Source organism: Streptomyces thermoviolaceus (genome assembly GCF_045209695.1).
GTDB classification, from domain to species: Bacteria; Actinomycetota; Actinomycetes; order Streptomycetales; family Streptomycetaceae; genus Streptomyces; species Streptomyces thermoviolaceus.
Map to the genome: position 1 here is coordinate 1 of NZ_CP109280.1, position 55,890 is coordinate 55,890.

Genomic DNA, 55,890 nt, shown 5'->3' on the forward strand with positions numbered 1-55,890 from the left:
CATCGGCCGCGCACTGCGGCCCAGTCCGAATGGGAGTGCGAAGGTCGCGCGGATCATCGTGCCGGTGTTCCTCGAGCCGGGTGAGGACCCGGCTGGCATGATCGCCTCCGCCTCCTACCGGCCGCTCGTGGCCGTGCTCCAGGGATTGCGCGCGCACGATGAACGCCTGGTCGAACAGCTCGCCTCCCGGGGACTGACCCGCGGCACGCGGAAGGTGCACGTGCGGCGTGATGCCGAGGGCCGGATTATCGGCGTCGGCGGTGAGGGCCAGGAGCATGACGGCGAAGCTGGCGAGGAGCACGGTGGCGGGGCGGGGTCCGTGCTGCTGCGTTTCTCCAGTCCGCGGGATCCGGCGACGATCGCGGCGTTCCTGCGCACGCGGGTGTACCGGCCGGAATCCCTGGCCTGGCTGGCCGGCTACCAAGCCCTCCTGCAGTGGAGGAGGGAGAACGGCGTCAGCGGGCTGTGTGCCGTGCCGTACGACACCGAGGTAAAGGCAGGGGTGTCGGTGTTTCCGCTGGGGCGGTGGGTGCACCAGCAGCGCAAGGCGCTGCGGGCCGGCGAGCTCGATGCGCATCGGCGGGAGCTGCTGGACGAGGCGGGGATGGTGTGGGAGCCGGGTGAGGAGGCCTGGGAACGCAGACTCGCCGTACTCAGGTCCTACCGGCGGGCCACCGGGCACCTCGCTCCCCGGCAGGACGCTGTCTGGGCCGACCCTGCTGACGGGGCCCTGGTGCCGGTCGGGCAGTACATGGCCAACCTGCGGCGCAAGGGTGCGAAGAACGGGCTCGGCAAAGATCCTGAGCGGGCGGCGCGGCGGGCCGCGCAGCTGGCCGCGATCGACCCCGACTGGGACTGCCCCTGGCCCCTTCACTGGCAACGCCACTACCGCCACCTGGCCCAGCTCACCACCCGACAGCCCGGCAGGCCGGACGGGCCCGGCCGGCCAGGCGAGCCGGACAAGCCGGACGGGCTCAGCCAGCCGGGCAGGCCGGACGGGCCCGGCGGGCCGTGCCAGCTGGGTGAGCCGGGCGTGCCGGGCGTGCCGGGCGTGCCGGGCGGCATCCTGCCCGGCACCCTCATCGACGGCGACGACATCAGCCGATGGCTCGAGCAACAGTGCCGGCCGGATACCTGGGCCCGGCTCATGCCCGAGCAGCAGCAACGGCTGCGCGCCCTGGGCATCCAGCCCGCCGAGGCGCCGTCCGGCGCACCCCCGGCCACGCGCTCGGCCAAAGGCCCGAGCAAGGCACAGCAGGCCTTCCAACGCGGCCTGGCAGCCCTCACGCAGTGGATCGAACGGGAAGGCCCCGGCCGGCCCGTACCACGAGGACACATCGAACAGATCACCATCCACGGCGAAACCGTGGCCGTGAAACTCGGCGTGTGGATCTCCAACACCAAAACCCGGCGCGCCAAACTCACCCCGCAGCAGCGCGACGCACTGCACAAGCTCGGCATCGACTGGGCCTGACCGCCAGGGAAAGCCAGGACAGGAGCAGCATGGTCCCGGCGGTCCGTAACCGGTGAGCGCCGAACGGCGTTGAACACAACACGCGGTCCAACCCCCCGCACCCGGCGGGAACACGGGCGGGCCCGAACCGAGGCAGTCCAGGCCCGGGGCCGGCGGCATGTCGAAGGGCAGGCGGCTACAGCTCGGCTTGGCGTCTCATCGCCGCCAGACGTTGACCTTCTCCGTCACCAGCAGCGGTGCTCCCGCCAGCCCTTTCACGTACGACGGCACCTACGTCTTACAGCGAAGCGACCGGCCGGGCCCGCAGGGCGAGGCTCGCCCGGTTGCGGGTCGTGCAGGGCCCACCGCGGGTCGTCCAGGACGGCCTCCGGGTCGGCGACGTCGGCGTCTTCAAGGAACACGACCAGGACGTGGTCGCTGTAGGCGGTGCCGAGGATCTGGTCCTGGCCGTGGCGGTGCACGGTGACTTTCCGGGACCGCCGAGACGCCCTGACACCCCCACACCCCATCCGTCGTCGGAGCGCTTTCCAGCGAGCTGGGACCGCCAGCGTCCGGGGGGTGGCGTTGTGAGGCGGGGCACGCGCACACAGCTCAGTTCGGCGGCAGCCCGGGGGCCCGTAAGCTGCCTGACCAGGAAGCGCATCCGCGCCGGGGCACTCTTCGGCACCAGACGGCCTTGCGCACCACGGCGCCCAAGCCGTCCGCGAACCGGCCTGTTGGCCGGCGCCTCGAATGACCGCTGGCACCACCCACGCTCCCCAGGCGGGACGCACCCGCAGAATGAAGGAAGTCACTCAACGGCCGCGGGTTGCAGGGCGCGCGCATCGCTGGGGCCGGCCGGGCGGCGCGGACGCCGGGCTGGAGGACCCCCCCCTGTTGTGTGCGGCGCAGCCGGTGGTACCGGCTCGGGGCGTCTCCGGCCGGGGATGGATCGGTGCCCGGGCTGGTGGAGCGCCCGCTCGCGGCTGCCGGGGCATCCCTTGAGCCGGCTGGTTGTTACCGGGCGAGGGTGACGGTGACCGGGGTGTTCGGGCAGCGGCTGAGGTTCTCCGGCAGGGCGGCTTCCTCGCTGGGGTCGATGCTCAGGCGCCAGCGCCGTTTGTCCGCCACCCAGTCGGTGACGTACGGGCAGCGGTAGCCGGCGGCCGGCGGCAGCCACGTGGTCGGGTCCTGGTCCGCCTTCGACCGGTTCGAGGACGCGGACACAGCGATCAGCGCGCGGGGTCGCCGAGGTCGTTGGCGTAGGCTTCCCGCTCGGCGGCCGACCAGGAGGAGGCGCCGGAGTCCCACGCCTCCGCCAGCGGCACCAGGTGTTATCCGCACTCGGTCTGTGGTGCCGCTGATGTCGGTGACAGGCGTGTTGCTGACCGTGTCCTGTCTGTGAGCGATGCGTTGTCCGGTGCAGCGGCAAGATGCCGTTGACAGCGGTGACGGAGGGGTGCGGTGGCGAGTACGCAGAGGGTGGTCACGGGGGAAGGTGTTGCGTGGACGCAGCGGCCCCCGCTCAGCGCGCACCGCGCGCCCTGAACCGGCGCCACCACGGCTTCTTCTTGGAGGACTTCGGCGCGGGTGTGGCAGCCGTCGTGGTCGGCATCGACCCAGTGCCGGAACGCATCACGGCTGTAGCCCGTCCGGTCCTCTGAGCGATCGACAGCCGCGCAAGCGCGTCACGGACCGGCAGCGTGAGCGTCCCGCCCGGCACGGCGACCGAGGCTGTGCGGGCGGTTACGGGGGCTGCCGCGGCCGGCTGAGCGACGGCGGGCAGGAACAAGGCGGCGACTGCGGCTGCCGCGGCAGCCGCGGTGCGGGCCAGACGCATACAGCGGGTCCCTTCGAAGATCCAGCAGATTCGGGATCTTCGTAACGGCACGTGCTGGCGGTGCGCCCGGGGCCGGCGGCATGTCCAGCCGAACGAGGGAGACCAGCGGTGGTCGTGCCATGGAACGAGGGCGCTGCGGTGCCGTCTTCTTCACCGTGCGCTTACGCCGCCTTGAGCTCGTGCGACGGTGTCCTGCCCTCGGTTCTGTGCCGAGGCCCTGGTTGTTCTGTCCCGGGGGTTGTGGACGGGTGATGCAGGTCTCGGCTGAGGGATCTTGAAATGGGTGAGGGCCTTGTGGCCTGGTGTGGATTGCGACATCTGTACCGGCGACCAGAAAGGCCCTCGTGCCCCGCCGTAATGCACCCCTGACCGAGACCGGACGCCTGCGCCTGGCCCGCTGCGTGGTCGAGGACGGCTGGCCCTTGCGACGGGCCGCCGAACGCTTCCAGGTCTCACCCACCACCGCCCAGCGGTGGGCCGCTACCGCGAGCTGGGCGAGGCCGGGACCGCTCGTCCCGACCGCATCACAGCCCGCGCCGCACCCCGACCCGCACCGAACGCCGGATCATCAAGGTCCGCGTCCTGCGCCGGTGGGGCCCGGCCCGCATCGCCCACCTGCTCGACCTGGCCCCCTCGACCGTGCACCGGGTCCTGACGCGCTTCGGCCTGGCCCGCCTGAGACATCTGGACAGGGCGACCGGCCGTGTCATACGCCGCTACGAGCGTGAACGGCCCGGCGAGCTGGTCCACGTGGACATCAAGAAGCTCGGGAACATCCCCGACGGCGGCGGCCACAGAGTGCTGGGCCGCCAGGCCGGCCGCAAGACCAGGACCGGCGTCGGCTACCAGTACATCCACACCGCCGTCGACGACCACTCCCGCCTGGCCTACAGCGAGATCCTCACCGCCCGCGCGGCGAACACGTCGGTCAGCGCAGCCGGACCGGTCCCAGGGCTGTGCGGCTCCCGTACAGCCTTCTCAGATGCCCGATCAGCGGGCGGGCGAGGGAGCGGCCGCCGGCATGGAGCTGGTCCAGCGACAGATCCGGCACGAGAGATGGCCCGCCAGGAGGGTCTCTGGGAACTGGTCGCGCGGACCCGTATACGGGGGCGGGCGCACGACCGCTCCACGCGCACAGCTTCGGCATACGCGAATGGACCTACGCAGATTGACGCGCGCTACCAGCTGCCTCGCTACCAGCGTCTCGAATCTCCTCCGCCGTCTCCTCCGCCGCCCCAGGCGGAGCGGGAGATGCCGCAGGCGGTGCTGATCCGTGACGACCTGCGGGCCGCCGGTGTCGGCGCCGTGACCGGTCAGGCAGACGGCCGCCGATCGGTGCGGCCGCCGGTCGTCCTGGGCACCGCGGTGGGCACGGAGTCACACGAGGGGTCCCGAGCGTGGCGCTCACCGGTACGCCGGCGTGTGCCTGAGCTTCGAGTTCGTCGGTGGGCTACGCCCGTGATAGCGGTGTGGCCGCAGCAGGTTCGCCTGCGCGCGGAGGCCTGAGAGACGGGAGAGAGCCACCGTCCCGCGGTGTCGAACCGGGCCTCTTCCTTGACGGGCATCAGGAGTCAAGGTGCGGGAGGCGCGTACGTGATGCCGACGTCGCCAGCGGACGTCGCGGCGAAAGTGACCACCCGCCAGATCGCATCGGGGATGCCGTCCCTGGGCCCGTCGCAGGCATCGTTGAGGAGATCCACAACCAGCGAACCGGAGGTCCCGTCCGGCCCTGCGCCCGTGAACGTGACCTGCTGTGCCATCCAGGGCCGTCCGTCGGGCGCGGCGAACTGCACCACAGCGTGGTGGGGCGTTAAGCCCTTGCCATCCTGGATGAGAACGAGCGTGCCCGCCTTGAGGTCGAGACCGACCTCGACCTTGGTGTCCTCCTGCGTCATGACGGGGTCGCCAGCGGTGCTCAACTTCATGCTGCGTCTCCAGTTGGTGAAGGGATCACTCGTGCTTTGATCCTGGCCCTTCCCCAGTCGCACCAAGCGTCCAGCCACTGGTTGATCGGCACGGGCTGGGGGCGCCGCCTACAGCTCCGCGCGCGGCGGCACGAACGTCTTCGTGCTGTTCGTGGGTTGGGGCGTCTTCGCCCACGCCGGGATGGTCGCCCTGTGCCTCCTCGCCCGTGCGCTGTGGGGCCGCCGACGACCGGGCCGCCCGTCCGGCAAGGAAGCGCCCGGTGCCGGAGCGCCGGAGCCTCGCACGCTGGAGTCCGTCGGCTGATCAGCCGACGAGGTGCACGGTTACGTACATGCCTCCGGGCGTCGAGCAGGCGGGCGGTGCGCGAGAACGCCTTGCTTCGAAGGTTGTCCCAGTCGATCCGGTGACGGAGCAAAGAGTGCTCTTCCATGACGCTCAGCGCCTTCGACAAGTACGTCCGTGCCGAGGGAGCCATGTCACCGCCCGCCGAGTCCTGCGCATCGCTCGTGCATCCCGTCGCCGCGACGACAGCTCCGGCCAGTGCCGCACATGCCGGCACGCGCAGTGAACGTCTCCGACCCATCCGTCCCCAAGCTCTCGTAACAGGACGTAACCCTAACCTCAACGATCACCGGCTGACGAGCTCACAGATGAGAAACACGCACTTAGGTGTGTCGCTGGCCGCGAGGCGTTGCTCGTGTGCGGGTTGTACTGCCGTTGCCCCCTCCGGCACAGCGTCAGTGGTGGGGTTCGCGGCGCGAGTGCCGAGGTATCCGGTGGCGGCGGCACAGGCGGCTGTGACAGCGGCGGCGGTTAGACCGGTGACGATTGTGGTGGTATCGATGAGGGCTGCCATGGCCGCGAGGGAGATAGGGGCGAGTCCGGCAGTGAGAAAGTAGAACATGCTCATGACGCGGCCGATGTGGCTGGCTGGAGTGTTGTTCTGGAGCTGGGGGAGCACAGCTCCGGCTATGGCCCCGGCGCCGCAGCCGAGGACAGCCGTCGCGGCAATGGCGAGAGCAAGTCCGGTGGCACCAGCAAGGGTTAGTAGGGCACTGGCGATAGTCACCCCCGCGGCGATGTAAATCCTCTTAGGCTCGGCAAGCCCTGGTACGAGAGACAAGGTGAGAGCGACGGTGCATGCTCCGGCGCCGAGGCCCGCTTCCAGCATGCCCAGGCCAGACGAACCCCAGGTACGGGCGGAGGCGATGGAGGGCAGCCCCACGTTGATGACACCGCCGGTCGCGAACTCGAACAGGCCGGCCGCTACGAGTGGCATCACTAGGGCTGGGCGGCGGCGCACATAGGACAAGCCGCTACGCAGGTCAGCGAGTACTCCGCTGCCGCGGGATTCAACGTGCTTGTCAACCGAGGGGGCGACGCGAAGGGCGTGGCTGCGGCAAGCGAGTAGGGCGATGGCGCAAAGTAGAAAGGTGGCTGCGTCGAGGAGGAACGGCAGCGTTGGGCCGGCCCAGGCGACAAGTACGCCGCCCAATGGGGCGCCGGTTACTAGAGCGAGTCGGTTGAGCAGGTTCCGGACGTTCTGGATTCTCACGACCTGGTCGGACGGCACGAAGAGGGAGGGCAGGGAACCGCTGGCCGGGTAGTAGATGGCATCGGCCAACCCGAAGATCACAGCCAAGACGATCAGCAGTGGGAAAGATGGCCCATTAGCCCAGATCAGCGCGCAGAGTGTGGCAAGGGTGGCAGCTCGGCTGATATCGCTGAGGATGGTTAGGCGGAGGGGGCCGACCCGGTCCGCGAAGGCGCCTCCGATCAGCATCAGGATGCCACGGGGCAGGGCTCCGGCAGCAAGAATCCAGCCGAGGCCGCTTGGGCCGTAGCGGCTCACCGCAATCCAGCCCAGGGCGAGGTAGAAGACGTGGTCTCCGGCGATCGATAGGCCTTCCGCTGTGAGCCAGAGGATCTGACGGTTGCGAGAAAGACCAGCGGTCGGCTCAACCGATCGGGAAGCCGTGGACGAATGCCATAACCTTCGCGGTCGGCTCATCGTCATCCTCCTGCTGTCCTTGGGCGAGGGCCGGGTTAGCTGCGGTGAGGTCACGAAAACGCTTGAGGACAGCGTTGATCTCTGCCTCGAGGTCGAGCATCTGTTGATAAGTCAGCTGCAGCACGTCATCGGTGCCGAAGGCTGCCGCGCGAAACTGAGGTGGCCCGCTGTAACCCTGCAGGAACTTGGAGAAGTACTCGAAGTGCACCGTCGCCTGCGCACGGTGCAGAAGTTCCATCTGCTCAACACCTTGGGGTAGTTCCGCGACGTCGTCGGTGTTGAAGGAGAAGCCACGGGAGGCATGGCGCCAGTACCGTTCGCGGCCCTTCGTGGGGTGGTCGTGATCTTCCACCACCGCCCCTAGTTCCGCCAGGCGCGTGAGGTGGTAGTACGCCAGCTGCGCAGTCGTGCCGACTTCCTTGGCAAGGGTGGTGGCGGTGGCCGACCCATACAGCCCGAGCGCGTAGAACAGCCGCAGCCGCAGGGGATGCGTGAAGGACTTCAACGTGTCCAGCGGCGAGGCTTGATGAGGCTTCTGGTCGGTCACCGGCGCCACGGTAGAGCCTCCCGGACTGTATTTCAAGATTTCTTGAATCATGCACCAGAAGGACAGACTGTGCGTACGGATCAGCGGGAGGCCGCGCAGCGTGAGGCCGTTGACGCGGTTGTTCGTGCGCTGGAGTTGCCCGCAAGAGCGCTGGTGCCCGAGCGGGGGCTGCGGACTCAGGTGGTCATGACGACGGGTCGGGGAAGACCCGGGTAGCGGCCCGCAGTGCGGAGAGGCGTTCGTGCGGGCCGGGTGCTGGTGCTCGTGCCGTCGCTGGATCTGCTCGCCCAGACCGAGGCCGCGTGGCGCGCGGCGGGCCGTACCGGGCCGGTGGTGGGGGTGTCGTCCCTGCGCGGTGCGGAAGCGGCTTTCCCCGACACCACGGCCGTGGGCGAGCTGGTCGACTGGGTGCGGCCGTTCGAGAAGGTCACCGTGTTCGCCACGTACGCCTCCTCGGGCTCGGCACCCTGGAGCGGGCGCACCGGGCCGGGCTGCCGGGCTGGGATCTGATCGTGGTGGACGAGGCGCATCGTACGTCGGGTCGGATCGGCAAGCCGTGGGCGGTCGTGCACGACAACACCCGTATTCCTGGGCTGCGGCGTCTCTCCATGACGGCTACGCCGCGTGTGTGGCAGGTGGACGAGGTTGCCGGCCAGGGTGCGTCGGGTGAGCCGGTGGCGTCGATGGAGGACGATGCGGAGGGGCCGTTCGGCGCCCGCTGTTACACGCTGACGCTTTCGGAGGCGATCGACCGGGGGATCCGCGCCCCGTACCAGGTGGTGTGCTTGGACATCGCCGACAGGCAGCTTCAGGCGGCGCAGCTTCTGGGCGCCGAGGGGCGCTCGGCTGAGGTCCGCGGGGCTCGGCTGGCTGCCCTCCAGAGCGCGTTGCTGAAGGCGTCGGCCGAGGAAGGCTTCCGCAGGGCGTTGGTCCTCCATCACGTGGTCGAGGAGGCTGAGACCTTCGCCGTCGGCCTGCCCCGTGTCGCCGAGCGGCTGTATGCGGATGGTCCGGCTCTGTATCCGTGCAGGATTTGGGCCGGGTGGCTGTGCGGGGAGCACAGGCCGGGCCACCGGCGGCGGGTTCTGGGGCAGTTCGCGTCCGGGGCCGCTGCGGATGGCACGATCGTGGAGAAGAGCTCCCTCATTCGGTGCAGGTTGTGGGTGAGGGGGTCGACACCCGGGAGTGCGATTCCGTCTTGTCGGTGATCTTCACCTCCAGCCTGTGGGCGGGGCGGCCGCTGTCGCGGGATTACGCCTGGCCGGGGTCTTCGGCGCGGCTCCTGGTCGCCGGCGCTGTCCTGGCGGGCGTGGAAGAGGCGGGCGTGGATGAGGCGGGCGGCATCGGGGCCGGGCTGGCTGACGGTCGGTCGGCGCGGCCGGGGGTCGTCGGTGGTGCCGGGGCTGCGGTGAATCCGAACCGGGCGCGGGTCTCGACGGGCATGCCCTGCTGTGCGCTTTTCCCGTGCACCTGGTGTGTTCCGCGTTCGGTGTCTCGTCCCGCAAGACGGCTGGTTGGTAGTACTTGTACGTCTTGCTGGTTGCCGTGATCGCGCTGCTCCTCTTCCGCAAGTACTGGAGTCGGCGCAAGATCGTCCTTGGTCGTGCTTTCGCCGTCGGGCTGGCGGGGGTCTCCTTCGCGGTCTGACGGCGGGGCCGAGTGGAAGAGAGTCATGCCTCCCATCAGCTCCCAGTCGGCAGTGGAACGGGCCGCTGCGGCCGTCGTGTCCTTGGCCGGTGCGGTGTCCGCCGTCCTCCTGCTCGCCGAGGGCACCCAGGCCACGGGTACGCCCGCGTGGCTGCTGCCGGTTCTCGCCGTGCTCGGCGCCGTCGTACCGTCGTTCACGGTGTTGGTGCTGTGCAAGACCTCGCACCGGGCCGCCCTGGTGGCGTTCGGGGCGGCTGCCGCCTGCCATGCGGCAGCCCTTGGTGCCTCGGGGGGTGACCTGTCGTTGAAGATCCTTCTGGGGCTGTCCGTAGGTGTGTCCTTCCTGGTCTGCGTACGGGTGACCGTGCTGCGGGCGGAGGCGTCGGAGAACCGGCCGAGGAATCGCTTCTGAGATGCCGCGATCTCGCACATCCGCGTCCGGGCTGCGCGCCACCGCCGACTTCCTGCTCTATGAACGGTTGAACGCGCTGGGCTGGAACGTGCCCCTGCCGGTCTTCCGGTTGCTGTGTTTGGCGGGCAGTGCCGCCATGGTCCCGGTGCTGCTGACCGTGGCTCTCCTCGGGGCGCATCTGCTGCGCCGGACGACCGAGCTGCCGGGCGCCGTCCTGGCCGGCGGTTTCCTCGTCCTCAATCTGTACGGGGGCGGGGTGTATCTGCTGCGCGAGGCGTTCTCGCGGCGACGGCACACGGTCAGTGGCAGTCCGAACGAGGGTTTCTACCGGGCCTTGGACATCAGGGCTCGTGATGTCTTCCTGGTGTACTGCGCCGCCCGGATCCTGTCCTTCCATTCCGCCCTGCTCACCGTGGACGCGGCCTTTCTGTTCGTCTTCCGGGATGTGCTGGCCGGTTCCGTCACGCTCGGGCTGATCTGCGTGCCGCTCGCGCTGTGCGCGGTCACGCTGGCCGTGTCGGCCCGGCTCGCCGTGCGTGCCGGTACTGCCGTGACCGTGGGTCCGGGTGTGTTCGCGGCGCTGGGTCTGGTGGTGTTCGTCACGGGGCTGGCAGCGGGAATGCTGCCGGACGCAGGCGCGTCGGGTGTGGGCGTGAGCTGCGGTACGGGTGTGGTGGGGCCGCTGGCCCTCGCGGTGACGGTGGCCTGTGCGGGTCTGACAGTCGCGGCCCTGCGCTGCTTCGCCCGCGACGTCCGCCGCCTGGACCGCGACGCGTTCGCCATCCGGCCCTCCGTGCGGTCTGCCGCCCTGCCTGCCATGGTCTTCCGGCCGGGGCGGCTGCCGCTGCTTGCGGTCCTGCACCGGCACTTCGTGTCCAGCCGCACCGCTGTCATGATCAAGCGGACCTACGCGGTCCTGCTCATGGCCGTGCTGCTCTTGGCGGGAGTGCGCGTGTCCGGCAGTGAGGTGCTGCCCCTGCCGGGCGGGGCGGAACGGCCGGTGACGCGGACCGCGGTCGCCCTCGGCTTCGTGCTGCTGCTGGGCTCCGTGGAGCTGGTGCTGGCCACCAGCGGCCCGACCGCGCTCGGCCCTCAGTTCCGTTTCGCCTGGGAGAACCTGCTGTCCCATCGTCACATCGCGGTGAGCGCCGCGCTCTACTGCAATGCCCACGCGGTAGTCCTGGCCGCGGGCGTGGCGGCGGTTGCGGGCCTGCTGAACGGCACGGTGCCGTGGCACCTGCCGTTCCTGGGGCTGGGGGTCATGTCCGCCTCACTGATCGCGGAATCCCTGGCCTCGGTGCCCAAGCGGCTGGTGGACGGCACCAGCGCGCCGGGCGTGTTCGTGGCCTGCGTCTCCATCGGGCTGGCCCTGCCGGCTCTTGCGGGCAGCACCGCGCACTTGCTGTTCCTGCGGCTGCTGGCCGCGTTCTACAGCGTCTGTCTTTTCACAGGAGCGATCACGTGCATCGGTCGTCGGATCAGAACCCTGCCCTCGAGATCCGCGAGGTGACAGCGGGCTATGTCGAGGGCGCTCCCGTGTTCACGGGGCTGTCCCTCTCCTTCAGTGCGCCGGGGCTGGTGCATCTGCGGGGCGGCAACGGCACGGGCAAGTCCACCTTCGTGGAGCTGTGCTCGGGGTACCTGTTGCCCTGGCAGGGCAGCGTACGGGTCGGCGGCATGGACGCGAGCAGCCCGGCGGCCCGGGCCGGACGCCGGATCTGCCGTACCCAGCCTGCGCTTTACCCCGACATGACGGTCCGGGACCACCTGGTGTTCGCCTCGCGGTGCCGCGGCGTGGGTCCCGAGGGCGGCCTGGACCGCGCGGTGGGGCTGGGGCTGGGGCCCTGGCTGGACCACGCGGCCAGGACGTTGTCCACCGGCAACACCCGCAAGCTCTGGTACGTCGTCTGCACACTCGGTGCCTTCGGCCTCGCCGTCCTGGACGAGCCGTTCAACGGCATCGACCAGGAGGGCGAGGAGAAGATCGCCGAGGAGCTCTCGCTGTGGAGCACTGACCGTCTCGTCGTCCTCATCAGCCATACGGCGCCCGCCGCTTTGGCCGTGACGGACGAGTACGTCCTGAGCGGAACCCCGGTTCCTGGACAGTCATGGCACTGATCGAGGTCCGCCGTCTGACGAGGAGACTCGGCGAGACGGTCGTCGAGGACCTGTCGTTCTGCGTGGATCCAGGGAAGGTGACCGGTTTTTTCGGTCCCAACGGCGCCGGGAAGTCGGCCACGATGCGTCTGATGCTCGGGCTCGGCGAGGGCGGAATGCGCTTCGGCGGCGTTTTCCGCCGTGCTCTGGCCCGGGGCGCGCCGTGTCGGGGTGATGCTCGACGCACGCTCGTTCCACCCGGCTCGAAGGGCCGTCGGTCATCTGCGGATGCTCGCGGGAGTGCTCGTGAGAGGGGCCGGTCTGCCGCTTGCCCGTGCCGACGAGGTGCTGGGGCTGGTCGGGCTCATCTCGGTCGCCGCCGCCCGGCCCGCTCCGGGGCTGCGGTAGTCCTACGTCTGCGGGCAGTTCGTTCTTGGCCAGGGTTGCGCGCCGCGAAGGGCGGCAACGGCCGGCACCGTGACGTGGCTCGGCCGCCTGGTGGCTGTGTCTGTCGTTGACGGGTTCAGTGTCACCCAGCGGCCTGGCGCGGGGGGTTACGTTGCGGTTTCGACCTTGCGGAGGGCAGCTCGTGCTGCCCAGTATCCCGACATGCCGTGTGCGCCGGCTTTGGGGGGCGTGGCAGCCGAGCAGATGAAGACCCCGTCGGCTCCGGTGGCGTAGGGGTGCAGCGTGATGCGGGGGCGGAACAGGAGTTGCAGTGGGTCGTTGGAGCCCGACACGATGTCGCCGCCGACGTAGTTGGGGTTCTTGCGGGACATCTCGGTGGTGCTGCACACGGCAGTGCCGCGGATGCGGTCGCGGAAGCCGGGTGCGAAGCGCTCGATCTGGGCGGTGATCGCCTCTGTCGCGTCCCCGGTGCAGCCGGCCGGTACGTGGGCGTAGGTGCAGAACGGGTGCACACCATCGGCGGATCGCGACGGGTCGGCGACGTACTGCTGTGCTGCCAGGACGAACGGCCGGTCCGGCATGCGGCCGCGGGCAACGGCGGCCTCGGCTGACGCGATCTCCTCGAACGTCCCGCCGACGTGCACCGTGCCGGCGTGCCGGCTCGGTTCGTGTGTCCAGGGCACACCGCCCTCGACGGCGAAGTCGACTTTGAAGGCGCCCGGGCCGTGGCGGTAGGCGCGGTAGGCGCGTGCGACGTGTCGCGGAAGTCGGTCGCCGGTGATGTCGGCCGCGGCGGCAGGGGCGGTGTCGAGCATGACCAGGTCGACGGATCCGAGGTCGTCGAGGCTGGTGACGGTGCGTCCGGTCTCGAACAGCACGCCCCGCTGTTTCGCAGCAGCGATCATCGCCGTGGAGATGGCGGCCGAGCCGCCGACGGCGGCACACCAGCCGTACCGGTGCGCGGCGGTGCCGAGCGCCACGCCGATGGCGGAGGAGGCGAGGGCGTCGAGCGGGCGGAAGGCGTGTGCGGCGAGCCCGGCGAGCAGAGCGCGGGCCTCGTCCTGGTGCCAGCGTCGGGCCAGGAGTGAGGCGGGCAGCCCGGCGTACAGGCCGAACCGGCCGAGGTGGAACGGATGCCGCGGGATGTGGAGCACCGGTCGCAGGAACTCGTCGGCGATCGTGTCGAAGCGGTCGGTCAGCGAGCCGAACACGCGGGTCCAGGTGCGGCCGTCGCGTCCTCCGAGGTGGCGGCCGGTCTTCTCGGCGGAGCGGTAGGCGGCGGCGCCGCGTCCATGGTCGAGCGGGTGGGAGTACTGCACCGGCGGTTCCGCCCACTGCAGGCCGTGTTCGGCGAGGTCGAAGGCCTGGGAGAACCGTGTGGCGACCGCCATTGGGTGGATCGCCGCGCACACGTCGTGCACGAGTCCCGGAAGGGTCAGTTCCGCCGAGCGGGTGCCGCCTCCCAGGGTGTCGGCGGCCTCGATGACGCGCACCCGGATCCCGGCGTCGGCCAGCACGAGCGCGGCCGCGAGTCCGTTGGGGCCGCTGCCGACGACGACTGCGGTCGTCACGGTGTCTCCTCGTCCGGGCCTGCGGCTGCTGTGTGTGTCGCAGCGACGGCGGCGCGCAGTGGCGCCTTGTCGAACTTGCCGGGGGGATTGTTCGGCACCTCGTCGACGAAGGTCACCGAGGTCGGCAGTTCGTCCTTCGCGATCCGCTGCGTCAGGAACGCGACGAGTTCGTCCTCGTCGGGCAACGCGCCTTCCCTCAGGGCAACGAACGCGACGGGCTCCTCGCCCATGACCGGGTGGGGACGGCCGACCACCGCGGCCTCGAGGACGGCGGGGTGCGCGTGGATGGTGTGTTCGATCTCGCCGCGCTCGCCCGTCGGCACGAGGGTGTCGTCGGGGGCCATGACGGCGACCGTCTGGCCGAGGAGGGCCACGCCGACCGTGCCGGGCTTGCGGACACCGTCGAGCGGGTTGCTCGTCGAAGCGCAGGTGCCCTCGGAGAGCCCGTGGCCGGCGATGAGCACCACGCCGAAGCGTTCCTCGGCCCGGCGGATGAGTGCGGCCGGTGTCGGGGCCGCTGCGCAGGCGACGAAGCGCAGTGAGCCGGTGTCCGGCTCGACCTCTGCGGGCAGGTTCGCGAGCATCGCGCAGATCGCCGGGATGCCGGGTAAGTAGGCGGGACGCACTGTTTCGAGGGTCGCGAAGAAGGTGTGGGGGTCGAAGCGTCCGGCGATGGTTGCCTGTCCGCCCGCTCGCAGGGGCGGCAGGATGCTGACCACGATGCCGTTCACGTGGAACAGCGGCAGGATCAGCAGGCTGTGGTCGCGCTCGCCGAGCGACAGTGCCTCGACCATGGTTCCCGTCATCGCGTCAAGGCCGGCGTCGGTGAGTTCACGCCCTTGGGAGGTGCGGTGGTGCCGCTTGTGCCAACGAGCGGGGCCAGGTCGTCGAGGTCCGGTTCGGCCGGGTCCGCGTCGGCTCCCGCACAGGGCGCTGCGAGGTGCTCGGGCGCGAGCGTTGTGACGCCCTCCGGCGACAGGCCGTCGTGGGTGACCGGCACGCGTGCTGTGGAGTCGGTGATCTGGTATTCGGTCTCACCGTGGGCCGGGGCGGGGTTCACCGGTGTAACGGCGGCGCCGGGGCGCCAGGCGGTGAACAGCGTGACCACGGTGTTCACGCGGTTGGGCAGTCGGACCGCGGCCACCGTGCCGCGAGCCGCTTCGTGGGTCGCCAACGCACGGGACGCTGTTTCGAGGCGTGCCGCGCATGCCTGGTTGGTGAGCGTGCCGACCGTCTCGTCGGAGAGGCACGGTTTGTCGGGCCTGGTGCCGGCGCGTTCGGAGGGGAGAGAGGCGACGTGCATGTGATGGCCTCCGGGAGGACAGGGGGCGGCGGGGAGGGGTCAGTCGGAGGTTGCGTCGCATCGGTTCGGGTCCGCTCCCAGGGTCTGCCGACGGTGGTAGCCGGTGGCGGTCCAGGTGACGTTCAGCGGGACGGGACCGTTGGGCAGCCACGGCTGCTCCGCTACGCAGTCGGCGACCTTCCAGGTGCCCCGCTCGACCACGCCCAGGGCGGCGTCGATCACCTCATACCGCTGGGTGCGCCGGTGGACGGGCTGGGACTCGGCCCAGACCACGACCAGGTCGCCGGGCTGGAGGCTGAGGCGTTTCTGCACGGCTGCGACGAGGCGGGCGTCATGCATGTGGCCGTCGCCGACGTTGAAACCGAGGATGGTGTTGCACACGAACTCCCCCTCGCGGACGGTGCGTGTCTCGATGTCGGCGAGGTGTGCATACAGGAGGGAGAACAGGCCGCGCCCCTGGCTGTGCATCGAGCGCCAGGCGAGTGCCTTCTGCAACGTCATCTCGGCGTCGTCACGTTCGTACGGAGTCGGGATCATGCGCTGCAGCTGGTCGATCTGGTTCTCCACCCCGGGCAGCTCGTTGAGCCGCTCCTCCACGCCGGGCTTCATCGCCCACACGGACGAGGCCCAGTTCCCGGCGTACTGGCGCATGGAGGGCAGGAAGGAGACGAGGTCGGGGCGCAGGTTGCCCAGGACCGGCCCGAACGCCAGCAGCGCCAGGACCGGGACGAGCAGGACCGGCTGTGAGAAGTTGACGATGGTGTATGTGCCGGGATCGAACCCGACCCACAGGACGATCGCGGTGAACCCGAAGAAGACGTTCCACTCCAGGGGGACGGCGATCGGGAATGTCGAGGCGATGAAGAGGTGGAAGGCCAGCATGCACAGCGCGCCGATCAGTGCCACGGTCGCGTTCGTCGTGAGCAGCAGGGTGATCGGGATGATGATCTCGACGGCGGTGCCGCCGATGTGAGCCATGGACCAGGCGACACGGGAGGGGCGCAGGTCGTTCGGGACGTCCCGGTAGTGCAGACGCTTGACTCGTCCGGGCATGGCCGGGCTGTTGGAGACCGTCGGCGGCACGACGTGCTCGAAGTGGGCACCGATCTTGGACACACCGGCACCTGTCCACACGACGCACGTCACGATCTTGAACACCACGACGAGGTCGACGAAGTCCGCGGCGCCGCCGATGCTCCCCATCAGCGCGGAGAACAGCATGACCGGCAGGTACTGCTCGGACCGGCCGGCCAGGAAGATGACCTTGTCCCGCAAGCCCATCAGGGGCATGAGGACGAGGACCGGGAGGAAGCAGTGCGGTGGGACGAGCTCCTGCGGGCCGGTGCCCGCCGGGAGGAACTCGCCCGGCACAGGCTCGGCCTGCGCGGCCAGCGGGTAGACGAGGGCGGCGGGTAGACGAGGGCGGCGAGCACGCCGGCGAAGAGCGCCACGTCGAACCAGGTGCGCTCGTCGCCGCCGGTGAACGGCACGCGGCTGCCCCAGGGCGCCATGCGGACCGTGCCGGGACGGATCCAGTACCGGATGTTGCCGATCATCGGGCGGAAGTGGCCGCACAAGGGCCCGAAGGCACCACCGAGTCCGGTCACCTCCAGCAGCATCAGCCACACGGCGAGCTTGTGGTGCACGACGATGTCGTGGTACCAGCTGCCGATGTCGGTGAACTCGGTCCCGGACGTCGCCGACGCGATCCGGATGCCGACGCCGAAGCAGAGGCCGAGCATCTTGACGATGTACATGATGTGCAGCGCCCGCGGTGTGCCGAAGCCGTCGTCGGCCCAGTGGGTGCTGAGGATGCGCACGCGTTCGCGCAGGGGAAGCTTCAAGAAGACCGTCGGCTCGACCGGCTGCGGAGACGGTTTGACGAATCCCAAGGGTGCTCCTGTCGGTGGTGGCCCGGACGGCACGCATCGGTGACCGCCCGTAAGGGGCACGCCGCCTGCTTCCGAGGGCCGCGTCACGCGATCTGGACGCACGGACTTCAGGAGGGTGGGAAGACCTGGGACACTGTGCGCGCGAACCGAAAAAGCGGGTGCGGATCGGTCTTCGCTTCCCGCTTCCGGCTACCGTTGCGGTGCGACGGTCCAAGGGCTCATCACACACCTGTGCCCGGGAACCGAGACAGGAGGAAGGGTCAGCCATGGGTCCCCGGGTGGACCGCAAGGAGATCGCCCGTCGTGCGGCCGCCCGTGTCGCCGACATCGCCGCGGCCTCGAGCGCGCAGCTCGACGAGGTGGCGCGCCTGCTCCAGGCCGAGCTCGCCGAGTCGATCCCGGAGCTTCGCGGAGACCAGCTGATGCTCGGCCTCCTCCACGCGAGTGTGGAGAGCAACGTGAAGACGTTCTTCCACATCGTGCGGTACGGGGTCCCGGTCGACACGGTGGAGGCACCATGGCCGGCCGTCGAGTACGCGCGACGCCTTGCGCAGCGCGAGATCTCCTCGAACGCCCTGCTGCGCGCCTACCGCCTCGGCCACCGGCGCGCCCTTGAGTGGGTGGCCGGTGAGCTGGCCGGCGTCGAGCCGGACGGCAGGGTCTCCTTCGCGGCGCTGCAGATGCTCCAGGACGCCGCTTTCGCCTACATCGACCGGGTTTCCGAGCAGGTCGTCGCGGAATACGAGACCGAGCGGGAGCGGTGGCTGGCGCATCGGAACACGATCCGCACGGCCACGCTGAGCGCGCTGCTCGCCGGGGAGGAGGTGGACGTGGCCGCGGCGGAGCAGGTCCTCGGCTACCGGCTCCGCCGGGAGCACCTCGGACTCGTCCTGTGGTCGGACGAACGCATGACGTCGACGGACCCGCTGGAGTTGCTCGGGCAGCTGACCGGTGCCGTGGCCCAGGAGGTCGGTGCGGACTCCTCGCCGCTTTTCGTCCCGCAGGACCGCTCGCTCGGCTGGGGCTGGATACCGCTGCGGGCAGGGGCACCTGTCGACCTCGACGGTTTGGCCCGCATCCTTGGTGAGGCGGGTGGTGAGGTGAAGGCCGCGGTCGGCGCGGTCGGGACAGGACTCGCGGGTTTCCGTGCGACACACCGCCAGGCCTTGCGGGCTCACCGGGTCGCGGTCCTCGGGGCCGAGCGGGCCCAGCGGATCACGTCGTTCACCGCGCCCGGGGTCAGGGCGGCCGCCGCTCTCGCGGGCGACCTCGACCTCGCCCGTGACCTGGTCACATCGATGCTCGGAGGGCTGGCACAGGACGACGAAGGTGTCGCACGGCTGCGGGAGACCCTTACCGTCTTCCTTCAGCAGAACCAGAGCTTCGTCGCGACCGCGGCGAAGGTCCATCTGCACAAGAACACGGTCAAGTACCGGGTGGACAAAGCAGTGCGGTTGCGGGGGCGGCCGATCGAGGAGGACCGGCTGGATCTCGAGCTCGCGCTGGCCGCATGCCGCTGGCTCGGACCTGCCGTGCTCTCCCGATCTGCGTGATCTCGGCCGAATCCCCGTACAGGCCAAAAGGGTTGGTCCACGACGACGGCACGAGCCGCTCATTTTGTTCTGCCCGGCCGACGACTTCTTCGTCCGCACGAGCGAGTCTGGGCGCCTCGCCCCGATGGAGATCACGCCGTCCCCACCGCGGGATCACCAGCACACGGGCGGGCTTCGCAGGGCTTCCGGCTCTTCCGGGGCGATCGTCGCCACGTCCCTGACGCCGCGGTGGCGCGGCGGCCGCCGAAATGCCGCGCACGCGCGGCATGCGCCGGCGCCCACCGCCCGAACGTCCTCCATCATCCTGGACAGTGGTGAGGACACACAGCGAGATGAGGAGTGCACCATGGCCGAGACGCACGACGGCACGTTCACGACGTCGGAGGAGTGGTTCGACTCCGGCGGCACCAGGTGCGCCGCGCGCGTCTACCGGCCCGCCGCCACGGATCAGCCGTCGCCCGTCATCGTGATGGCACACGGCTTCGGTGCGGTGCGTGCGCTGCGGCTCTACGCCTACGCCGAGCGCTTCGCCGCCGCCGGATACGCCGTCGTGGTCTTCGACTACCGCTCCTTCGGGGAGAGCGAGGGTGAGCCGCGCCAGGTCCTGGACATCGCGATGCAGCACGAGGACTGGCGCGCCGCCCTCCGCTACGCCAGGTCGCTCGAAGGGATCGACCGCACCCGGGTCGTGGCGTGGGGCACCTCGTTCTCGGGCGGTCACGTCATCACCATCGCCGGCCAGGGAGAGCCTCTCGCCGCCGTCATCGCTCAGGTCCCGCACGTCAGCGGCCCGGCGGCGGTGAGGTCGACGGGCCTGCGGGCCGCTCTCCGGGTCGGCCTGCCGGGGATCCGGGACGCGATCGCCTCCAGGCTCGGCCGTGCACCCGTGTATGTGCCCAGCGTCGGCCTTCCCGGCCGCACCGGCATGATGACCTCGCCGGACGCCTATCCGGGCATGCACGCTCTCTTCCGTGAGTCGGGGCTGCAGGAGGACACCTACCCCCGCACCGTGGCGGCCCGCATCGCGTTGAAGATCGGCTTCTACTCGCCCCGGCGCTGGGCCGGGAACATCACGTGCCCGGCCCTGGTCCAGATCGTCGCGCAGGACGCGATCACTCCCATGCGCGTCGCCGAACGGGCAGCGGGCAAGATGCGGCACTCCACCGTCCGCGTCTACGAAGGCGGCCACTTCGACCCCTACATCGAACCCTTGTTCAGCACCGTTGTCACGGACCAGATCGAGTTCCTGCACCGCCACGTCCCCCCTGTGAAGGACGCGTGAACCCGGTCCCTGACCGCTCTCGTCACCCGGTCTGCCCACAAGGACGAATCGCCTCTGCCGCTCTTCGGTCGCGAACGCTTCCCACGACGACCCGCGACGGCTGGGGTGAGCCGTCTCGCGGACGCTCCGGCCGCATGAAAGCGCTGCACGGATCCGGTCTGGTCAGAACCGAGCCGTGCGCCGTCCCGTGCAGCGGCGCTCAGCGCCGCTCTCGCGTGGAACGAGCCGCTGAGTGGCTGGTCCAGTCGCGGGCCGCTTCGCGGGACCACCGCAGGGCTGCACTGATGCTGATGCCCAGGGTGTCGCTCAGCACCGACGCGGGCAGGTCCGCAGGCAGCGGGAGCAGAACGGTGTTCCGGCCGGGGCGGGCCCGTGCACGGCTGGTCGGCATGGTGGAGGCCGGCGGCCCGAAGCTGTTGAGCGAGGCCGGACACCAGTGTGGTCGTGCCGTGGACCGGGTGGCGCCGGTGTCGTACCGAGCGGTTTCGGATGCGGCCCCCTCGTGCTGATACGCACGCCGCCGCTGCGCAGTCCTGCAGGAGGCCCAGGGCCCGCGTGCCCGCTGGAGCCGCGTCAGGCACCGTTCGCCCTGTTGGCCGCCTTGCGCAGCCGTTCGTCGGCGGCGTGCTGTTCCGCCGGATGATGCAGCGGCAGATCATGCTGCCCTGCTCCTCGTCCTCGACGCCCAGTGTCACCAGGTTCACCTGCTGGTTCATGCATCGCCCCATGCGCCGGCAGGAGATCGCCACCCGGCAGCAACGCTCCCGTGCCGGCGGGGCGAACGGTGCCTGATGCTGCACCAGTACCGGCAGCCCTCCGTCCCGCCCGCGCGTGCGGCTGACACAGGCAGCTTCGTTCGGAATGACCGGGGCGGACCGCAGGCAGCCGGGCCCTCCCTGCCGTCCGTCGTCAGGAAGCCGGGGGCAGTGTCCGTTCCGCCAGCTGCCGTACCGCGGCCATCCGCGCCGTGTCCCACCCAGGTCGGGGTGGAAGGCTTTGCAGCAGGCCGCGCAGCCGCTTCGCCTCCACCACGGTCACGCCCTGCAGTTCGAGCCGGCCGTGCGGCGCCGGGACCTTCGCCCCGTGCACGGCGACGACCGGCCGGACCGGGACGCCCAGCGCACGGGCCGCCTGACCGGCCTCCCACACCACCGTCTGCAGGGCCCGGGACTGGGCATACCGGCCGTACCACAGGGTGCCGCCCCGCACCGTCAGCCGGGACCTTTTCGACGTCCAGTTCTTCGTGTCGATGTAGAACGCGCCGGCGGCCGTGAAGACCAGATGGTCCAGGTTCGCGCGGCTCCCCGGAACGGCCCGGTCGTGAAGTATCACGGCGTGGCCCCGGCGGACGAGCGGGGCCAGAAGCCGCGCCGTCCGAGCCTCGCCGGCGGCGCCCACCGCCCAGCTGTTGCGGGCCCGCCGGTACAACCGCCACACGCCCAGCCCGGCTACGACGAGCCCGGCGACCAAGCCGAGCTGCCAGGACCCCACAGCGGCCACAGCCCAGCCGGCCACCGCGGCGGCCGCCGTGAGGAGCGGCAGCACCACCTTGGCCCGCCGATGCTGCGCCGCCCGCTCGGCGGCCCGCGCAACGTCTGCCATCCGTCTTGCGCTCGCGCCTGCACCGCCCCGGTACCCGGCCGTTGCCATGCCACCCCCTGCCTCGTCAGGTCCTGCACCAGGACGGTAGTGGTCGGCAGTGACACCGTGCAGAAAAATCCGCGGACCGCGGACCGGAAAAACCCGCGCTGCCGCGTTCGGCAGGATTCAGGCACCGGACAGGGAAATGGCCAGTTCTCGCTGCACGAGAAAGGCTGGAGAGCATGTAGCAGCTCTCACCGGTCCGGATCGGGTCAATCGACGCCGGAGGCAGGAACGCATCGATCTCGATCCCCTCGGCCGTGGGCAGAGGCAGGTTGCGCAGCTCGCTGTCGCTGATCGGGATGATGCGATCGCGGCTGACCTGGTAGCCCTTGCCGATCTCCCCCTGAGAGGCCTCGCGGTCCTCCAGCTCGCAGATCTCCTTGCAGCAGACCCGTCCCATGTCGGCCAGATGGTCCTGATGGAAGTGGACACTGTGGTCCTCAGCCGCGGAAGCGACATGGACGGGCACGGTGACCAGGCCGGACGGGCCTGGTCCTGGGCCGCGGCCTGATGTTCGTCCTCGGTGAGGTCGCCCGGTGCGCAGCCGCCGGTAGCCGAGCTCGGCCCCGCCTGCGATCGCCCGCATCGCCGCATCGGTCCGCCCGACGGCGCATACCGCACGGGAAGCCGGCGGTCAAGGGTGGTGTACCGGGCGGCGGGGTGGTCCAGGACGTCGCGGGCGGGACAGGCGTCGAATCTCGCCGCATCGGCGACGGCCTGTGCCAGGCGAGGTCGTGAACCATGGCGAAGACCTCGGACGGCGGGTACGCTCCGCCCGACACAACTGGGACGAACGCACCAGTGTGCAGCAGTGGATGTGCCGGCACATCCTCGGCATCACCCCGCAGGCCAAGACGGAAGACCCGGACCTCGCCGCACACATGCCGACAGGTGCGCGATGAGCGACGCCGTCGCTCAGCAGTACGACGAACGCGAAGGACACCTCCGGGTGCCGAGGAAGCACATCGACCGTATCGTCGTCGGCAACAGCGAGGAGCGGGAGATCCGGCTCGGGGCATGGATCAGCAACCGGCGCAGCCGGGCCGTCGCCCTGGCACCGGAGCGAATCAACGACTTTCCGCCATCGGCACGCACTGGGCATACCACCGGAACACCGACGACGTGCAGTACGGCTCCGCGGCGACCGCCGGAGACCAGGACGCCGTGATCCAAAACTTGCGTGCGACAGCGAAAGGCCGTGGTTCCGACTGTCCGGCAAGGGACTCGTAGCCGCACCTGCGGGTGGTGCGTCCAGAACGGTACTGGCCGGGTCCGGGTTCGTCCCGGCCCGCCGAACCAAGGGCGCGCGAGCGGACCGGCACTGGACGTACTGGGTCAGGCGGAACCAGCCGCCCGCCGGCCCCTCGGCGGAGACACGTCGAGGAGCCTTTTTGACGCCCCGACCCTGTCCCGGGCCCGGTAGCGTCCGTCAGGTGCGGTAGCAGAAGTAAATGTACCTTCCTCCGGCGCCCTTGTTGAGGTCCACGTCGATCCGTTGGAACCCGCTGGGCGGGTTGGCTCCAGGTCGCTGGAGGAGATGACGGCGAGGTCCTCGAAAGGGTCGCCGGGCCTGCGGGCGAACGCGGTGTAGATGTACTCCCCGCCCGCGCCCTTGTCCAGGTCGACCGGGATCTTCTCGTAGCCGGGAGGCGTCGGCTGCTCCTGGCCGAGAAGGAAGCAGATGCCGGCGACGGGGCGATCAGCACCGTCCCTTCGTACGCGAAGTAGACGTATTCGCCACCGGCCCCCTCGTTCAGAAAACGGGGATCTCGGTCCAGCCCGAGAGAGTGGGCTGGACATTCTCCAGGACGGTCAGGTTGGTGACCGCCATGATGTCTCCCAGTGTGTGTGCGGGCGGCGTACCGCCAGCCAGCAGATGCAGGCACCAACAACACCTCCCTCCGCAATCACGCCAATACGCAGAGTTCAGGTGATGGGTGTGTGCCAGACCGCAAGAGGAACGTGCCCGTGCGCCGACAGCGGCGAAGTCCATCAAGACCGACGAGAGTGAGCCGCGTTGCCACCCGAGGCCTGGAAGGCAATTCTCGACAGCACGCCATCACAGATGAGCGCTGCGCCGACACGGCAGCCCGAACTCGGCGCGCTCGACTCCAGTGGAACAGACCGCCTCCAGGCCGCCGACACGGCGGCCGTCGCCCTGGACGCAGACCTCGGTCGGCGATCCACCGCACCTGCCGCTCCCCCGCCCCGGCCTGCCGGGCTCAGCAGACGGGCGGCACAGCGAGGCGGGAAAACGACGGCGAGGTAGCGGAAGCGGGCGTCGCCGGTAGTGCCGACGGGTGCGGTACAACCGATGCGAACGCGGGCGCCGACAACCATCCCACCGCCAGTGGCCGCCTGCCGCCAGCCACCACCCGCCCTACGACCACGAGAACGGGCCCGCACACCACAGCCTGCAGTACCCGACCTCCACCCAGCCCCCCCGGCCCTCACAACCCGGCCCCAGCCACACACACCACACACCTATCCACCAGCACGAGCCACCATCAACGGCTGAAATAACCCCCGTCTCCCGCGGCGCGCACCACCGAACACCAGCGAATCCGGCCTCGGTCACAAGATCGGCCAACCGGTTCTGGCCGAGGGCCCGATAGACGGTCCGGCGGACCTTGACGCGCCACTTGCCCGCCCGCCGAACTCAGCCAGCGCGGCACGCACATCCTGCTCCGTCAACAGGTGAGGCAGGGAGTTGTCTGCGCAGACGGCGACGTCGAACCGGCCGTCGGGAAACGGCAGGCCTCACATGTCGGCGACTGCCGTGCCCAGGATCAGGCCCCGACGGGCGACCTCACGCTGGCACGGGCGGCAGCGCGAAAGCTGAGATCGGTGCCGGTGACGCGGTGCCCGCGCAGCGCCAGGCCGATGGCCTGCGTGCCGATACCGCAGGAGCAGTCGAGCACCTCGGCACGGTCCTGACCGATGAGGGCGTCGAGGGCGTCCCCTGCCGGCGGATGCCGGCCTCCCAGTCCGAGCAGATCAAGTGGTAGTCGTCGGCCAGGTCGTCGTAGAACCGCGCCACCGATGACTCACACATGACCGGACACTCCCCCACCCGGCCTCCCGCAGACACCCATCGCCCCGGACGACCGCGTGAGCGCTGTTGCCGACCGCAGAGCCGTCCCGCCGGCCGCCCCGGCGGAAGATGCCGAACGGTCCCGGCCCTGCCGCCCCCCCCACCCCTGGTTCCCCCGATCCCCGCAAAGCCAGCCAGGCCATCACCGACCACCTCACGGCGAGACGGGGGCTTGGCAGCGGGCGTGACTTCGGGCGGGCTCTTCTCGCCCGGGCGCGCCTCGGACGCCTATGTGCGACTGTCTGTTATGTTCGCGGGCAAAGTATGACAGTTGTCGTGTCGTTGTGGTCGACGTCCGCACCCACTTGTCGGGTTCCACCTCGAAAGGGCACTGCATGCGATCGAACACAGTGAGGACTTTCGCGAGTATCGTCGCTCTGCTCGGGATCACCACCGGTCCCCTGGCGGTGTCCGGGACCGCTGCCGCGGCAACGCCGGAGAGGCACCACAACGTGGTCTCCGGGCCCGTCGCGATCACCGAGGTCAACAACCTCGGCCTGACCACGTCCCAGGCGAAGCAGGTCCAGTTCTACCTCCGCTACTACCTCGGCTACTACTCGGGCGCGATCGACGGTCGCCTGGGGACCGAGAGCTGGAAGGGCATGCAGCGGATGCTCCGGGCCTACGGCTACACCGGGAAGATCGACGGCATCGTCGGCAGCGGAACGATCAAGGCTCTGCAGCAGCTCCTGAAGAGCGAGGGGTTCTACTCCGGTGCCATCGACGGCGTCGCCGGATCGAAGACCCGGGCCGCGTTCGCAGCCTGGGCCAGCCAGCTGCCCATGGACTGACACACACGGACGAGAGCCATGACAGCGTGGGGCCTGCCGGCTCCACCTGCGAAAAGCCACTGCCGCCCGAGCACACGGCCCGGGCGGCAGCGCGCGTTCGGGGCCGGGATGGCCGACAGTCACGTGCCCGTCCCGCACCGTGGCCGGTTCCCGGCAGACGGCGCGGCAGGTTCGGAGAGCGGCAGTCGTACTTGAGGCGGGTGTCGTCTCTCGGCACCCTGCCCGCCCCTGCGTGACCGACCTGCTCCAGCGGCAGCGACGCCTCCCGGCTCCTCCGTTGCTCAGGGACGGGTGGCCGCGTCGGGCCGCGGGCGGTTGGTGCCGACCAGCGCTCCCGGTGTCCGGGTGGCGTACTTAGTCCCCTGCCGCCGTGATGACGTCCTGGGCGCCGCCGTGGAAGCACCGTCGACCGGCGGTGCGCAGCGCAGCAGCGGCGGCCCGCGCCGCACCCGACATGGGCGCCACCTCGGGACTCGTTCGGCTGAGCACTGAGCGAGCCGGTGCGCCGCCGCGACACGCTGACGCTGCACCACATCGTGACGGCTGGCTGGGCACCTGAGCTTGCTCGTCGAGTGCGCCGCCCGGTGTGCGGCACGCCGCCAGGCGGTGGGCGCCGTGTGCGTGCCTGCGCCCCGCGATCATGCACTTGCACGTTCCAGCATGTGCTAGCGGCCGGTCGCACCCGGTTCACGTCGTTGTTTGTTCTGACACTCGCGACAACCGCCCACCGAGGGTCGTTTCAAGCGCGTTTTTCGAACGAATTTGAGCGTTTGGGTTCGCAAGGAGAGGTGAGCCGTGGCCAGCGCGTGACGCTACGGAACCTGAGGAGTTTTCAGAACCGGTGACAACGAAAATCGACTGTCCTGGGGAAACGATCAAATCGCCCCCGGATGCAGCGTTTGCGGGGATTCGATTATCGCACTGTGTATCGGTATGTTCACCCTCGGATGCGTGCGGGACCTCGTGAACATCGGCGTCCAACCTTGTCCGAAGTCCCGCACGCCTCATTCCGACAACTCCTAGGAGGTGTTGCCCTGTGGGGCTTTCTACCCCCCGGCATGGCCGGGCGAAACAGCCTTCCGGCTGCTCCGCTCAGAGCAAGCGTAAGGGCCGTAACGAAAAGTTCCGTTACGTGAACCGATTCGGCAAGCGTGCCGTCGGCACTGCCTTTCTCATCGTTCCGTTCACCGGCTACCTGCTCGTCTGCCGGCCGCCTGTGCATGTGACGCTCTCTCCGGAGGCCGTCTCCGCCCTGGGCGGCGTGCTGTCGGCTGCGGTGTTCGGGCAGCTCCGCACCCGCCGCCACCGGCACTGAGGAAAATCCGCGGGCGGGAGAGGCTCGAAAGACCGGGACTCCCCGCCCGCCTCCCAGGCGACCGGCCCCGTGCAGGAGCCCGCTCGGCCGCTCCGGCGGAGCGGCGCGTGACGAAACCCGGAAATCTCAGGCGCAACAGCCTCAGGCAACCCGGAGTCCACCCCGGGATGAACCCTTTTCGTTACGGAACGGAAGCTACCGTGAGTGACCGATGTGAGTACTGCGGCTCCCTTCTTGGCGGAGGCCCGGGGAAGGGGCGCCCCCGCAAGTACTGCGGTGATCCCTGCCGCCAGGCCGCCTTCCGTCACCGGCGTACGAGCGCCGGTGCCGCGGACCGCGCCTCAGCACCGCGGTCCGCACCCGTGCAGGCCAGGCCCCTCCCGACGGCGCCTTCCGCCCGGCACAGCGTGGTGCCGCCCCGCACGGCCGGCGACGAACTCATCTGCGAACTCGCCCGTGACATCCAGGACGGTGCCCGTGACCTCGCGCGGCTGCTGCCGTCACTCGACGGAGAGGAACCGCTGCACCGCATCACCCAGTTGCAGGAACAACTCGACGGGCTCACCGCGGCGGCGGTCGGCAGGGCCCGCTTCCGTCGCGTCACCTGGGCGGTTGTCAGTTCCGCACTCGGCATCAGCGAGGACACCGCCCGTCACCGCTACACCGACCGCACCATCCTACGCCGCCTCGCCCGCTTCAACCGCTCCGAAACCCCCCTCACCAGTCTGGCCGGCCTGTTCAGCGCCACCGCACCCACCAGGCGCACGGACACCGCAGGTGACGCCGGCAGCAGCGGCGATCCCGGCACCGCCGGCGGCGAGCGCAGCACCGGCGCCGACACACAGCTATGCGGTCAGCACGAACGGACTCCCGCCGCCTACAACCGGCTGGCGCCGATCCTGTCCATGCTGATCCGCACCGCCCAGCTCACCAACAAGGAAGTCAGCCGCCGCATCGGCTGTTCGGCCTCCTACCTGTCCCGGATCCTGTCCGGCGAGCGCGTCCCCACCTGGGAACTGACCCGCAAGTTCGCACACGCATGCGGGGCCGACCCCGACGTCCTGCGCACTGTCTGGGAATCCGAAAAACTCCGTTGCCGCACTCCTGGGCCCCACCCCGACCCCGACCCCGACCCCGGCGCGCCGCCCTTGCCGGCCGCCGAACGGCTGCGCGCGGCCATACACACCCTGCACGTGCGAGCCGGGCGTCCCGCACCCAGCGACATCGCCGTCGCCAGCCGCTGGTTGTTCACCGCCGGCACCGTCGCCTCACTCCTCGAATGCACCATCCTGCCGCCCCGCGACCTGCTGCAGAACTTGGTGCTCCTGCTGGGCGGGGATGTCGACCACTTCACCCAGCTCCTGGACGACGCCCGCCGCGAAGCCGCCCGCAGCAACCCCCTGATTCGCGAACCCGCCCCACCCCGACACCCTCCCACTCCCCGCCTGCCCAGCACACTCCCGCCCGCCAGGCCGCACCAGACTCACGGACCCGACACGGTGATGAAGACCTTCAGCAGAATCCTCACCGAGGGCAGCGCCGTCGAGGACGGCCGCGCCCGTCTTCTGCACAAACGCGCCGAAGAAGGCACCCACCCGGACAACGACCGCCGGCCGGCCGCGCTCACCGGCGCCCTGCGCCAGCGCCGACGCCTGCCCGCCTCCATCACCCCCCTCGGGACACACTGAAGTCGCCCGCCCCAGCCACCCGACACTCCCGGGCCGTCCTCACCAACAGCGCCGACCTTCGTCACCGGACGGATCGCCGCCGCCGGGAAGGCACACATCAAGAGCCCGTCCGCGCGGACCGTGCACGCCCCACGTCCGAGCGCACCTGCCCGAAGTCGGTCACGTAGTCCGGCAGGCGGCAGGCCACCTCGAGGGTCCGGTGGATGCCGGTGGCGGGGGCGTTCACCTCGGCAGCCGTGTTGCGGTGGACGACGGCTCGGAAGGAGTCGGTGGTGTAGACGTCCCCGTCGGGGGTGACGGTCTCGTCGTTGACGAGGGTGGGCTCGCCCGTGTCGGGGACAGTGTAGGAGGCGACGACGTTCCCGGTGTCCGTGTAGACGACGAAGCGGCCGGTGAAGGCGCCGGTGACCAGCAGGCGGTGGCTGGTGGTCCCCGGTGGCCCGGGTACGGCCGTCCCGGCCGCCCGGCAGGAAGGCCTCGATCGGCTTCGCCCCGAGGCGCCGCGGTAAACGGTGCCGTCGGCGATGTTCGCCGTGTGCACGTATGGGCGGTCGGCCGCCACGCTCTCGGGGAAGGCCCGACTGTCGTCGACCGTGATCGTGCGGGTGGTGTCCTTCCGGTCCGGTCGTGGGCGGGCGCGGCAGCGGCGGCGGGAGCGGCGAGGGCCGCCACGACGACGGAGGCCGCGGTGAGTGTGTGGAGCGTGCACGCCAGGTGGTGCGGGTGGGCATCGTGCAGCTCTTTCCCCTGTCAGTGGGTAGGAGGCAGGCAGGGCAAGTGAGGCGGGCCGGCGGTGGTGCGCGCTGTCAGCGCAGTGCGTCGGCGATCGCTTCGGTCAGTGCGGTGGCCGGCCGGCCGATCAGGCGCCGCAGGTCGCCGGAGTCGGTGAACAGCTCTCCGCGGCTCATGCCGAGGTCGGCGTCGGCGAGGACGTGTGCCAGCTCGGTGGGCAGGCCGGCGTCGGTGAGCACCTGGGTGAGCCGGTCGGCCGGGAGGTCGGTGTACGTGATCCGCTTCCCGGTGGCGGCCGAGATCGCCGCAGCGAGCTCGGCCAGGGTGAACGCCTCGTCGCCGCCCAGCTCGTACACCTGGCCGACGTGACCCTCGCCGGCCAGCACGACCGCGGCGGCCTCGGCGTAGTCGGCGCGGGCCGCGGCGCTGATCCGGCCCTGGCCGGCCGACCCGACGACGGCTCCGTTGCGCAGGATCAGCGGAAGCTGGTCGGTGTAGTTCTCCAGGTACCAGCTGTTGCGCAGCAGCACGCTGGGGACGGCGCGTTCGCGCAGGTACTCCTCCGTGGCACGGTGGGTGGAGGCGAGGACGGTGGTGGCCGACTCCGCGTGCGACATGCTCGTGTACGCCACCAGCGACACGCCCGCGGACACGGCGGCGTCGATGGCGCGGCGGTGGTGGGCGACCCGCTCGCCCACGGGGACCGAGGCCGAGACCAGCAGCAGCCTGTCCGCTCCCGCGAAGGCCTCGGCCAGACTGTCGGGATCCGCGAAGTCGGCGCGGCGTACCGTGACGCCCCGGTCGGCCAGGTCCTTGATCCTGGCGAGGTCCCGGCCGGTCGCGATGATGTCCGCGGCCGGGATCCCGCGCCGAAGCAGTGCCTCGACGGTGAGCCTGCCCAGCTGGCCGGTGGCTCCGGTGACGGCGATCGGCATGGTGATCGTTCCTTCCTTCCGGGCGTGCACGGCACGCCTGCCGCGGTCCGTCCGCAGCGGGATGGAACACAGACTGACCTGGAAACTCTCTATTGGGGAGTAGCCACTTGTTGGTACGGTACTTACCGGAGTGAAAGTGTCGAGGTGAGCCGAATGGCTGCTGTTGGAGATGTGACCGAGCCCATGCCGTCCTTCGATCCGTACGAGCGTGGCTGCCCGTCGCGGGATCTGCTGGACCACATCGGCAGCAAGTGGGCGGTCCTCGTGCTGGGCGAACTCGGCCGGAACGGCACGTGCCGGTTCGGTCGACTGCGGCAGGCCCTGGCGGGCGTGAGCGAGAAGATGCTCACCCAGACCCTGCGCACCCTCGAACGCGACGGGCTGGTCAGCCGGACCGTCCACCCGGAGGTGCCGCCACGTGTGGAGTACGAGCTGACTCCGCTCGGTCAGACGCTGCGGGAGCCGCTGAGGGCGCTCACGGAGTGGTCCGTGCGGCACATCGAGGAGGTCATCACCGCCCGCGAGGAGTACGACCAGCGCACCCAGCGGCGCGCCAGGTGACCGACCGGCGCACCCTTCGCACCCTGCGCACCCTGCGCACCAGGTGACCGGCGCGGCGGCGGTCCGGGGCATGAACAGCTGCTGTGAAAGGTTGTCAGGAACAGCTGCCACGGCACCGGTCCGTACCCCCTGAGAAGGGCAAAGGTTCCAACACCCTCGCAGCACGCGCGCCGCGAGTTCCCGTGCGTGGTCGGCTGCTGCCTGTCCGCGGCTCGGGTCCGTCCCACGCGGCGGATCGCTCGTGCATCCTGTGCACCTTCACGGCGTGTACGGTCCGCTGACGCGCGGGTGTGCAGTCGTCGGTGCTTCTACCGTGCATCAGCTGTGTGCATGCATGGGCAGGCACGTCACCGGTGTGCCCACCGCAGCAGCCGCGCAGACCGGGTCACGGCCGAGGCGTTCCGTCCGATGGCGCCGTCCTGCCGCCGGGGAGGCTGATCAACAAGGTGGTACGAGGACGTCACCTGGGCGGGCGATACCCCTGTGCACAGGCGTCCATGACGATGTGTGGAGGAACACTGGAACGAGCCGAACAGAGAGATCGTGACCCGTTCCCTCATGAAACGGCGCCTGGCGCGTGCCGCAGTCACCGCCTGTTGCGCGGCCGGGCTGGCCATCACGCAGGCGGTGCCCGCCCATGCGAAGACCGTCAAGGTACGGTTCGACTACGCACACCTGTGGAAGACACCCGAGTTCAAGACCACCGCCACGGGCCGCATCACGTTCAAGGTCGAGACGTGCAACCGGGCGGGCCAGAAGATGACGGTCCTGCTGCGGCGCACCAGCGGCTTCAACCACGACATCGCCACCCGCACCATCAAGTGCAGTGCTGGGCAGACCGCGACGTTCCAGAACGTCGCCAGGGCAACATACGAGTTCGAACTCGGCAAGCTCGACGACGGCAAGCACTTCCAGGGGCTCGCCTCCTACACGTTCACCGGCTGACCGCGCTTCACGCCCACACCGGCCCCAGGCCGCGGCAGCCGCACGAAAGGCTGTCGGCACGAGCCTGGACGTCACACATCCCGCAGCCATCGGCGCGGGACCACCGCACGCCTGGGGCACGCATGCTCACCACCGGTCAGGCAGCCGCAGGTGTCTGCTGCCTGACAGCTTTTCTGCAGCGGGCAGGGCACGGGGGCTCCCACCGGGCCCCTGTCCCTGTCCGCGAGGCACACCTGAGGGGGCGGTGACCGCACCCGGCAGCCGGCCCTCCCCGCATTCGACCGTCGCCGGCGCCCCGGTTCGATGCCCGGCGTCGAACACCTTGCGTGCGTCCCGTATCACTGTTCTGCGCCGGCCCGTTGCCCCTGGTGATCCGTAGGTGCGTGGTGCGCCCACGAACGTCACCTGCAGATACTCCCGCAGGGCGCCCGGTGCGTCCAGAACCGACCCGTAGTCCTGGCTCACTCGTCCCGTTCGCAGGTGTTCGGGATCCCCCGCAGCACCGCGACCTCTGTCGGTCCGTGAGCGACATCCGGGAGTCCGGTTCGACGACCAGCAGGTCGACGTGGCTGTCACCGTGCCATCAGCCATCGCGCGGGCGCATGTGTACAGGCGTCACCTGCAGACGTCCACGGCTCGCGAGCCCTTCCCCTGTCAGTCGTCCCCGGCCCGGTCCGGCGCCGCTAGGCCACCGCGGCGGGATCGTCGGCGATCACCGTGCGCATGGCCGAGGAGGTACGGCCGATGTGGCGGGCGAGCAGCTCGGTGGCCGCGTCGGCGTCCCGGCGCAGGACGGCGTCGACGAGCTGCTGGTGTTCGCCGGCCACGTCCCGGTCGACGTCCCCGGCCACCGGTCGGGACCAGCGCCGGTACAGGGTGGCGGCGTCCCGCAGGCTCAGTGCCGCGGCCAGCAGTCGGCTGTTGCCGCATGCCTGAAGCAGGGTCTGGTGGAACTGTTCGTGCACGGCGAACCAGTCGCTGTTCGCGGTGCCGTCCGGCCGTACGGCATCCAGGCCGGCCAGGTGGTGGTGCGCGGCGACCACGGCCGCCTCCCATTTGATGTCCCCACGTTCGATGGCCCGGCGCAGGACGAGGGTTTCCAGTTCGATACGGGCCTCGGTGAGCTCGTCCAGGTCGTCCGGGGAGATGGTGACGACGCTGAAACCCTGCTGGGGTGCGGCGTGGACGAGGCCTTGCTCGGACAGACGGGTGAGGGCCTCGCGCACCACCGACTGGCTCACCGCGAAGCGCTGGGCCAGCTCCACCAGGCGCAGTCGCTGCCCGGGCCTGAGCACGCCTTGGAAGATGTCCTCGCGGATCTGCGCGTAGACGGCGCTGCCTCTCGTCGACTTCCCACCAGCCATGACCGAACACTGTAGCACCAAAACGACACGCCCAAAAATTATCGTTAATCTGTTGCGCGAACGAGATTGAAGGCTAAACTTCATTGCCGACGCCGCTTCACGAGAGGGAGGCCTCATGCGCCTGGCAGACATCGACCGACGACTGGTGCTCAAGGGACCGGCGGGTTACATCGACGTGGCCCGGGCCAGCGGAGGCCGCTTCGGACCGGACACGCAGTCCGCGCTGGACGCCTGGGACGAGTTCTCCTCCTGGGCCCGGGACTTCCTGGAGTCACCGCAGGCCGCCGATTCCCCCGTGGTCGGCACGGGTCCGGGCACGGTGTGGGGGCCGGTGGTCTCCCAACCGGCGCAGATCTTCGCGATCGGCCTGAACTACCGGGACCACGCCGCCGAGTCCGACTTCGCCGTGCCGGACGAGCCGACGGTGTTCACCAAGTTCCGCACGTCCCTGACCGGTCACGAGGCGGCCGTCACCCTGCCCGAGGGCCAGGTCGACTGGGAGGCCGAACTCGTCGTCGTCATCGGACGGCACTGCCACCGTGCGACACGCGAGACGGCGTGGGACCACGTCGCCGGGCTGACCGTCGGGCAGGACCTGTCCGAGCGACGCCTGCAACTGACCGGGCCCGCACCGCAGTTCTCCCTCGGCAAGTCCTACCCGGGCTTCTCCCCCATCGGTCCGGAACTCGTCACCCCCGACGAGCTGGCCGACCCGGACGACCTCGAACTGGGCTGCCGGCTCGAGGGCGGCGAGATCCTGCAGAAGGGCCGCACCTCAGCCATGATCTTCGACATCCCGGAACTCATCACCCGCCTGTCGGCGGTGTGCCCCCTGCTGCCCGGCGATGTGATCTTCACCGGGACCCCGGCCGGGGTCGGCCTCGCCCGCACCCCGCAGAAGTTCCTCGCCCCGGGAGACGTCCTGGTCACCTGGGTCGAGGGCATCGGCACGCTGCGCACCACCCTGATCGACCGCTGATCCGGCCGCGAGGCGCGGTGCCCGCCGCCGCCCGAGGTGTTGCGCGGCACCGCCTCGCCGACATTCCAAGGAGCAACGAGCCATGCCACTGCACCGCCTGACCCACCTCGTCCTGGGTGTGCCGAACGTCGAGCAGACGGCCGCCTACTACACCGACTTCGGCCTCACCCCGGCGAACGCGAACGACTCCACCGCACAGCAGCACCCCGCCGCCCACACGTTCTCCACCACCGACGGCGGAGAGCAGCTGCGCCTCGTGCACACCCCGCGCCGTCGCCTCGTCGAACTCGGTGTGGGCGCCGACGACCCCGACGACCTCGACCGCATCGCCGCCAATCTCGCCCGGCTGGACGTCCCCGTGCAGCGCACCTCCAGCACGGTGACCGCCGTCGATCCGGGCACCGAGGTACGGGTCCGTGTGGAACTCGCCCCGCGCCTGGTGCAGAACCCCGCCCCGGCTGCCCCGTACAACACTCCCGGGTCCACCCCCCGCCTGCACGAGCGTGCCCCCGGCGTCCTGCGCACGGATCCGGTGCGCCCCCGCAGGCTCGGCCACGTGGCCCTGGGCTCGACCGACCACGAGGCCTCCCAGCGCTTCTTCCAGGAAGGCATCGGCTTCAAGGTGAGCGACACGGTCAGGGACACGGCCGCCTTCATGCGCTGCTCCCCCGACCACCACAACGTGCTCGTGCACAAGGCGCCCGTGGCCTTCCTGCACCACAGCTCCTGGCAGGTCGACGACATCGACGAGATCGGCCGCGGCGCCACGGCCATGCTGGCGGCCGACCCCGACCGGCACACCTGGGGCCTGGGCCGCCACCACATCGGCTCCAACTTCTTCTGGTACCTGAAGGACCCGGCCGGCAACTTCTCCGAGTACTACTCCGACATCGACTGCATCGTCGACGACGCCCTGTGGAAGCCGAGCGTCTTCGAGGACAACGCCAAGGCCCTGTACTCCTGGGGCCCGCCCCCGCCGCCCTCCTTCCTCGCCCCCGAGGACCTCGCCGCCCTCATGACCGGGGCCCACGCACCGGCGCAGTAGTCACCAGGCACACCGCGCACCGGGTGCCCGGGCCGCGGCGGCGTCCACGCCGCCGCGGCCGGCCTGTCCCTGGCGACAGCGGTGTTCCCCGGCCGGGACGGACGGCTCCCCCGCATCCCGGCGCGGCAGCCGCTCGTCCCGGCGTCCCCGAAGCCCGCGCTCCCTCGACCAGCCCAACCGAATGGCGCGCGCACGCGCCTGGGCTTGCCGAAAGACGGTCTGTATCGGCCTCGCCCTCCGCTGACCGGCAGTGCGGTCGCCAACGCCAGGCGGCATCTCCTCCACCGGCTTCCCCAGCCCGCTACCGGCCGTAAGTCTGCATGCGGCGGCTCTCCGGCTCGATGCCGTGAGCCACGTGATCCGCGGGGCGCAGGGCAACAGGTGGGATGTGGCCTTGCCGACTTCTGCCGCCTGTTGTGTGCGGCAGCCGGTCGCACCGCCGTAGGAGAAGTGCCCTGGACCGCAAGACCGGGGGTGACCAGGGACGCGGTGAGGCTGATCATCATGGCCGCTGCCGGCTTCGGAGTCACACTCCTCTTGTCCAGAAGCGCCGGAGAACATCTGCCGAGGACTGTTGTCCTGGCGGTCCCCGCAGTACCTGCTGTGGTCCGGTACCGCACGGCACAGGCGAGTTCCCGGTGCGACACCGTCTGTGGGCCCGAGGCAGGACCATCCGGCACGTTCCGCAACCGGCCCGGCTGTGACACCGCACCTCACCGTGCCCGACGGGATCACGGAGTCGGCGGTGCGACACCGCCCACCGCGACGGCCGGGCCGGCATCGACGGCATGGGCGGGGCGGACGACCGCCCGGCCGTCGTCGGACGGCGACCGGCCCGGCGGTGCCCGCTTCACACGCGGCTCGCCTCCCGGCGGATGTCCACGTCCAAGAAGTGGGCCGAGCACGAGATGCACGGGTCGTGGTTGCGCACGGCCCGTTCGCACAGGTGGGCGAGGTCGGTGTCGGAGACGGTGCCGCGCGCCAGGGCGGCACGCACCTGGGTGTGCACGTCCTTCTCGATCGCGGCCTGGTTCTGGGCCGTGGGCGGGACGAGGCAGGCGTCGGTGATCCGGCCGTCGGCGTCGAGGGCGTACCGGTGGTACAGCAGTCCGCGCGGCGCCTCGGTGGCGCCGTGGCCCACACCGGCCCGGGCGGGGACGTCCACGTACGGGCGCGGCGGCGGCTCGTAGGCGTCGATGATCCGCAGGGCCTCCTCCACCGCGTAGAGGACCTCCACGGCGCGCACGAGGATGCTCCGGTAGGGGTTGCGGCACACCTCGCCGCGCGGCCTGCCCGGGGTGAGCGGGGGATCGCCCAGCCCTGCCTCGCGGGCGGCCTGGCGGGCCAGCGGGGAGAGCAGGTGACCGCTGACGGCGTAGCGGGCGAGGCTGCCGGTGAGGTGGAGCCTGCCGTCCAGGTGGGAGTGCAGCGCGGTGGAGTGGGGCACCTGCTCCTCGGTGACGTGGGCGCAGAAGTCCTGGACGGGGAAGCTGTAGGGCGGCTGTGCGGGGTCGGCCGGCAGGACGGTGGGGATGCCCGACTGGATGGCGTAGGTGCCGGGCTCGGCAAGGGCGAGCAGGTCGGCTTCGCAGACGGCGTCGGGGAAGTCGAAACCGGCGACCCAGCGCACGGTGTCCCAGGCGTCGTCCAGGGCGCGGCGCAGGCGTTCGGCCAGGGGGCGCAGCTCGGCGCGGGTGGGGGTGCGGTGGAAGCCGCCGACGCGGACGCTGACGGGGTGGATGGCGCGTCCGCCGAGCAGTTCGACGACGGCGTTGCCGGCCTGTTTGAGTCTGAGTCCGCGTTCGACGTGTGCGCGGTGACTGTCGGCCATGGCGAGCAGGTCGGTGCAGCCGAGGAAGTCGGGTGCGTGCAGCAGGTAGATGTGCAGCGTCTGGCTCTCGATCCATTCACCGCAGTACAGCAGCCGGCGCAGGGCGTCGAGCCGGCCGTCGACCACGACGTGGCAGGCGTCCTCGACGGCGCGGCAGGCGCTCAGCTGGTAGGCGACGGGGCAGATGCCGCAGATGCGTGAGGTGAGGTCGACCGGTTCGGTGTGGGCCCGGCCGCGCAGGAACGCCTCGAAGAATCGCGGTGGTTCGTAGATCTTCAGCCGTGCCTCGGTGACGGTGCCGTCGTGGATGCGCAGGTGCAGCGCGGCCTCGCCCTCGACGCGGGTGAGTTCCGGGATGCGGACGGTGCGGGTCGCGCTGACGGGTGCGTCGGCGGGTTCGCTCACGGCAGGTCCTTCTCCTCCGCGGCGGTGAACGCGGTGACGTTGAAGGAGTGCAGGAAGTCGCCGATGTCCTCGTCGCTCATGCCGTCGCGGCGCAGCAGGGGGACCAGGGCGGGAAGGTGGGTGGTGGCGGCGGGTCCGAAGCAGCCGTAGCAGCCGCGCCCGTAGGTCGGGCACAGGGCTCCGCATCCGGTGTGGGTGACGGGGCCGAGGCACGGGGTCCCGTGGGCGACGAGGACGCACACGTTCCCACGTTGCTTGCAGGTGAAGCACACACTGTGGTCGGGGATGCCGGGTGTGCGGCCGGCGAGGAAGGCAGTGATCACTTCCAGCAGCTGGCCGCGGTCGATGGGGCAGCCGCGCAGTTCGAAGTCGACGGGCACATGGGCGGCGATGGGGGTGGAGGTGGAGAGGGCCGCGATGTAGTCGGGGCGGGCGTAGACGGCTGCGAGGAAACCGGTGGTGTCGGCGTGGTTGCGCAGGGCCTGCACGCCTCCGGCCGTGGCGCAGGCGCCGATGGTGACCAGGTGGCGGGAGGCGGCGCGGATGCGGCGGATGCGTTCGAGGTGTTCGGGGGTGGAGACCGACCCTTCGACGAGCGCCAGGTCGTACGGGCCCGGTGCGATGTCGCTGGAGGCCTCGAGGAAGTGGGCGATCTCCACCTCGCCGGCGAGGGCCGGCAGTTCGTCCTCGCAGTCGAGCAGGGTGAGCTGGCAGCCGTCGCACGAGGCGAACTTGAACACGCCCAGCCGGGGGCGGGTGCCGTCCGGGCGTGCGGCGGAGGCGGTGGGCGGGGTGGTCATCACAGTTCCCGTACGGTGAGCAGCGGTTCGGCCGTGTCGTAGAGGACGACGGGGCCGTCGCGGCACAGCAGCAGGGGGCCGAGCTGGCAGTGGCCGCAGTGGCCGGTGGCGCAGCGCATGTTCCGTTCCAGGGAGAGCTGGATGCGGTGTGCGGGTACGCCGCGGTGGATCAGTTCGCGGGCGGTGGCACGCATCATGACCTCCGGTCCGCAGACGAACGCGGTGGTGGTCTCGGGGGTGAACCGGGCTTCGTCGAGGAGTGTGGTGACGACTCCGACGCGGCCCTGCCAGCCACCGGTGGGCCGGTCGACGGTGGCGGCGGCGAACGGCCGCTGCCAGGACGGCAGTTCGGTGCGGTAGAGCAGGTCGTCGGGGGTGCGGGCGCCGATGAGCACGTTCAGTCTGCCGTAGGCCGCGGGTTCGGTGAGGACGGCGTGGATCAGGGGGCGCAGCGGGGCGAGGCCGATGCCGCCGGCGACGACGAGCAGGTCGTGTCCTCGGGCACCGGTCAGGTCCCAGCCGGTTCCGAAGGGGCCGCGTACGCCGACGTGTGCGCCGCGGGGCAGTGCGCACAGCCTGCGGGAGACGGCTCCGACCGCGCGGACGGTGTGGGTGAGGCGGCCGTCCCCGGGCAGGCGGCACACCGAGACGGGGATCTCGCCGACGCCGAACGCGTACAGCATGGCGTACTGACCCGGGGTGAAGGGAGCGAGTCGGGGGCCGGTCGGCTCCAGGTCGAGAGTGACCGTGTCGGCGGTCTCGTGACGGCGGACGGCCAGGCGGTAGGGGGCGGGCAGGAGTGTCATGGCCGCGGTGCCTCCTGCTGCGGCCCGTACAGGTCGAGAAGACGGGTCCGGGTGGCCCGCAGGCGCTGCCCGATGGTGCCGGCGACCAGGGTGACCAGCGCCAGCCCGAAGTCCGGGTGGGCGGCGCAGGTGTCTCTCACGACGGCGGCGTCGAACTCCCAGGTCTCCACAGGGCCCAGGGTCTCGGCCCCCAGATGCCACCGGTGCGGCGGGCACAGCCAGGACCAGCCGACGAGGCCGCCGGTGCCGATCGTCTCCACGACGGCCGGGCCGCGGCCGGGGATGTGGATGTCGAGCGCGACGGTGCCGGTGCGGACGATCCAGAAGCGGTCGGCCCGCTCGCCTTCCTCGAACAGCCGTGTGGCATCGGGGTGGGCGGTCTCGTGGGCGAGGTCGAGCAGCCGTGCGCGGTGCCCGGCCGGCAAGGCGTCGGTCAGGCCGGCCGGCGTGATGGGGTTCTCGCTGGTCATCGGGGTGGTCTCTTCCGTGTGGCCTCCTGGTGCAGGGCGTGGGCCTCCTCGGTGAGGTCGATGCCGGTGGGGCACCAGACGATGCAGCGGCCGCAGCCGGTGCAGCCGGTGCTGCCGAACTGGTCGTGCCAGGTGCCGATCTTGTGGGTGAGCCACTGGCGGTAGCGGCTGCGTCTGCTCTTCCGGACCGGGCCGCCGTGCAGCAGGGTGAAGTCGAGGTCGTAGCAGGAGTCCCAGCGGCGCCAGCGTTCGGCGTGATCGCCGGTCAGGTCGGTGACGTCCTCGGTGGTGGTGCAGAAGCAGGTGGGGCAGACCATGGTGCAGTTGCCGCAGCTCAGGCAGCGGGCGGTGACGTCGTCCCAGCGGTCGGCCTCCAGGGTGTCGCGCATCAGGGCGTGCAGGTCGACGGGTGGCATGGAACGGCCCATGGTCTGTGCGGCCCGCCGTACGGCAGCGGCGGCCGCGGCGCGGGTGGCGTCGTCCGGTGCACGCCGGGGCAGTTCGGCGAGGACGGCGGCGCCCTCGTCGCTTCCGCTGCGGCACACGAAACGGTGGCCGTCGTCGTCGATCACCTCGGTGAGGGCCAGGTCGTAACCGGCGTCCACGGCCGGGCCGGTGCCCATGGAGACGCAGAAGCAGGTGGCGCCCGGCTCGGTGCACTCGGCCGCGACGAGGAAGACGTTCCGGCGGCGCGAGGCGTAGACGGGGTCGGGGTGCCTTCCGCCGGTCATCACCCGGTCGAGGATGCGGATGGCGTGCAGATCGCAAGCGTGCACTCCGAGGAACGCGTAGGCCACGTCCGGCGGCTTCTCCGCACGTACGGTCATCCCGCCGGCGGCGTCACGGTCCGCGGTCCACTGGCGCACCCGCGGCGGGTGCAGGAACGCCTTCCACGACTGCGGTCCCGCGCTGTGGGCGAACACGGCCCCGTCCGTCCGGCGGCGCACACGGTACCGTCCGGCCTCCAGCTCCACGCCCCACCCGTGGGGCAGCTGGTCGGCCGAGTCGAGTTCGGCGAGGACGACGGCACGGTCGCGGACCGTGGGGCCGATCACGGTGCGCCCCTGTCGTTTGAGGACCTGCACCAGTGCGGCGAGTCCGTCGCGGTCGAGGACGGCCTCGGTATGCGCACCGGATGCGGCCGGGGTGCCGCCGGGGTCGGTCATGTCGGGTCTCCCCTTCCGTGCGTGCCCCTTTTTCGAGCAGGGCGACGTGCTCGGGTCCTGGCGCGGATGCCACGGCTGTTCGCCGACGATCACCGGCGGGGTGTCAGGGGGTGTCGTGACTGATGGTGGACGCGTTCCGCCGTGTGCCGCGGATGTCCGCGTGCGGCTGCCGGTCGAGGCCTGTGGTTTCGGCGTGCCGCTGCAGATCCTGCTCGATGCGTTCCGCGAGCGGCCGCACCGCTCGGGCGACCGGCGGTGTCAGGCCGGTGCCGATGCCGTGTTCGGCTCCTTCGCAGGCGTAGACGACGAGATGTGCGGGGCACCGTCCGAGCATGCGGGCCAGGCGCAGGGTCTCCAGCAGACCGAGACCGTGGGTGCTGTGCCGCCCGGCCTGCGGAAGATCGGGCAGCGCGTCCGGGGCCGGGCACCATCGGTGCACCCTGCCCGGGTGCGGCGACGGCGGGAAGAACGCATCGACGACCACGGCGACAGGGGCGTCCGTCCACAGCTCCATCAGCCGTCCCGGATCCCCGTCGCACTCGTGGAGGGTGGTGCCGTCGGACAGCGGCCGTCGGCGGGCACGCTGCCGCAGCAACGCGAGCACGGCCGGACCGGCACCGTCGTCCCGCCGGAACACGTTGCCGATCCCGATGACCACCGCACCGGCCGACGCCGTCACCCACGGCTCTCCTCTCCCGACATCACTGGCACGCGGCCCGCGTCGCCCTGCCGATGCGCCGGCGGCCACGGGGCGGGGTTCCCAGTGTGCTACGTGTGGTGCTCGCGGTGTGACGAAGCATCACCGGAGGGCACCCGCACGGAGCATGGGGTGGGTGTGTCCTTCCGTGCCCCTCTCGCCGGCCTCGGGCACGGGCCCGGTGGCGGCCACCCAGCCGGGTACCGGGGACGGCAGTGCCGCGACGCCCAGCGCGACGGCGTGGTGAGGGCCGGCGGCGACGGCCCTCGGCGCGGCGGCTCCTGACCGGCTGTCGCCCGTGGTCGAGCGGGACGCCGCTTCGTGCGTCTCGGCCGCGTCCGGTCGTCCACGACGTTCCCCGACCTGTCCGATCCCCTGTCGTGAAGGAAGTCAGCATGTCGTTCGGGCCGCCGCGGCCTGTTCCGCCTCCTGTCCCGGCCGGTTCCTCCCGCCTGGGTCGCGCCCACGGACGTGGAGTCGGCGTTGTGGGAGGCCAAGGCGCGCAACGACTGGGCGGCCTGCTTCGACGTGCTGGCGCGTAACCGGCTGTCCTTCGAGAAGCCCGTGGCTGACCGTTCCCTTCGAGTGAGGCGGGCCGGCCGGCCGCACAGCGACGGTCACCCCACGGACGGCAGCCGCAGGTCCGTGCAGCCGTGCCTCTTGACCGCGCGTTCGGCGAACGCGCTCAGCGTGTCGACGAGGAAACGCACGGCGTTCGGCCTTTGCGCATACGCCGTCGCGCTGATCTCCACGACCGCCTGAGGGGCACCGGGACAGGAGGCCGTGGCCCACGCCCTGTGAGAGGTGAGCCCCGAAGGCCTGTCCAGCAGATTCGGGTAGCCGCCGAGCGCCCGCCTGGCCTGCGCGTACGGACCGAAGTACGCCGTCAGGGCGTAGAGTTGCTCGTGCCCTGCCCAGGTCTCCCTCAGCAGCACGCACTCCTCGACCGGCGTGTTGGCGGAGGCCGGGGCCTCCTTGGCCCAGTGGACGTACCGGTCGCCTTCGGGGATGCCCAGGCCCGCGCAGGTTCCGGTGGCCGCGTACGGAGACGCCTCCTGCTTCTGCGCGGCCACGGGAGGAACAGGCCCTGCATCCTCGAAGGAGCACGACCATCGGTCGGCGGCCTTGCGTCCGATACCGACGGCGAGTTCCGCCACCTGGCGGACATCCCGACGGTCGGCGTGCGAGGAGTCGCCGTCGACGGCGACGACGACCGAGAAGGGCTTGTCCGAGCACGCCAGGACGAGACCGGTGCTGTTCAGGTCCGTGTAGCCGTACCAGCCGCCTCCCAGGGGAGTGGACACGAAGTCCTGTGAGGTGGGACGCAGTCGGGCCAGGAAACTGTCCTCGTCCGCGGGAGTCGTGCCGGCGTCCACGGGCACCCGGCCGATGGAGATGTCCAGGTCGGCGACGCCGCAGCTGTAGTAGGTCTCGTCTCCGTAGCCGCGTCTGCCGTCGTGCGGAAGTCCTGGGTCGGTGCTGTAGCCGGTGAAGACGGCGGACTCTGCGACCGGGATCAGGCCGGCGCAGTACGACGCAAGCTTGTCCTCGTACCGCCAGCGCTTGCCCGTCTCGCTCGTCCGGTACCAGATGTAGCCCGCGACGACAGCGACCGCCAGGGGCAGCACCACGAACACGGCGATCCGCCGCAGCATCTTCATCTCTTTCCCCCTCGCCTCCTCGAGCCCGCCGCTGGTGGCCTCATACCCTAGCGACAGCTGTCGGCCGGCTGCGCCGGGCTCCGGCGACCGACCGGAGCCACCGCCGCAGCAACCCCCAGATGATGCCCTGGGGCGGGTTGGCGTGCCTGTGGATACGACGTCGTGTTCTGCCCGGGGAGGCGGCGATCATGTCTCCCCATCCGACCACGAGCGGCTGACTCTGGATCGCCGGCGTCATCACGATCGTCCACATGGCCGGGACGTATCGGTGCATGCCGACGCCGAAGACGAGGCGACGCATGCTTCTCCTCCCGCTGGCCGGCGGGCTCCTTACAGTGGCCAACGCCGCGGCCGAGGGCAACTCCGTCGACCTCACCCTCCACCTCTGCAGCAGCATTTCGCTGATGTTCGTCATCATGCTGGTGCCGGTCGCCAAGAAGGTGGCGGCCGACATCGAGGAACAGGAACGGAAACCGTGGACCAAGGTGCCGCTCACTTCCTTCTCCCTGTGCTGGATGGCGACGACGGCTGCGGTGTGCGTCGCGGGAACCGCCTGCGGGTGGCCTTTCGTCGAGCGACACGCGGTTCCGCGTGACGTCGTCGGTCGTCGCGCCGTGCACCCGCAGGTCGTCGAGCGGGCGACAGCGGGCGACTTGCGGACGCTGTTTACGCATCGGGTGGAGCGGCAGGGGAAACCGTGACGCGTCAGGGTGTGAGCACGAGGCGGCCGAAGACCTCGCCGGCGTCCAGCTTGCGGTGCGCCAGGCCGGCCTGGTCCAGGGTGAGGACGTCGTGCACGACCGCGGTCAGTTCGCCTCGTGCCGTGGCGTCCAGCTGGTCGCGGCGCACGGCCTGCAGATGTGCCGTGGGGACGGTGGCCGCGCTGAACGTCGCGAACGACAGCGACCTCTGGAACTGGGCCATCAGCGTCAGGCCGAAGTCGGCCGGCGGCTGACCTCCCACGGCGCCGACGGCGACCAGACGCCCGTTGGCGTTGAGCCGGTCGAAGAACCTCGGCAGGTCCTCGCCTGCGACGAGGTCGAGGATCACGTCGAAGCCCGTGGGGGCGTCGGCGTCGCCGTTGCCGAAACGGTCGAGCACGTGTGTCGCCCCCAGGCGGCGCAGGCGTTCACCGCGCTCCGCCGACGACGTGGTCACCGCTACCGCACCGGCGCCCGCACGGGCCGCCAGCTGGACCGCCATCACCCCGATACCGCCGGCCGCACCGCGCACCAGCACCGCCTCACCCGGGGCGAAGTGGGCGTGCCGCAAGGCGAAATGGGCCACGGAACCCGAGCCGCCGACCGTGACCGCGTCGGCGGGCGACAGCGCCGGGGGCAGGGGCAGAACCTGCTCGAGCGGCACGCACACATGTGTCGCGTAGCCCCCGCCCCCACCGGTGAAGGCCCACACCCGGCGCCCCTCCCAGGAGGCGTCGACTTCGTCGCCGACCGCCAGGACCGTGCCCGCCACCTCGTTGCCCGGGACGAATCCCTCGGTGAAACCGTAGGCGGCGAGCGCGCCGCGGCGGATCAATGCGTCGGCACCGGAGACCCCCACCGCCTCGACGGCGATCAGCAGCTCGTTGCCGGCCGGGGACGGAGTCGGCAGGTCGACGGCAATCAGTTCCCCCGGGTCTCCGAAGGCGCGGATCTGTACGGCTTTCACGGGCGGACACCTCCTAAGCTCGGACCTCCGGGACGCAGGTGTGTCCCGGGACGTGGCGCCCGCCGGTCTGCTGGACGTGGCCCGGCGGGCTCCTCGGACGCTAACGGACGCCGCCGTCCGTCCGGCCTGAAGTGAGAGGATGAGCGGGAGGATGTCTCACAACCTGCGGTCCGACGCGCGCGACAACCGCGACCGGCTGCTCGAAGCCGCGAGAGCGCTGTTCTCGCTGGAAGGTCTCGCCGTGCCGATGCGGGAGGTGGCGCGGCGCGCCGGGGTCGGGCCGGCCACGCTGTACCGGCACTTCCCGACCAAGGAGGCACTCCTCGCCGAGGCGTTCGCCGGACAGTTGCGTGCGTGTGAGGACATCGTCGACCGGGCGAGCGCGGACCCCGACCCTTGGTCCGGGCTGTGTCGGGTCATCGAGGGCATCTGTGAGCTGCACGCGCGTGACCGAGGCTTCACCGAGGCATTTCTGTCGGCCTATCCCCGGGCCTTCCCGGTGAGCACCGGCCGCGGCCGCGTCCTGAAGAAGATCGCCGACCTGGCCACCCGGGCGAAGCGCTCGGGACATCTGCGTCCGGACTTCGTGCTCGACGACCTCGTGCTCATGCTCCTGGCCAACAAGGGCCTCCAGACGGCCTCACCCGCTGCGCGGGTGGCCGCCTCGCGGCGCTTCGCCGGCTTCGTGATCCAGGCCCTCGCCCACTGTCCGCACAACGCGCCTCTGCCTCCCCCGGTGCGTCTCACCGCGGAGCACCTTCCCGGCGCTCACTGAGCGTTGGCGCGGATCGGCGGGGGCGCACAGGAAGCGCTCCGCCGCGTCCGGGTTGGCTGTCGTTGCGCCGTCCGCTGTTCGTTCCGCAGACGGTCCGCGGACAGCGCGCAAGCTCGTCCTCGCCGTCGTCTGCGGCGGGCACGAAGAACCCCGTCCTGAGATGCCAGGACGGGGTTCGTCTCGAGCGCCGGGCAGGCCTTGCACCTGCATCTCCCCGCAGGAAGCGGGGTGTCTTGCCTTGGACCACCGACGCAATCGCCCCTGCCGGTTTCCGGCAGCGCGCTCAAGATCGACTATAGCAACGACGTGCCTGCCGAGTTTCCCCGGCGGCGAAATCGCGCCACGTCCCCGGTCGCAGGCGCGGATCCCTGCCCGGGCCGCTGGCGCGGCGGCCGCCGGCGTCCCGCTTCCCGTCGCCGTGCAGAACGTGCGGTTCCGTGACCATCGGCCGGGCTGTGACTCCGGGGCGACGAGCAGACGCACCCCGCTCACAGCGTGGCCGAAAGCATACTGTCCCGGTCTTTCGAGCGCTGCGGCCGCATGCATCCCCGCCCGGAGACGAGGAACGCCCCGGTGTGCGGCGCCGGCGGTCCGCGAAGGGCCTACGCCCTGCCGACGCCGCACCTGACTCGGCTTCCGCGGGGTCACGGTCGGCAGTGGCTAGTCGACGCGCCTCTCTCCGCGCTCCCAGACGCGCAAGGCCAGCCACTGGCAACATCGTGCGCACTCCGACCACTCAACGACTTGCAGGTCCTGATTGCAGCTGTGGACCAGCTCAGTGCGGATCAAGCGCGGAGCGTCCTTTCCGCACCGGAGGCATGCTGCCGCGCGGCCGTCGAACGTCATCGCCACCCCCTCTCACCGAACCGTCCGGCCAGCAGAAGGCAGGTGACTGCCGTCAGCAGTCCCTCTTCCGCCGAGCCAGCTGCCGACTGTGTCGAAGGGGACAGCACCAGCACGATGCCCAGCACGAGCACGGCCACAAAGGCAGCGATCCTGCTCGGCAGGTCTATCCTGAAGTCGACGCGCACGAGTTTCTCCTTATTTTTCCTCGTGTTCCGACATTTCCCACTACAGGCCGTTCCTGCTTTCACCGAGAGGCTTCTGGAGACGGCCTTGAAGTGTGCCGTGAGGCTTCGCGACTCAGTCGTTTGAGCAGCCGATCGGAAGATCGGGTCGGAGGTCACACGGAAGAATTCCTTCCTCTTGTTCACGCGGGATGTCGACGACGGCCGCTGTCCAGCAGTCTGAGCTGCCGCCCTGCTGAGAACAACCGCTGGGAGACGCGCGTAGAACAGCCCGGACGAAGGAGAACACCGCCAACCACTGGCGCCGCGCTGTAGCAATGACGAACAATGACGAACCAACGGCGCCGTTTCGTGCCATACAGGGGGTGGACTCATGCCTGGCCGGCGACATTCGCCGAAGCCGCCGGACGCACAGCTCGCCTTCGCAGCTGAGCTGCGCGAACTTCGGCGGCGTACCTACAGGAAACCGACCGAAGAAGCGTTCGCCCGGAAGATGGGGTGCGCCCGCAGTACCGTCTCGGCGATCCTGAACGGTCGGCGCTTTCCTACCTGGGAGCACACAGCGGCGTTCGTGGAGGCCTGCGGGGCGGATCCGTCGAAGTGGCGTGAGCGGTGGCTGCAGGTGAACAGGGAGATCGAGGAAGCAGCCAAGGGCCAGGCTGTGCCCGTCACACCCCTGCCGTTCCTAGGCGGACCCGAGGCCGAGGCGGACGCCATGCTGGCCGTGCACTGGTACCGGAACAACCGTGAATTCTACGAGGCGGCTTCAGCGCGTGTGCAGCAGGCACGCTCGGAGATCCGGGTCACGTACACCCGCCGCTACCCGCCCACTCAATACACGACTCCGGCCTCCGCCAGATATTTCGAGACCATCATGGAGTGGGCCGGCGAAAAAAGTGACGACGAACGAAGCGTCCGACGCATCATCGGCATCCCCGAACGGAACGGTGTGCCCGACAGCGACATGCTCTCCTGGGCACGCCAGCACTACGAGGAGAGCAAGAACATCCTCACCTACGAAGCGACCGTGATGCGGTGGACGGCGGCAGCTGATGCTCTGAACATGGCACTGATCGACGATAGCGTGGTGTTCTTGGCGTTCTCCGGAGGGCCTCGGCAAAAGTTGAACGGGTTCAGCGTCGAAGATCCGACGTTCATGACCTACTTCGCCACGTACTTCGATCAGCTGTGGGCTGCTCTCCAACCACTGGGTGCCTATCTCAGCACAGTGGACGCCGACAACAGCGAAAACTCGACTGAGTAGGGGGCTTGCGGCCGTCGGCGCGAGCAGCACGCTCTGCCTGAGGCGGCCGCACTCTTACCGGGTGTGTCGCCGGTGCCGGGGCTCCCGGCGGCGGCCGTGCAACCAGCTATGGAGAGGTTTCCCGATGTGTCTGCGCTACACATCTGTCGGTCGTCGGCCGGCGCTCGCGCGTTCTCGGCGTCCGAGCCCTCTCAGGCGTCCGCGTCCTCCAGTGGGATGGACAGCAGGGCGGTGCCGGTCAGGTCGAGGCATGCGGTGCTGGTGGTCCGCACCACGCGCAGGACGACGCCGCCGCACTCCTGGCAGCGCGCCACAAGGCCCGGAGCGTTGGCGTAGACGTGCAGACGAGCGAGCAGTCCTGTGTACCCGCAGTGTGCGCACCGGCTTGTCGCGATCGTGACGTCGGCGGCGAAGATCTCGGAGAGCGGGCCGGCCAGGACGTTGCCGTCGAGGTGCCCGTCCAGAGCACTATCCACCTTCGGTTCGTCGGCTTTCGCGAGCGTCATCTCAGCCTCCATCGTCACCGAACCGTTCGGTGCGGACGCGTTCCGGTGCGTGCCCGAGCAGCACCAGATAGGCGGCCACCTTTTCGACGAATCCCGTGGGCCCGCAGACGTAGCAGGTGGGCTCGAAGTCGGGGGGCCAGCCGTTGCGGACGAGATCGTCGGGTGTGACCCGTCCCGGAGGCCGCGGTGTGCCCCCAGGTGTTTCACGGGTGTAGAGGTAGGCCGTGTCGAGCCCCGGTGACCCCTTCCGCAGCTCGGCGCGGTACAGCAGGTCGTCGGGGCTCCGCACCGAGTACAGGAGCCGGAACGGGACCCTGCTGCCGGCCGCCTCGCGGGCGCGGATCATGCACATCAGCGGTACGAGGCCCGAGCCGCCCGCCACGAGCAGGACGGGCTCCGTCTGCGTCGGGTCCCAGACGAACCAGCCGCCGACGGGGCCTCGCAGTTCCAGCCGGTCGCCTGGGGCAAGTACGTCCACCAGGTAGGGTGACACTTCCCCGCCTGCGAGGCGTTGCACGGTCAGCTCCAGTCGCCCCAGCTCGGGTGCGGAGGCGATCGAGTAGCTGCGCTGGGTGCTGTATCCGTCCTCCGCTGTCAGTTTCACGTCCACGTGCTGGCCGGCCAGGTGTCCGGGCCAGCCCGGCACGTCCATCTCCAAGGTGACAGCCGTTGAGGTTTCCGGTCTCCGGCCCGTCACCTCGGCGACCCGCCACCGAAGCCGTTCTCCTAGTCGCCCTGGTACCGCTGCTCTCGCCATGGGTCTCCGTAGTTGTGGTAACCGGCGCTCTCCCAGAAGCCGGGCACGTCGCTTCGTCGCAGCTCGATGCCCCGCACCCACTTGGCCGATTTCCACAGGTACAGGTGCGGGACGAGAAGCCGCGCCGGTCCGCCGTGCTCGGGCGCCAGGTCGGCGCCGTCGTAGCCGTAGGCGATCCACGCCTTGCCGTCGAGCAGATCGGCGAGCGGGATGTTGGTGGTGTAACCGCCGTAGGACGTGATCAGAGCGTGCTCGGCGGCGGTTTCGACGTCCGCCAGCAGGACGTCCAGGCTGACGCCCTTCCAACGGGTGCCGAACTTGGACCACTTGGTCACGCAGTGCAGGTCGACGGTCGGGGACTCCGCCGGGAGCGCCATCAGGGCGTCCCAGTCCCAGGTGTGCCGCTGACCCGTTTCCGTGGTCACGGACAACTCCCAGTTCTGGCGCGGCACACGAGGCGTCGGCCCGGCGGACAGCACCGGGAATCCGGTGGTCTCGTACTGGCCCGGCGGCAGCTTGGAGCCTTCGGGTGGCCGTCGGCCGTGGAACCCCCGCGAGATGATCGCCATGCTCGCTGTTCCTTGTCTGTGTTCCTTGCGCATGCATCGGCGGGCGCCGCCATGGCATCCACCGGCCGGCTGTCCGCCGACGTGGCTGCACGCTCGGTTCGTACCGCCCACCAGGTCGTTCCCGCTGTCGTCCGCGGGAGGCGGCTCCTGTTTCCACCGTACGCGTGTCGCCGGTCGGGTGTCTCGTGGATGTGTGGGTGCGGAGGCGGGGGCGCGAGGTCCAGCGACGAGTCGCCGGCGTTCGTCCGGGGTTCGTTCCGCGCAGCGCGGAGGTGTGTGCTGATCAGTGAGGTGGTCCGCTTTGAGAGCCTACGGTCGCCGTGGTCCGGGTGGCCGCACTGTGGAACACCTGCGCCACCTGGAACGCCGGTTCTTGTCCCGCGACCCCGCGTCACAGCAGTCGTCATGCCGGCGGCCGTCCCGCCCTGGGCTGACCTCTCACGTCGCCGCCCGGGGCGGGACTCCGGGTCCTCGCTCCGGGTGTGGCCGCCCCTCGTCACGGGCGTACGCGGACGACTGTCTTGCCCTTGCGTCGCTCGGTCGCATTGATGGCCGCGACCGCGTCGTCGAGGGAGACGACGGTTCCGATGTTCGTCCGCAGTCGCCCGTCCCGGACACGCTGCACGATCTCCCCCAGCTGGGCGCGGTCGGCCTCGACCACGAAGTCGATCGCCAGACCCTCGGCGGGGCGGGCCTCGACCGGGCCCACGACCGACACCAGAGAGTCGGCGAGGCCGAACACCCGCTGTCCGACCGACAGTCCCGTGGTGCCGTAGCCGAGGGCGGTGACCACTCCGGCCAGCTCGTGACCGGGGATCGACGGTGCCCTGTCACGACCTGCTCGATCGGTCCAGGTCGACGGCCACTCCATCTCGGTCGGGACGAACCCCGACGCATGGATCTCCACGACGACGTCGTTGATCGCCGGCTGCGGGGCGGGCCGTTCGGTCAGGGTCGTTCCGGCCGTTCCGGCGGTCTGGTCGGATACCACAATGGCTTTCATCGGGGAGTGTCCTTCTCTTGCATGCGTCGGATGCGTCGGATGCGTCGGTGACGTGGTCACGAACGGTGCTGTGCGAGCCGGCCGCCGGGGCGAGGCGGCCGGCCGACTTCTGAGATGGGGGCGGCCTGCCGATGAGTCACGGGCTTCGGTACATGCGCGGGGCATGGGCCTGGCGCGCGGGGCGGGGTGCGGATTCCTGTCCCGGCCGACGGACGGACGCTCAGGATCACGACGGCACCGTCTGCCATGAGCACGAGTACCTTGCCGTCGACCTTGTAGTGCTGCCAGTCGGGGCCGGAACGGTGTTCCAGGACGGATCCGTGCGATACGAGCAAGCGAGCGGAGCCGACCGTCCGTCGCGGCAGTCGTCCACACCGGCGGGGCAGGCTGTCCGTCGCAGCGGCCCGCCACGCCGACCGCAACGACCGCGACCGGCACCGTCGCCTACGACAGCGCGCGCCACGGGCCTCACCGAAAGCACCCGGCCAACTCGGCGCTGGCCGCATCCGTCGCTGGTGACAGGGCAGTCGACACATTCCTCGGCCACGGCGAGCCGTACGGCACATCGGCACCGGTGACCACATCTCGTTGCGCCTCACCTGCAGCACCGCCGTCGAAGCACCATGGGTCACCGGGCCACGACAGGAGGCCGAGGCGCGGTGCGGACGTGGCGAAAACCAGTGTTGCCATCATGTTTCCATCACGTCATCGTGACGGTGTGGGAGCGCTCCCAACGCACGGGAGGCCGCGCCCCCACCCCTGCGTACCGCATCCCCCACAGCGGAAAGAGGGAGACGATGTTGCAGCACGCATGTCATGAACGCGCCACGAGACGCGTCGGGGCCCGTCCGGCGCTCCTGCTGAGCGCTCTCGCCGCCCTGCTGATCGCCCTGATCCCCGGAGGCGGGACCGCATCGGCCCACGGTTCGGTGGTGGATCCGGCGTCCCGGAACTACGGCTGCTGGGAGCGCTGGGCTGACGACTTCCAGAACCCCGACATGGCGCAGCAGGACCCCATGTGCTGGCAGGCCTGGCAGGACGACCCGAACGCCATGTGGAACTGGAACGGTCTCTACCGCAACGGCTCCGCCGGCAACTTCCAGGCCGTGATTCCCGACGGCCAGCTCTGCAGCGGCGGCCAGACCGAAGGCGGCCGCTACAACTCCCTGGACGCGGTGGGCCCCTGGAAGACCACGAACGTCTCGTCCGACTTCACCGTGCGCCTGTACGACCAGGCCAGCCACGGTGCGGACTACTTCCTGGTGTACGTCACCCGTCAGGGCTTCGACCCCACGACCCAGCCCCTGCGGTGGAGCGACCTGGAGCTGGTGGCCCAGACGGGCAAGTACGCGCCGAGCAACAACTACGAGATCGACGTGCACACCTCGGGCCTGACCGGCCGGCACGTGGTGTACACGATCTGGCAGGCGTCGCACATGGACCAGACCTACTTCCTGTGCAGTGACGTCACCTTCTCCTGAGCCTCCGGGCAGGCGGACGGCGCCGGTCCATCGGCCGGCGCCGTCGGCGTGCGCGTCGCCTCTGCGGTCGTCCGCGGCCGGCCGCGCCGGGAAGCCGTCGGCGCAGCCGGCCGCCGCCTACGCGTGAGCGCTCTCACGCTGTTGCGTCCGCTCAGGGGCACGCGTTCGACCGGCCTCGAGGGATTCGCCGAGCGTGGTGAGGGACACCCCGAGCAGGACCAAATCCTTCAGCAGGAACTGGCCGGGCTTCGCGGAGAGCACGGGGAAGCCGTGGGTGTCCGCTCTGGACAGGCGCGGCCAACGCGGGTGAAGGGCGAGGAGGACCGCCGCCACGATCTCCGTCGTGCCGAGAGCTGCCGCGAGCGCGTCGAGACTGAGGAAGTCGCACAGCCAGCTCATCAGCGGACTGTGCTGGATGAGTACACGGCTCTCCATCGTCACGAAGTGTGCCGGCCGGCGACCGGCAGGGCCGGCAGAGGCCGCCCGGTGGCCGCCTGTCCGTTCAGCGGCAGTCACGCCGGACGATCAGGTCGGCCAGGTCTGTCAGGGTGCCGGCGACGAGGTCGGGCTGCGGGCCGACGGGGCTGAGCACAGCGCCGGGGCGTCGCAGGAACGCCGCCTTGCAGCCGGCGTGCAGGGCGCCTGTCACGTCCCAGGAGTGGGCGGCGATCAACCGCACGTCTCCGGGGTGGACGTCGAACGCGGCGGCGACGGCGAGGTAGGGCTCGGGCGCGGGCTTGAGCCGGCGGACGGCGTCGGCCGACATCACCTTCGCGAACAGGTCCCGGACGCCGGCGTTGCGCAGTTGCTGTTCCGCCACGTCCTGGACGGAGTTGGTCAGGGCCACCAGATGCAGGTCGGTGGCGGCCAGCCTCCCGAGGGCCTCGGGCACGTCGGGGTGGGGTGGCAGCGACGTCATCAGCGCGACGGTGGCGTCGATCTGCTGCTCGCTCAACGAGACGCCTTGACGCTCGGCGATCATCTGCAGCGCGGCTCGCTGGGCCGTGGTGAAGTCGACGTAGAAGCCGGTGATGCCGCCGACGAAGGACAGTTGCAGCACCTGGGCGAACCACGGCCCTCTGGGGGCCGCGCTGCCGAAGAGGTCTTCGAACGCCGTGTCCAGTGCTTTCAGGTCCAGCAGGGTCTCATTGACGTCAAAGGCCAGTACGCGGGTCATGACGGGCGGTTCCTTCGGCCGGTGGGTCGGGTCAGGACGAGGTTTCGTGCCGGAACAGGTGCGTGGCGTGGGTCACGGCGCCGCCGGCCCGGATCGCTGCGGCCACCAGCGCGGCTTCCGCGAGCTGGGCGTCGTCTGCGCCTGCGTCGCGTGCGGCCTTGGTGTGCAGTTCGATGCAGTACGGGCACTGGGTCGTCAGCGCCACCGCGTCCGCGATCAGCTGCTTCTGCTGGGCGGTCAGGGCTCCGTCGGTGAAGACGGCCTTGTCGAACGCCTGGAAGGCCTGCATGGCTTCCGGCGCGTGCTTGCCGAGGTCCTCGAGGTGGCGCAGGTTCTTCATGTCGAACATGGCGATGTGCCTCCTGCGGAGAGCGTGACGGGTGCGGGTGGGGCACGTGCTGTCGCCAGGGCCCGGAGATGAGTCCCGCGGGTCGTGCGGCGGCGGGCCAGGGGGGCGTGGCACGGCCCGCGGGACGTGTGCGGGGCGGGGTCAGGCGGGGTCGGCGACGTCCCAGATCCGTCCCGTGGCGTCTCCGGCGAGCCGGTGGACCAGCGCGCGGGCGGAGTGTTCGGGTGTGATCAGTGTGCCCTCGGTGTGGTGGCGGACGAAGCGCTGGTGGGTGGCCTCGTCCAGCCGGCCCTCGCCTTCGCGGCGGATCAACTCCTGCATCGCCGTGTCCACCGAGCCCGGGCGGTAGACGTTGACGGTGACTCCCGTGCCGTCGAGTTCGGCGGCGAGGTTGACGGTGTGGGCCTCGAGAGCGGCCTTGGTGGCGGCGTAGGCGCTGCCGCCGATCATGGTCGTCGGGCGGGCGACGATGCCGCTGGACACGTTGACGATCCGTCCCCACCCTGCCTTGGTCATCCGGGGCGCGAGCGCGCCGGCCAGCGCGGCGGGTGTGATCACGTTGAGCCGGAAGGCGGTGGTCCAGGCGTCGGCGTCCATGCCGGTGACCGGTCCGAGCGGTTCGACGGTGGCGGCGTTGTTGATCAGAACGTCGACCGGTCCGAGCCCGGCGACCGCGCGTTCGGCCACAGGGGTCGCCGACGCCGGGTCGGTGAGATCGGCGGGGACCGCGAGGGCGGTGCCGCCGCGCTTCTCCACCAGTGCGGCGGTCTCGGCGAGCGCGTCCTCGCTGCGGGCCACCAGCGCGACCCGCGCGCCCTCGTCCGCGAGGGCGAGGGCGATGGCCCGTCCGATGCCCCGGCCCGCACCCGTCACCAGGGCGACCTTGCTGTTCAGAAACATGTGTCCTCTCCGATCGAGCGAGGGTTCGCCGCACGCGCGTCACGCGCGGCCTGAAGCCGGAACCAGGTCAGTGCAGTGCCTCGGTGAGGGCCGCGAGGATCTCGGCGGGTTCGGTGCGGGTGGTGTAGTTCGGGTGGACGTCGATCCAGCGCAGGACGCCCGAGGCGTCGACGATCGCCACGGTCGGCATGACGATGTCGTACGTGCCGTCGGCGTTCACCTCGGCCAGGTCCAGTCCGAGGGAGGCCTGCACCTGCCGGGCCTGGTCGCTGGGACGGGTGAGGATGCCGAGCGCCCGGCCGATCCGGTTGCCGGGGTCGGACAGCACCGTGTACTCGAGGTCGTTGGTCTCCGCCATGGTCAGCGACCCGTCGGGCTTCTGCGGGCTGACCGCGATCAGTGCGACACCGTGGCGGTCCAGTTCGGGCTTCAGCTCCCGCTGGTAGGTGCGCAGGGCGACGTTGCAGTAGGGGCACCAGGCACCGCGGTAGAACACCACGACCGCCGGCCGGCCGTCGCGTGCCTGCTTCAGGGTGGTGGGTTCACCGTGGGCGTCGAGCAGCGACGCGTCGGGCATCGCGGTGCCGGGCTCCGCGACATCGGCCGGAATGCCGGCGGCGTCCAGTTCGGCCTGCTCGGCGCTGAACGCCTCCAGGGCCTCGGCCGGTGCCTGTGCGGCCATGCCTTCGGCGAGCGTGGTGACCTGGTCGGCAATGGGGGTGGTGCTCATCCTTGCGTCCTCTCCTCAAGGGCCGGCGCACGACGAGTGCGGGGCGGACGGCGGCCGCACCCTTGATTTTGGAGCGCCCACTCTAGTCCGCGGAATTAGAGTGTCAACTCCAGAAAGGCTCCGGCTCTGTTAGCGTGATCGAGTGATGAGCAGCAGCACCGAGGAACGTCGCCTGACCGCCCGCGGGCGTGCGACACGCGACCGCATCGTGGCGGCGGCGGCCACGTTGATGTACGAGCGCGGCGTGGCGGGCACCAGCACGGAGGACATCCTCAAGGCCGCCCGGGTGACCAGCCCGTCGCAGCTGTACCACTACTTCGCCGACAAGCGGGCGCTGGTGCAGGCCGTCGTCCGCCACCAGACCGAGCGGGTGCTCGACTTCCAGCGGCCGCTGCTGAGCCGGCTGGACAGCATCGAGGCACTGCAGGCCTGGCGCGATGCGGTCGTCCAGGCACAGCACGCCCGCGACTGCCGGGGAGGCTGTCCGATGGGCTCCTTGGCCGCCGAACTGTCCGACCACGATCCCGAGGCCCGCGCCCAGCTCGTCGCCGGCTACGCCCAGTGGGAGAGCGCCATCCGCGACGGCCTGCGCGCCATGCAACAGCGGGGCGAGCTGGACGCGGAGGCCGACACCGACCGGCTCGCCCTCGCCCTGCTGACCGCGCTGCAGGGCGGCCTGCTCATGACCCAGACCCACCAGGACACCACCGCCCTGGAGGCCGCCCTGGACACGATGATCGAGACCATCCGGGGTTACGCGACCCGTTAGAGCCGGGCCGGCGGGCGGGCTCACGCGGGTCCGACAACGACCG

The 55,890-nt window shown here is 70.4% G+C and carries 54 protein-coding genes and 4 pseudogenes; 24 read left to right on the forward strand and 34 right to left on the reverse strand.

Annotated elements, in window-relative coordinates:
• Positions 1-1,474, forward strand: a 1,474-nt coding sequence (locus OG899_RS00005; protein ID WP_406310850.1) for a Helicase associated domain protein, incomplete at its 5' end; no start/stop codon positions are given.
• A gap of 254 nt (positions 1,475-1,728) precedes the next feature.
• Here OG899_RS00005 and OG899_RS00010 read toward each other — a convergent pair.
• Positions 1,729-1,935, reverse strand: coding sequence for a hypothetical protein (locus tag OG899_RS00010; RefSeq protein WP_406310851.1), 207 nt, complete (start codon positions 1,933-1,935; stop codon positions 1,729-1,731).
• A gap of 535 nt (positions 1,936-2,470) precedes the next feature.
• A pseudogene (locus tag OG899_RS00015) lies at positions 2,471-3,293 on the reverse strand (HNH endonuclease family protein).
• Positions 3,294-3,637: 344 nt separating this feature from the next.
• On the opposite strand from OG899_RS00015, the pseudogene OG899_RS00020 reads away from it, so the two are divergent.
• Positions 3,638-4,220: pseudogene (locus tag OG899_RS00020) on the forward strand (leucine zipper domain-containing protein); the annotation flags it as partial.
• Between the two features lie 644 nt (positions 4,221-4,864).
• Here OG899_RS00020 and OG899_RS00025 read toward each other — a convergent pair.
• Positions 4,865-5,218 (reverse strand): hypothetical protein, encoded by a 354-nt coding sequence (locus OG899_RS00025; RefSeq protein WP_168131614.1) that lies wholly within the window; start codon positions 5,216-5,218, stop codon positions 4,865-4,867.
• Between the two features lie 142 nt (positions 5,219-5,360).
• Between OG899_RS00025 and OG899_RS00030 the strand changes: the two genes are divergently transcribed.
• Positions 5,361-5,522 (forward strand): hypothetical protein, encoded by a 162-nt coding sequence (locus OG899_RS00030; RefSeq protein WP_168131615.1) that lies wholly within the window; start codon positions 5,361-5,363, stop codon positions 5,520-5,522.
• Positions 5,523-5,847: 325 nt separating this feature from the next.
• Here the strand turns inward: OG899_RS00030 and OG899_RS00035 are convergent, their stop codons facing one another.
• Positions 5,848-7,230 carry an MFS transporter gene (locus OG899_RS00035; protein WP_168131616.1) on the reverse strand — a complete coding sequence of 461 codons (1,383 nt, stop codon included), beginning with the start codon at positions 7,228-7,230 and terminating at the stop codon, positions 5,848-5,850.
• A complete protein-coding gene (locus OG899_RS00040; RefSeq protein WP_168131617.1) occupies positions 7,178-7,777 on the reverse strand; it encodes a helix-turn-helix domain-containing protein in 600 nt (199 codons plus the stop codon). The genes OG899_RS00035 and OG899_RS00040 overlap by 53 nt, the downstream gene beginning before the upstream one ends.
• A gap of 252 nt (positions 7,778-8,029) precedes the next feature.
• Here OG899_RS00040 and OG899_RS00045 point away from each other — a divergent pair, with 252 nt between their 5' ends.
• The 6 genes and pseudogenes from OG899_RS00045 to OG899_RS00070 all read left to right on the forward strand — a co-directional run.
• On the forward strand, positions 8,030-8,287 hold the full coding sequence (locus tag OG899_RS00045) for a hypothetical protein (RefSeq protein ID WP_308427060.1): 258 nt from the start codon (positions 8,030-8,032) through the stop codon (positions 8,285-8,287).
• A gap of 2 nt (positions 8,288-8,289) precedes the next feature.
• Positions 8,290-8,985 (forward strand): hypothetical protein, encoded by a 696-nt coding sequence (locus OG899_RS00050; protein ID WP_251505399.1) that lies wholly within the window; start codon positions 8,290-8,292, stop codon positions 8,983-8,985.
• Positions 8,986-9,449: 464 nt separating this feature from the next.
• The gene (locus OG899_RS00055) at positions 9,450-9,836 is read left to right on the forward strand and encodes a hypothetical protein (protein WP_125499378.1); all 387 of its coding nucleotides are present in this window, start codon (positions 9,450-9,452) and stop codon (positions 9,834-9,836) included.
• A 1-nt stretch (position 9,837) separates the two neighbouring features.
• Positions 9,838-11,346 (forward strand): hypothetical protein, encoded by a 1,509-nt coding sequence (locus OG899_RS00060; protein ID WP_168131618.1) that lies wholly within the window; start codon positions 9,838-9,840, stop codon positions 11,344-11,346.
• Positions 11,343-11,954 carry an ATP-binding cassette domain-containing protein gene (locus tag OG899_RS00065; RefSeq protein ID WP_189428082.1) on the forward strand — a complete coding sequence of 204 codons (612 nt, stop codon included), beginning with the start codon at positions 11,343-11,345 and terminating at the stop codon, positions 11,952-11,954. The genes OG899_RS00060 and OG899_RS00065 overlap by 4 nt, the downstream gene beginning before the upstream one ends.
• Positions 11,945-12,085, forward strand: a pseudogene (locus OG899_RS00070) (ATP-binding cassette domain-containing protein); the annotation flags it as partial. The gene OG899_RS00065 and the pseudogene OG899_RS00070, both read left to right, overlap by 10 nt.
• 402 nt (positions 12,086-12,487) lie before the next feature.
• Here OG899_RS00070 and OG899_RS00075 read toward each other — a convergent pair.
• The 5 genes from OG899_RS00075 to OG899_RS00095 are packed head-to-tail and all read right to left on the reverse strand — an operon-like array spanning position 12,488 to position 17,107.
• On the reverse strand, positions 12,488-13,912 hold the full coding sequence (locus tag OG899_RS00075; RefSeq protein WP_125499376.1) for an NAD(P)/FAD-dependent oxidoreductase: 1,425 nt from the start codon (positions 13,910-13,912) through the stop codon (positions 12,488-12,490).
• Positions 13,909-14,718, reverse strand: a complete 810-nt coding sequence (locus OG899_RS00080; RefSeq protein WP_406310852.1) for a class I adenylate-forming enzyme family protein — start codon at positions 14,716-14,718, stop codon at positions 13,909-13,911. The genes OG899_RS00075 and OG899_RS00080 overlap by 4 nt, the downstream gene beginning before the upstream one ends.
• Positions 14,715-15,215 (reverse strand): AMP-binding protein, encoded by a 501-nt coding sequence (locus tag OG899_RS00085; protein ID WP_268249198.1) that lies wholly within the window; start codon positions 15,213-15,215, stop codon positions 14,715-14,717. The genes OG899_RS00080 and OG899_RS00085 overlap by 4 nt, the downstream gene beginning before the upstream one ends.
• Positions 15,216-15,254: 39 nt before the next feature.
• The gene (locus OG899_RS00090) at positions 15,255-16,586 is read right to left on the reverse strand and encodes a DUF3556 domain-containing protein (RefSeq protein WP_406310853.1); all 1,332 of its coding nucleotides are present in this window, start codon (positions 16,584-16,586) and stop codon (positions 15,255-15,257) included.
• Complete coding sequence (locus tag OG899_RS00095; RefSeq protein ID WP_406310854.1) at positions 16,496-17,107, reverse strand: DUF3556 domain-containing protein; 612 nt, start codon at positions 17,105-17,107, stop codon at positions 16,496-16,498. The genes OG899_RS00090 and OG899_RS00095 overlap by 91 nt, the downstream gene beginning before the upstream one ends.
• A gap of 266 nt (positions 17,108-17,373) precedes the next feature.
• Here OG899_RS00095 and OG899_RS00100 point away from each other — a divergent pair, with 266 nt between their 5' ends.
• Both OG899_RS00100 and OG899_RS00105 read left to right on the forward strand, forming a co-directional pair.
• Positions 17,374-18,660: a CdaR family transcriptional regulator gene (locus tag OG899_RS00100; protein WP_125499374.1), complete on the forward strand. Its 1,287-nt coding sequence runs from the start codon at positions 17,374-17,376 to the stop codon at positions 18,658-18,660.
• 346 nt (positions 18,661-19,006) lie between these two features.
• Positions 19,007-19,942 (forward strand): alpha/beta hydrolase, encoded by a 936-nt coding sequence (locus tag OG899_RS00105; protein WP_168131622.1) that lies wholly within the window; start codon positions 19,007-19,009, stop codon positions 19,940-19,942.
• Between the two features lie 909 nt (positions 19,943-20,851).
• Here OG899_RS00105 and OG899_RS00110 read toward each other — a convergent pair.
• Positions 20,852-21,544: a nuclease-related domain-containing protein gene (locus OG899_RS00110; protein ID WP_229814423.1), complete on the reverse strand. Its 693-nt coding sequence runs from the start codon at positions 21,542-21,544 to the stop codon at positions 20,852-20,854.
• Between the two features lie 64 nt (positions 21,545-21,608).
• Complete coding sequence (locus OG899_RS00115) at positions 21,609-22,055, reverse strand: Ku protein (protein ID WP_229814153.1); 447 nt, start codon at positions 22,053-22,055, stop codon at positions 21,609-21,611.
• A gap of 429 nt (positions 22,056-22,484) precedes the next feature.
• Between OG899_RS00115 and OG899_RS00120 the strand changes: the two genes are divergently transcribed.
• Positions 22,485-22,754 carry a helicase associated domain-containing protein gene (locus tag OG899_RS00120; protein WP_185867919.1) on the forward strand — a complete coding sequence of 90 codons (270 nt, stop codon included), beginning with the start codon at positions 22,485-22,487 and terminating at the stop codon, positions 22,752-22,754.
• Positions 22,755-24,070: 1,316 nt separating this feature from the next.
• On the opposite strand, the pseudogene OG899_RS00125 reads toward OG899_RS00120, so the two are convergent.
• Positions 24,071-24,641, reverse strand: a pseudogene (locus OG899_RS00125) (class I SAM-dependent methyltransferase).
• 374 nt (positions 24,642-25,015) lie between these two features.
• On the opposite strand from OG899_RS00125, the gene OG899_RS00130 reads away from it, so the two are divergent.
• The 3 genes from OG899_RS00130 to OG899_RS00140 all read left to right on the forward strand — a co-directional run bounded on the left by OG899_RS00130 (position 25,016) and on the right by OG899_RS00140 (position 28,474).
• Positions 25,016-25,471 (forward strand): peptidoglycan-binding protein, encoded by a 456-nt coding sequence (locus OG899_RS00130; protein ID WP_125499370.1) that lies wholly within the window; start codon positions 25,016-25,018, stop codon positions 25,469-25,471.
• A gap of 1,036 nt (positions 25,472-26,507) precedes the next feature.
• Positions 26,508-26,786, forward strand: coding sequence for a hypothetical protein (locus tag OG899_RS00135; protein ID WP_189343393.1), 279 nt, complete (start codon positions 26,508-26,510; stop codon positions 26,784-26,786).
• A gap of 407 nt (positions 26,787-27,193) precedes the next feature.
• Positions 27,194-28,474, forward strand: coding sequence for a helix-turn-helix transcriptional regulator (locus OG899_RS00140; protein ID WP_189343394.1), 1,281 nt, complete (start codon positions 27,194-27,196; stop codon positions 28,472-28,474).
• A 97-nt stretch (positions 28,475-28,571) separates the two neighbouring features.
• Here OG899_RS00140 and OG899_RS00145 read toward each other — a convergent pair whose 3' ends face one another.
• Together OG899_RS00145 and OG899_RS00150 are read right to left on the reverse strand one after the other, a co-directional pair.
• A complete protein-coding gene (locus tag OG899_RS00145) occupies positions 28,572-29,015 on the reverse strand; it encodes a hypothetical protein (RefSeq protein ID WP_125497201.1) in 444 nt (147 codons plus the stop codon).
• Between the two features lie 265 nt (positions 29,016-29,280).
• Entirely contained in the window at positions 29,281-30,141 is an 861-nt protein-coding gene (locus OG899_RS00150; protein ID WP_125497202.1) for an SDR family oxidoreductase, read from the reverse strand.
• A 153-nt stretch (positions 30,142-30,294) separates the two neighbouring features.
• Here OG899_RS00150 and OG899_RS00155 point away from each other — a divergent pair, with 153 nt between their 5' ends.
• Together OG899_RS00155 and OG899_RS00160 are read left to right on the forward strand one after the other, a co-directional pair.
• Positions 30,295-30,702: a helix-turn-helix domain-containing protein gene (locus tag OG899_RS00155; RefSeq protein WP_125497203.1), complete on the forward strand. Its 408-nt coding sequence runs from the start codon at positions 30,295-30,297 to the stop codon at positions 30,700-30,702.
• Between the two features lie 543 nt (positions 30,703-31,245).
• Positions 31,246-31,647 (forward strand): hypothetical protein, encoded by a 402-nt coding sequence (locus OG899_RS00160; protein WP_125497204.1) that lies wholly within the window; start codon positions 31,246-31,248, stop codon positions 31,645-31,647.
• Positions 31,648-32,330: 683 nt separating this feature from the next.
• On the opposite strand, the gene OG899_RS00165 is transcribed toward OG899_RS00160, so the two are convergent.
• A complete protein-coding gene (locus OG899_RS00165; protein ID WP_125497205.1) occupies positions 32,331-33,011 on the reverse strand; it encodes a GntR family transcriptional regulator in 681 nt (226 codons plus the stop codon).
• Positions 33,012-33,126: 115 nt separating this feature from the next.
• On the opposite strand from OG899_RS00165, the gene OG899_RS00170 reads away from it, so the two are divergent.
• Both OG899_RS00170 and OG899_RS00175 read left to right on the forward strand, forming a co-directional pair.
• Complete coding sequence (locus OG899_RS00170; RefSeq protein WP_125497206.1) at positions 33,127-33,990, forward strand: fumarylacetoacetate hydrolase family protein; 864 nt, start codon at positions 33,127-33,129, stop codon at positions 33,988-33,990.
• Between the two features lie 82 nt (positions 33,991-34,072).
• Positions 34,073-35,035 carry a VOC family protein gene (locus tag OG899_RS00175; RefSeq protein WP_125497207.1) on the forward strand — a complete coding sequence of 321 codons (963 nt, stop codon included), beginning with the start codon at positions 34,073-34,075 and terminating at the stop codon, positions 35,033-35,035.
• A gap of 850 nt (positions 35,036-35,885) precedes the next feature.
• Here the strand turns inward: OG899_RS00175 and OG899_RS00180 are convergent.
• The 7 genes from OG899_RS00180 to OG899_RS00210 form a co-directional block, all read right to left on the reverse strand.
• A complete protein-coding gene (locus tag OG899_RS00180) occupies positions 35,886-37,271 on the reverse strand; it encodes a Ni/Fe hydrogenase subunit alpha (RefSeq protein WP_125497208.1) in 1,386 nt (461 codons plus the stop codon).
• Positions 37,268-38,071: an oxidoreductase gene (locus OG899_RS00185; RefSeq protein WP_406310855.1), complete on the reverse strand. Its 804-nt coding sequence runs from the start codon at positions 38,069-38,071 to the stop codon at positions 37,268-37,270. The genes OG899_RS00180 and OG899_RS00185 overlap by 4 nt, the downstream gene beginning before the upstream one ends.
• Complete coding sequence (locus OG899_RS00190; RefSeq protein WP_189343397.1) at positions 38,071-38,877, reverse strand: FAD/NAD(P)-binding protein; 807 nt, start codon at positions 38,875-38,877, stop codon at positions 38,071-38,073. The genes OG899_RS00185 and OG899_RS00190 overlap by 1 nt, the downstream gene beginning before the upstream one ends.
• Positions 38,874-39,347 carry a cyclic nucleotide-binding domain-containing protein gene (locus tag OG899_RS00195; protein WP_125497211.1) on the reverse strand — a complete coding sequence of 158 codons (474 nt, stop codon included), beginning with the start codon at positions 39,345-39,347 and terminating at the stop codon, positions 38,874-38,876. Before OG899_RS00195 ends, OG899_RS00190 begins: the two co-directional genes overlap by 4 nt.
• Entirely contained in the window at positions 39,344-40,513 is a 1,170-nt protein-coding gene (locus tag OG899_RS00200; protein WP_189343398.1) for a 4Fe-4S dicluster domain-containing protein, read from the reverse strand. Before OG899_RS00200 ends, OG899_RS00195 begins: the two co-directional genes overlap by 4 nt.
• Positions 40,514-40,616: 103 nt before the next feature.
• The gene (locus OG899_RS00205; RefSeq protein WP_229814424.1) at positions 40,617-41,192 is read right to left on the reverse strand and encodes a hydrogenase maturation protease; all 576 of its coding nucleotides are present in this window, start codon (positions 41,190-41,192) and stop codon (positions 40,617-40,619) included.
• 635 nt (positions 41,193-41,827) lie between these two features.
• Positions 41,828-42,871 carry a hypothetical protein gene (locus OG899_RS00210; RefSeq protein WP_125497213.1) on the reverse strand — a complete coding sequence of 348 codons (1,044 nt, stop codon included), beginning with the start codon at positions 42,869-42,871 and terminating at the stop codon, positions 41,828-41,830.
• Positions 42,872-43,122: 251 nt separating this feature from the next.
• On the opposite strand from OG899_RS00210, the gene OG899_RS00215 reads away from it, so the two are divergent.
• On the forward strand, positions 43,123-43,572 hold the full coding sequence (locus OG899_RS00215) for a hypothetical protein (protein WP_125497214.1): 450 nt from the start codon (positions 43,123-43,125) through the stop codon (positions 43,570-43,572).
• Positions 43,573-43,576: 4 nt separating this feature from the next.
• Here the strand turns inward: OG899_RS00215 and OG899_RS00220 are convergent, their stop codons facing one another.
• Positions 43,577-44,539 carry a zinc-binding dehydrogenase gene (locus OG899_RS00220; protein ID WP_189343399.1) on the reverse strand — a complete coding sequence of 321 codons (963 nt, stop codon included), beginning with the start codon at positions 44,537-44,539 and terminating at the stop codon, positions 43,577-43,579.
• Positions 44,540-44,690: 151 nt separating this feature from the next.
• Here OG899_RS00220 and OG899_RS00225 point away from each other — a divergent pair, with 151 nt between their 5' ends.
• Positions 44,691-45,314 (forward strand): TetR/AcrR family transcriptional regulator, encoded by a 624-nt coding sequence (locus tag OG899_RS00225; RefSeq protein WP_229814291.1) that lies wholly within the window; start codon positions 44,691-44,693, stop codon positions 45,312-45,314.
• An 842-nt stretch (positions 45,315-46,156) separates the two neighbouring features.
• Here the strand turns inward: OG899_RS00225 and OG899_RS00230 are convergent.
• Positions 46,157-46,345 carry a hypothetical protein gene (locus OG899_RS00230; RefSeq protein ID WP_125497217.1) on the reverse strand — a complete coding sequence of 63 codons (189 nt, stop codon included), beginning with the start codon at positions 46,343-46,345 and terminating at the stop codon, positions 46,157-46,159.
• 370 nt (positions 46,346-46,715) lie between these two features.
• Between OG899_RS00230 and OG899_RS00235 the strand changes: the two genes are divergently transcribed.
• Positions 46,716-47,606, forward strand: coding sequence for a helix-turn-helix transcriptional regulator (locus OG899_RS00235; RefSeq protein ID WP_189343400.1), 891 nt, complete (start codon positions 46,716-46,718; stop codon positions 47,604-47,606).
• A 191-nt stretch (positions 47,607-47,797) separates the two neighbouring features.
• Here OG899_RS00235 and OG899_RS00240 read toward each other — a convergent pair whose 3' ends face one another.
• The 4 genes from OG899_RS00240 to OG899_RS00255 all read right to left on the reverse strand — a co-directional run bounded on the left by OG899_RS00240 (position 47,798) and on the right by OG899_RS00255 (position 50,441).
• Entirely contained in the window at positions 47,798-48,112 is a 315-nt protein-coding gene (locus OG899_RS00240) for a DUF6510 family protein (protein ID WP_125497220.1), read from the reverse strand.
• Between the two features lies 1 nt (position 48,113).
• Positions 48,114-48,869, reverse strand: a complete 756-nt coding sequence (locus OG899_RS00245; RefSeq protein WP_125497221.1) for a ferredoxin reductase — start codon at positions 48,867-48,869, stop codon at positions 48,114-48,116.
• A complete protein-coding gene (locus tag OG899_RS00250; RefSeq protein WP_125497222.1) occupies positions 48,839-49,438 on the reverse strand; it encodes a molybdopterin-dependent oxidoreductase in 600 nt (199 codons plus the stop codon). Before OG899_RS00250 ends, OG899_RS00245 begins: the two co-directional genes overlap by 31 nt.
• A 496-nt stretch (positions 49,439-49,934) precedes the next feature.
• The gene (locus OG899_RS00255; RefSeq protein WP_189343401.1) at positions 49,935-50,441 is read right to left on the reverse strand and encodes an alcohol dehydrogenase catalytic domain-containing protein; all 507 of its coding nucleotides are present in this window, start codon (positions 50,439-50,441) and stop codon (positions 49,935-49,937) included.
• Between the two features lie 797 nt (positions 50,442-51,238).
• On the opposite strand from OG899_RS00255, the gene OG899_RS00260 reads away from it, so the two are divergent.
• Positions 51,239-51,922, forward strand: coding sequence for a lytic polysaccharide monooxygenase (locus tag OG899_RS00260; RefSeq protein WP_125497224.1), 684 nt, complete (start codon positions 51,239-51,241; stop codon positions 51,920-51,922).
• Between the two features lie 117 nt (positions 51,923-52,039).
• Here OG899_RS00260 and OG899_RS00265 read toward each other — a convergent pair whose 3' ends face one another.
• From OG899_RS00265 to OG899_RS00285, 5 genes are all read right to left on the reverse strand, one after another.
• Positions 52,040-52,357: a hypothetical protein gene (locus OG899_RS00265; RefSeq protein WP_221886887.1), complete on the reverse strand. Its 318-nt coding sequence runs from the start codon at positions 52,355-52,357 to the stop codon at positions 52,040-52,042.
• Between the two features lie 67 nt (positions 52,358-52,424).
• A complete protein-coding gene (locus OG899_RS00270; protein ID WP_189343402.1) occupies positions 52,425-53,099 on the reverse strand; it encodes a haloacid dehalogenase type II in 675 nt (224 codons plus the stop codon).
• A 31-nt stretch (positions 53,100-53,130) separates the two neighbouring features.
• Positions 53,131-53,448: a carboxymuconolactone decarboxylase family protein gene (locus OG899_RS00275; RefSeq protein ID WP_189343403.1), complete on the reverse strand. Its 318-nt coding sequence runs from the start codon at positions 53,446-53,448 to the stop codon at positions 53,131-53,133.
• A gap of 141 nt (positions 53,449-53,589) precedes the next feature.
• Positions 53,590-54,348 carry an SDR family NAD(P)-dependent oxidoreductase gene (locus OG899_RS00280; protein WP_125497227.1) on the reverse strand — a complete coding sequence of 253 codons (759 nt, stop codon included), beginning with the start codon at positions 54,346-54,348 and terminating at the stop codon, positions 53,590-53,592.
• A gap of 67 nt (positions 54,349-54,415) precedes the next feature.
• Positions 54,416-55,078, reverse strand: a complete 663-nt coding sequence (locus tag OG899_RS00285) for a peroxiredoxin-like family protein (protein ID WP_125497228.1) — start codon at positions 55,076-55,078, stop codon at positions 54,416-54,418.
• A gap of 145 nt (positions 55,079-55,223) precedes the next feature.
• On the opposite strand from OG899_RS00285, the gene OG899_RS00290 reads away from it, so the two are divergent.
• Entirely contained in the window at positions 55,224-55,847 is a 624-nt protein-coding gene (locus OG899_RS00290; RefSeq protein ID WP_125497229.1) for a TetR/AcrR family transcriptional regulator, read from the forward strand.
• Positions 55,848-55,890 lie beyond the last annotated feature (43 nt).

Bases quoted from the DNA above. Each gene is read 5' to 3' on its own strand.
- OG899_RS00100 (WP_125499374.1), top strand. From the start codon at position 17,374: ATGGGTCCCCGGGTGGACCGCAAGGAGATCGCCCGTCGTGCGGCCGCC.
- OG899_RS00290 (WP_125497229.1), top strand. From the start codon at position 55,224: ATGAGCAGCAGCACCGAGGAACGTCGCCTGACCGCCCGCGGGCGTGCG.
- OG899_RS00240 (WP_125497220.1), bottom strand. From the start codon at position 48,112: ATGACGCTCGCGAAAGCCGACGAACCGAAGGTGGATAGTGCTCTGGAC.
- OG899_RS00110 (WP_229814423.1), bottom strand. From the start codon at position 21,544: ATGGCAGACGTTGCGCGGGCCGCCGAGCGGGCGGCGCAGCATCGGCGG.
- OG899_RS00225 (WP_229814291.1), top strand. From the start codon at position 44,691: ATGTCTCACAACCTGCGGTCCGACGCGCGCGACAACCGCGACCGGCTG.
- OG899_RS00080 (WP_406310852.1), bottom strand. From the start codon at position 14,718: ATGACGGGAACCATGGTCGAGGCACTGTCGCTCGGCGAGCGCGACCAC.
- OG899_RS00280 (WP_125497227.1), bottom strand. From the start codon at position 54,348: ATGTTTCTGAACAGCAAGGTCGCCCTGGTGACGGGTGCGGGCCGGGGC.
- OG899_RS00055 (WP_125499378.1), top strand. From the start codon at position 9,450: ATGCCTCCCATCAGCTCCCAGTCGGCAGTGGAACGGGCCGCTGCGGCC.
- OG899_RS00130 (WP_125499370.1), top strand. From the start codon at position 25,016: ATGCGATCGAACACAGTGAGGACTTTCGCGAGTATCGTCGCTCTGCTC.
- OG899_RS00260 (WP_125497224.1), top strand. From the start codon at position 51,239: ATGTTGCAGCACGCATGTCATGAACGCGCCACGAGACGCGTCGGGGCC.
- OG899_RS00165 (WP_125497205.1), bottom strand. From the start codon at position 33,011: ATGGCTGGTGGGAAGTCGACGAGAGGCAGCGCCGTCTACGCGCAGATC.
- OG899_RS00190 (WP_189343397.1), bottom strand. From the start codon at position 38,877: ATGACACTCCTGCCCGCCCCCTACCGCCTGGCCGTCCGCCGTCACGAG.
- OG899_RS00200 (WP_189343398.1), bottom strand. From the start codon at position 40,513: ATGACCGACCCCGGCGGCACCCCGGCCGCATCCGGTGCGCATACCGAG.
- OG899_RS00060 (WP_168131618.1), top strand. From the start codon at position 9,838: ATGCCGCGATCTCGCACATCCGCGTCCGGGCTGCGCGCCACCGCCGAC.
- OG899_RS00170 (WP_125497206.1), top strand. From the start codon at position 33,127: ATGCGCCTGGCAGACATCGACCGACGACTGGTGCTCAAGGGACCGGCG.
- OG899_RS00150 (WP_125497202.1), bottom strand. From the start codon at position 30,141: ATGCCGATCGCCGTCACCGGAGCCACCGGCCAGCTGGGCAGGCTCACC.
- OG899_RS00215 (WP_125497214.1), top strand. From the start codon at position 43,123: ATGGCCGGGACGTATCGGTGCATGCCGACGCCGAAGACGAGGCGACGC.
- OG899_RS00035 (WP_168131616.1), bottom strand. From the start codon at position 7,230: ATGAGCCGACCGCGAAGGTTATGGCATTCGTCCACGGCTTCCCGATCG.
- OG899_RS00245 (WP_125497221.1), bottom strand. From the start codon at position 48,869: ATGGCGAGAGCAGCGGTACCAGGGCGACTAGGAGAACGGCTTCGGTGG.
- OG899_RS00285 (WP_125497228.1), bottom strand. From the start codon at position 55,078: ATGAGCACCACCCCCATTGCCGACCAGGTCACCACGCTCGCCGAAGGC.
- OG899_RS00275 (WP_189343403.1), bottom strand. From the start codon at position 53,448: ATGTTCGACATGAAGAACCTGCGCCACCTCGAGGACCTCGGCAAGCAC.
- OG899_RS00195 (WP_125497211.1), bottom strand. From the start codon at position 39,347: ATGACCAGCGAGAACCCCATCACGCCGGCCGGCCTGACCGACGCCTTG.
- OG899_RS00270 (WP_189343402.1), bottom strand. From the start codon at position 53,099: ATGACCCGCGTACTGGCCTTTGACGTCAATGAGACCCTGCTGGACCTG.
- OG899_RS00210 (WP_125497213.1), bottom strand. From the start codon at position 42,871: ATGAAGATGCTGCGGCGGATCGCCGTGTTCGTGGTGCTGCCCCTGGCG.
- OG899_RS00105 (WP_168131622.1), top strand. From the start codon at position 19,007: ATGGCCGAGACGCACGACGGCACGTTCACGACGTCGGAGGAGTGGTTC.
- OG899_RS00085 (WP_268249198.1), bottom strand. From the start codon at position 15,215: ATGCACGTCGCCTCTCTCCCCTCCGAACGCGCCGGCACCAGGCCCGAC.
- OG899_RS00025 (WP_168131614.1), bottom strand. From the start codon at position 5,218: ATGAAGTTGAGCACCGCTGGCGACCCCGTCATGACGCAGGAGGACACC.
- OG899_RS00120 (WP_185867919.1), top strand. From the start codon at position 22,485: ATGAGCGACGCCGTCGCTCAGCAGTACGACGAACGCGAAGGACACCTC.
- OG899_RS00235 (WP_189343400.1), top strand. From the start codon at position 46,716: ATGCCTGGCCGGCGACATTCGCCGAAGCCGCCGGACGCACAGCTCGCC.
- OG899_RS00265 (WP_221886887.1), bottom strand. From the start codon at position 52,357: ATGGAGAGCCGTGTACTCATCCAGCACAGTCCGCTGATGAGCTGGCTG.
- OG899_RS00175 (WP_125497207.1), top strand. From the start codon at position 34,073: ATGCCACTGCACCGCCTGACCCACCTCGTCCTGGGTGTGCCGAACGTC.
- OG899_RS00155 (WP_125497203.1), top strand. From the start codon at position 30,295: ATGGCTGCTGTTGGAGATGTGACCGAGCCCATGCCGTCCTTCGATCCG.
- OG899_RS00250 (WP_125497222.1), bottom strand. From the start codon at position 49,438: ATGGCGATCATCTCGCGGGGGTTCCACGGCCGACGGCCACCCGAAGGC.
- OG899_RS00185 (WP_406310855.1), bottom strand. From the start codon at position 38,071: ATGACCACCCCGCCCACCGCCTCCGCCGCACGCCCGGACGGCACCCGC.
- OG899_RS00255 (WP_189343401.1), bottom strand. From the start codon at position 50,441: ATGAAAGCCATTGTGGTATCCGACCAGACCGCCGGAACGGCCGGAACG.